46 protein-coding genes (2 of these 46 cut by a window edge) are annotated in these 57,671 nt (G+C 67.3%); 34 read left to right on the forward strand and 12 right to left on the reverse strand.

Features of this window, described 5'->3' with window-relative positions:
• The 6 genes from VGK27_04170 to VGK27_04195 all read left to right on the forward strand — a co-directional run.
• On the forward strand, positions 1–266 hold the final stretch of the coding sequence (locus VGK27_04170) for a substrate-binding domain-containing protein (protein ID HEY3489306.1). The gene continues 589 nt to the left of window position 1, outside the view; the window shows 266 of its 855 coding nt (coding positions 590–855); the start codon falls outside the window, past its left edge; the stop codon is at positions 264–266.
• The gene (locus VGK27_04175; GenBank protein HEY3489307.1) at positions 263–2,338 is read left to right on the forward strand and encodes an ATP-binding protein; all 2,076 of its coding nucleotides are present in this window, start codon (positions 263–265) and stop codon (positions 2,336–2,338) included. The genes VGK27_04170 and VGK27_04175 overlap by 4 nt, the downstream gene beginning before the upstream one ends.
• Positions 2,326–2,994 (forward strand): hydrogenase nickel incorporation protein HypB, encoded by a 669-nt coding sequence (gene hypB / locus VGK27_04180; protein ID HEY3489308.1) that lies wholly within the window; start codon positions 2,326–2,328, stop codon positions 2,992–2,994. Before VGK27_04175 ends, hypB begins: the two co-directional genes overlap by 13 nt.
• 3 nt (positions 2,995–2,997) lie before the next feature.
• Positions 2,998–3,342 (forward strand): hydrogenase maturation nickel metallochaperone HypA, encoded by a 345-nt coding sequence (gene hypA / locus VGK27_04185; protein ID HEY3489309.1) that lies wholly within the window; start codon positions 2,998–3,000, stop codon positions 3,340–3,342.
• 23 nt (positions 3,343–3,365) lie between these two features.
• Entirely contained in the window at positions 3,366–5,981 is a 2,616-nt protein-coding gene (locus tag VGK27_04190) for a PEP/pyruvate-binding domain-containing protein (protein ID HEY3489310.1), read from the forward strand.
• Between the two features lie 94 nt (positions 5,982–6,075).
• Entirely contained in the window at positions 6,076–6,558 is a 483-nt protein-coding gene (locus tag VGK27_04195) for a glycine zipper 2TM domain-containing protein (protein HEY3489311.1), read from the forward strand.
• Positions 6,559–6,561: 3 nt separating this feature from the next.
• Here the strand turns inward: VGK27_04195 and VGK27_04200 are convergent, their stop codons facing one another.
• Entirely contained in the window at positions 6,562–7,614 is a 1,053-nt protein-coding gene (locus tag VGK27_04200) for a Fic family protein (GenBank protein HEY3489312.1), read from the reverse strand.
• A 120-nt stretch (positions 7,615–7,734) separates the two neighbouring features.
• On the opposite strand from VGK27_04200, the gene gdhA reads away from it, so the two are divergent.
• On the forward strand, positions 7,735–9,078 hold the full coding sequence (gene gdhA, locus VGK27_04205; GenBank protein ID HEY3489313.1) for an NADP-specific glutamate dehydrogenase: 1,344 nt from the start codon (positions 7,735–7,737) through the stop codon (positions 9,076–9,078).
• A 501-nt stretch (positions 9,079–9,579) separates the two neighbouring features.
• Here the strand turns inward: gdhA and VGK27_04210 are convergent.
• Entirely contained in the window at positions 9,580–11,016 is a 1,437-nt protein-coding gene (locus VGK27_04210) for an MmgE/PrpD family protein (GenBank protein HEY3489314.1), read from the reverse strand.
• The gene (locus VGK27_04215; GenBank protein HEY3489315.1) at positions 11,013–11,921 is read right to left on the reverse strand and encodes a phosphosulfolactate synthase; all 909 of its coding nucleotides are present in this window, start codon (positions 11,919–11,921) and stop codon (positions 11,013–11,015) included. Before VGK27_04215 ends, VGK27_04210 begins: the two co-directional genes overlap by 4 nt.
• A 146-nt stretch (positions 11,922–12,067) precedes the next feature.
• On the opposite strand from VGK27_04215, the gene pdhA reads away from it, so the two are divergent.
• The 3 genes from pdhA (at position 12,068) to VGK27_04230 (ending at position 15,279) form a co-directional block, all read left to right on the forward strand.
• Positions 12,068–13,048 carry a pyruvate dehydrogenase (acetyl-transferring) E1 component subunit alpha gene (pdhA, locus tag VGK27_04220; GenBank protein ID HEY3489316.1) on the forward strand — a complete coding sequence of 327 codons (981 nt, stop codon included), beginning with the start codon at positions 12,068–12,070 and terminating at the stop codon, positions 13,046–13,048.
• Positions 13,041–14,012 carry an alpha-ketoacid dehydrogenase subunit beta gene (locus VGK27_04225; protein ID HEY3489317.1) on the forward strand — a complete coding sequence of 324 codons (972 nt, stop codon included), beginning with the start codon at positions 13,041–13,043 and terminating at the stop codon, positions 14,010–14,012. Before pdhA ends, VGK27_04225 begins: the two co-directional genes overlap by 8 nt.
• Before the next feature lie 79 nt (positions 14,013–14,091).
• On the forward strand, positions 14,092–15,279 hold the full coding sequence (locus VGK27_04230; protein ID HEY3489318.1) for a dihydrolipoamide acetyltransferase family protein: 1,188 nt from the start codon (positions 14,092–14,094) through the stop codon (positions 15,277–15,279).
• 17 nt (positions 15,280–15,296) lie between these two features.
• On the opposite strand, the gene VGK27_04235 is transcribed toward VGK27_04230, so the two are convergent.
• A complete protein-coding gene (locus tag VGK27_04235; GenBank protein ID HEY3489319.1) occupies positions 15,297–17,387 on the reverse strand; it encodes a cation:proton antiporter in 2,091 nt (696 codons plus the stop codon).
• Between the two features lie 6 nt (positions 17,388–17,393).
• On the reverse strand, positions 17,394–20,096 hold the full coding sequence (gene acnA, locus VGK27_04240) for an aconitate hydratase AcnA (GenBank protein ID HEY3489320.1): 2,703 nt from the start codon (positions 20,094–20,096) through the stop codon (positions 17,394–17,396).
• A 166-nt stretch (positions 20,097–20,262) separates the two neighbouring features.
• Between acnA and VGK27_04245 the strand changes: the two genes are divergently transcribed.
• From VGK27_04245 to VGK27_04295, 11 genes are all read left to right on the forward strand, one after another.
• Positions 20,263–20,952, forward strand: a complete 690-nt coding sequence (locus VGK27_04245; GenBank protein HEY3489321.1) for an OmpA family protein — start codon at positions 20,263–20,265, stop codon at positions 20,950–20,952.
• A gap of 85 nt (positions 20,953–21,037) precedes the next feature.
• Positions 21,038–23,065 carry a transketolase gene (tkt, locus tag VGK27_04250; protein ID HEY3489322.1) on the forward strand — a complete coding sequence of 676 codons (2,028 nt, stop codon included), beginning with the start codon at positions 21,038–21,040 and terminating at the stop codon, positions 23,063–23,065.
• Between the two features lie 26 nt (positions 23,066–23,091).
• Entirely contained in the window at positions 23,092–24,222 is a 1,131-nt protein-coding gene (gene tal / locus VGK27_04255; protein HEY3489323.1) for a transaldolase, read from the forward strand.
• A 4-nt stretch (positions 24,223–24,226) separates the two neighbouring features.
• The gene (gene gnd, locus VGK27_04260) at positions 24,227–25,144 is read left to right on the forward strand and encodes a decarboxylating 6-phosphogluconate dehydrogenase (GenBank protein HEY3489324.1); all 918 of its coding nucleotides are present in this window, start codon (positions 24,227–24,229) and stop codon (positions 25,142–25,144) included.
• Between the two features lie 7 nt (positions 25,145–25,151).
• Positions 25,152–26,642 carry a glucose-6-phosphate dehydrogenase gene (gene zwf, locus VGK27_04265; protein HEY3489325.1) on the forward strand — a complete coding sequence of 497 codons (1,491 nt, stop codon included), beginning with the start codon at positions 25,152–25,154 and terminating at the stop codon, positions 26,640–26,642.
• A complete protein-coding gene (gene pgl / locus VGK27_04270; GenBank protein ID HEY3489326.1) occupies positions 26,627–27,397 on the forward strand; it encodes a 6-phosphogluconolactonase in 771 nt (256 codons plus the stop codon). Before zwf ends, pgl begins: the two co-directional genes overlap by 16 nt.
• Complete coding sequence (glk, locus tag VGK27_04275) at positions 27,394–28,386, forward strand: glucokinase (protein HEY3489327.1); 993 nt, start codon at positions 27,394–27,396, stop codon at positions 28,384–28,386. The genes pgl and glk overlap by 4 nt, the downstream gene beginning before the upstream one ends.
• Before the next feature lie 59 nt (positions 28,387–28,445).
• Positions 28,446–30,587, forward strand: a complete 2,142-nt coding sequence (locus VGK27_04280) for an ATP-binding protein (GenBank protein HEY3489328.1) — start codon at positions 28,446–28,448, stop codon at positions 30,585–30,587.
• Positions 30,588–30,633: 46 nt separating this feature from the next.
• The gene (locus VGK27_04285) at positions 30,634–31,206 is read left to right on the forward strand and encodes a hypothetical protein (protein ID HEY3489329.1); all 573 of its coding nucleotides are present in this window, start codon (positions 30,634–30,636) and stop codon (positions 31,204–31,206) included.
• Positions 31,199–33,022 (forward strand): translational GTPase TypA, encoded by a 1,824-nt coding sequence (typA, locus tag VGK27_04290; GenBank protein HEY3489330.1) that lies wholly within the window; start codon positions 31,199–31,201, stop codon positions 33,020–33,022. The genes VGK27_04285 and typA overlap by 8 nt, the downstream gene beginning before the upstream one ends.
• Positions 33,023–33,130: 108 nt before the next feature.
• Positions 33,131–33,475: a hypothetical protein gene (locus VGK27_04295; protein ID HEY3489331.1), complete on the forward strand. Its 345-nt coding sequence runs from the start codon at positions 33,131–33,133 to the stop codon at positions 33,473–33,475.
• A gap of 117 nt (positions 33,476–33,592) precedes the next feature.
• On the opposite strand, the gene VGK27_04300 is transcribed toward VGK27_04295, so the two are convergent.
• Genes VGK27_04300 through VGK27_04325 form a run of 6 tightly spaced genes read right to left on the reverse strand, consistent with a single transcriptional unit; the run spans position 33,593 to position 39,839 of the window.
• A complete protein-coding gene (locus VGK27_04300; GenBank protein HEY3489332.1) occupies positions 33,593–34,360 on the reverse strand; it encodes a metallophosphoesterase in 768 nt (255 codons plus the stop codon).
• Between the two features lie 13 nt (positions 34,361–34,373).
• On the reverse strand, positions 34,374–35,612 hold the full coding sequence (locus tag VGK27_04305; GenBank protein HEY3489333.1) for an MFS transporter: 1,239 nt from the start codon (positions 35,610–35,612) through the stop codon (positions 34,374–34,376).
• 4 nt (positions 35,613–35,616) lie between these two features.
• On the reverse strand, positions 35,617–37,815 hold the full coding sequence (gene glgB / locus VGK27_04310) for a 1,4-alpha-glucan branching protein GlgB (GenBank protein ID HEY3489334.1): 2,199 nt from the start codon (positions 37,813–37,815) through the stop codon (positions 35,617–35,619).
• Positions 37,812–38,411 carry a hypothetical protein gene (locus VGK27_04315; GenBank protein HEY3489335.1) on the reverse strand — a complete coding sequence of 200 codons (600 nt, stop codon included), beginning with the start codon at positions 38,409–38,411 and terminating at the stop codon, positions 37,812–37,814. The genes glgB and VGK27_04315 overlap by 4 nt, the downstream gene beginning before the upstream one ends.
• A 44-nt stretch (positions 38,412–38,455) precedes the next feature.
• Positions 38,456–39,325, reverse strand: a complete 870-nt coding sequence (locus VGK27_04320; GenBank protein HEY3489336.1) for an MBL fold metallo-hydrolase — start codon at positions 39,323–39,325, stop codon at positions 38,456–38,458.
• 1 nt (position 39,326) lies between these two features.
• Positions 39,327–39,839 (reverse strand): cytochrome P460 family protein, encoded by a 513-nt coding sequence (locus tag VGK27_04325; GenBank protein ID HEY3489337.1) that lies wholly within the window; start codon positions 39,837–39,839, stop codon positions 39,327–39,329.
• 181 nt (positions 39,840–40,020) lie between these two features.
• On the opposite strand from VGK27_04325, the gene VGK27_04330 reads away from it, so the two are divergent.
• From VGK27_04330 to VGK27_04390, 13 genes are all read left to right on the forward strand, one after another.
• Positions 40,021–41,694, forward strand: coding sequence for a glycosyltransferase family 39 protein (locus VGK27_04330; GenBank protein ID HEY3489338.1), 1,674 nt, complete (start codon positions 40,021–40,023; stop codon positions 41,692–41,694).
• Positions 41,695–41,735: 41 nt separating this feature from the next.
• The gene (locus VGK27_04335; GenBank protein ID HEY3489339.1) at positions 41,736–42,893 is read left to right on the forward strand and encodes an aminotransferase class I/II-fold pyridoxal phosphate-dependent enzyme; all 1,158 of its coding nucleotides are present in this window, start codon (positions 41,736–41,738) and stop codon (positions 42,891–42,893) included.
• The gene (locus VGK27_04340; protein ID HEY3489340.1) at positions 42,890–43,819 is read left to right on the forward strand and encodes a glycosyltransferase; all 930 of its coding nucleotides are present in this window, start codon (positions 42,890–42,892) and stop codon (positions 43,817–43,819) included. The genes VGK27_04335 and VGK27_04340 overlap by 4 nt, the downstream gene beginning before the upstream one ends.
• Positions 43,816–44,739: a formyltransferase gene (locus VGK27_04345; protein ID HEY3489341.1), complete on the forward strand. Its 924-nt coding sequence runs from the start codon at positions 43,816–43,818 to the stop codon at positions 44,737–44,739. Before VGK27_04340 ends, VGK27_04345 begins: the two co-directional genes overlap by 4 nt.
• On the forward strand, positions 44,736–45,797 hold the full coding sequence (locus VGK27_04350; protein ID HEY3489342.1) for a bifunctional UDP-4-keto-pentose/UDP-xylose synthase: 1,062 nt from the start codon (positions 44,736–44,738) through the stop codon (positions 45,795–45,797). Before VGK27_04345 ends, VGK27_04350 begins: the two co-directional genes overlap by 4 nt.
• 292 nt (positions 45,798–46,089) lie before the next feature.
• Positions 46,090–48,297, forward strand: coding sequence for a multicopper oxidase domain-containing protein (locus VGK27_04355; GenBank protein ID HEY3489343.1), 2,208 nt, complete (start codon positions 46,090–46,092; stop codon positions 48,295–48,297).
• Positions 48,298–48,425: 128 nt separating this feature from the next.
• Positions 48,426–49,292, forward strand: a complete 867-nt coding sequence (locus VGK27_04360; GenBank protein ID HEY3489344.1) for a polysaccharide deacetylase family protein — start codon at positions 48,426–48,428, stop codon at positions 49,290–49,292.
• A gap of 89 nt (positions 49,293–49,381) precedes the next feature.
• Positions 49,382–50,356 (forward strand): nitronate monooxygenase family protein, encoded by a 975-nt coding sequence (locus VGK27_04365; protein HEY3489345.1) that lies wholly within the window; start codon positions 49,382–49,384, stop codon positions 50,354–50,356.
• Between the two features lie 222 nt (positions 50,357–50,578).
• A complete protein-coding gene (locus tag VGK27_04370) occupies positions 50,579–51,022 on the forward strand; it encodes a MucR family transcriptional regulator (GenBank protein ID HEY3489346.1) in 444 nt (147 codons plus the stop codon).
• A gap of 71 nt (positions 51,023–51,093) precedes the next feature.
• A complete protein-coding gene (locus tag VGK27_04375) occupies positions 51,094–51,672 on the forward strand; it encodes a Fe-Mn family superoxide dismutase (protein ID HEY3489347.1) in 579 nt (192 codons plus the stop codon).
• Between the two features lie 329 nt (positions 51,673–52,001).
• Positions 52,002–53,987, forward strand: a complete 1,986-nt coding sequence (locus VGK27_04380) for a cation:proton antiporter (GenBank protein ID HEY3489348.1) — start codon at positions 52,002–52,004, stop codon at positions 53,985–53,987.
• A gap of 48 nt (positions 53,988–54,035) precedes the next feature.
• Entirely contained in the window at positions 54,036–55,097 is a 1,062-nt protein-coding gene (locus VGK27_04385) for a hypothetical protein (protein HEY3489349.1), read from the forward strand.
• An 8-nt stretch (positions 55,098–55,105) separates the two neighbouring features.
• The gene (locus tag VGK27_04390) at positions 55,106–57,508 is read left to right on the forward strand and encodes a penicillin acylase family protein (GenBank protein ID HEY3489350.1); all 2,403 of its coding nucleotides are present in this window, start codon (positions 55,106–55,108) and stop codon (positions 57,506–57,508) included.
• Positions 57,509–57,553: 45 nt separating this feature from the next.
• Here the strand turns inward: VGK27_04390 and VGK27_04395 are convergent, their stop codons facing one another.
• Positions 57,554–57,671, reverse strand: partial view of an RluA family pseudouridine synthase gene (locus tag VGK27_04395; protein ID HEY3489351.1) — the 3' end only. It continues 794 nt past the right edge of the window; the window shows 118 of its 912 coding nt (coding positions 795–912); the start codon falls outside the window, past its right edge; it ends in the stop codon at positions 57,554–57,556.

Consider the following 57,671-nt stretch of genomic DNA (forward strand, 5'->3'; position numbering starts at 1 on the left):
ATTACCTCGAGAAAGTCTCCGGTGCGTTCGGGACGACCGTGCTCTCGCTGATCATCGCCGAGAAGCGGCCCTTGCGGGCGTTGGCGCTCGACGGCGTGGAGCCGAATGTCAAGGCGCTTTCCGACGGGAAGTGGCCCCTGGTGCGGGTGTTCGTTCTCGTGACCGGCGCCGGTTCCTCCCCCGCCACCAAAAGGTTCGTGCATTTCCTGCGCTCGACTGAAGGGCGGCGGGTCCTCCTTCAGGCGGGATGCGTGGCGGTCCGTTGAACTTGTTCTTCGGCGGCGTGAAGGAGAGCGAGGCGCGCCTGGCGCGGGGGCTCCGCCTGGTCGCGGGCGGCATCGCGGCGATCGTGGCCCTTTCCCTGCCGTCGATCCAGTTCGCCGTCGGCTACCGGGCGCTGGAGGCGTCGCTCGAGTCCGAGGTCGGGTTCAGCGCGCAAGGAATCAGCGAGATCATCAACAACGATCCCGAAATGTGGCAGTTCGAGGAGCATCGGCTCGGGGCGATCGTCGCCCATCGCCTCGAACGCCGCGAGCCCGAGATCCGGCGGATCGTCAACCACCGCGGGCATCTGGTCCAGCAGAGCGCGGACCCGCTCGCCCGTCCCTACATGACCCGCGCCACCGACCTCTTCGACTCGGGCACTTACATCGGCCGGGTCGAGATCAGCCGCTCGCTCGTGCCTCTCCTGAAGGACACCTTTCTGTTCGCGCTGCTCGGGCTCCTGCTGGGCGTCGCGGTCTACAGCGCCCTGATGCTGCTGCCGATGCGGGCGCTGCAGCGTGTCATGGCCTCGCTGTTCCAGGAGAAGGAGCGGGCCCATGTCACGCTGCACGCGATCGGGGATGCCGTCATCTCGACCGATCCGGACGGCAAGGTGCTGATGATGAACGCGATCGCCGAGCGGCTGACCGGATGGCCCACGGACGAGGCGGCCGGGCGCAACCTCCGGGAGATCATGCACGCCGTCGACGCCCATACGGGCGATCCGCTGCCCGATCCGCTGGGCATGTTCCGCGAGCGCCGCGACATGGACCCCGTCTTCCGGAATGCCCTCCTGACGTCGCGGGACGGCCGGATCCTGCGGATCGCCGACAGCTCCGCGCCCATCCGCGGAGAAGAAGGGACGCTCCAGGGGATGGTGGTGGTCTTCCGCGACATCACCGCGCAGCAGCGGATGGAAGAGGAGCTTCTGAAGACGCAGAAGCTCGAATCGGTCGGGACGCTGGCGGGGGGCATCGCGCACGATTTCAACAACATCCTGACCGCCATTCTGGGGAACATCTCGCTGGCCGAGGCGCAGGTCGACCCGGCGACCCAGGCGCACGCGCGGCTCGACGAGGCGGCCAAGGCGTGCCAGCGGGCGCGCGACCTGACCAACCAGCTGCTCACGTTTTCGCGGGGCGGCGCGCCGGTCCGGAAGACCGGCTCGCTGGGCGCGCTGGTCCGGGACACCGTCGGCTTCGCGATGGCCGGCGCGAAGGCGCGCTGCGAGGTCGACGTGACGGCCGATCTGTGGCCGGCCGACATCGACGAGGGGCAGATCAGCCAGGTCATCCACAACCTCGTGATCAACGCCCTCCAGGCGATGCCGGACGGCGGGACGATCGACATCCAAGCGGAGAACATCCTGGTGACGTCGTCCGATGCGCTTCCCCTCCTGCCGGGCCGCTACGTGAAAGTCTCGGTTCGTGACGAGGGGGAGGGAATCCTGCCCGAGCACCTGCCCAACCTGTTCGATCCCTACTTCACGACCAAGCGGGAGGGGAGCGGTCTCGGGCTGTCGGTCTGCTTCAACGTCGTCAAGAACCACGGCGGGTTCATCACGGCATCCTCGCCCCCCGGCGAGGGCGCGACCTTCGTGTTCTACCTGCCCGCAAGCGCGCATGCCGGCGCCGGCGAGCCGGCCCGGGCAGCCGAATCGCCGGCCGGCGCGGGCCGGGTGTTGGCCATGGACGACGACGCGGTCATCCTCGAGGTCGTCGGCGAGATGCTGCGCCACCTCCGCTACGAACCCGCCTTCGCCGGCGACGGCGCCGAGGCCATCTCGATGTATCGCGAGGCGCAAGCGGCCGGGAAGCCCTTCTCCGCCGTCATCATGGACCTGACGATCCCCGGCGGGATGGGGGGGCGCGAGGCGGTGGCGCGCCTGCTCGAGATCGATCCCGGGGCGCGGGTGATCGTCTCCAGCGGCTATTCGAACGACCCGGTCATGGCCGATTTCCGGGCGCACGGGTTTTGCGGCGTCGTGGCGAAACCGTATCTGATAGCGACGCTCGCGGCCGCGTTGTCCGGGGCGATCGGCGACGCGACGGGAGGCAATGCATGGGGAACGTGACGATTCCCGTCGGCCAGGCGGTCCAGCAGTCCGCCGAAGCCGAGGCCGAATCGCTTAAGGCGCTCTTCGACGGGCACCGGCTGCTCGCGATCAACCTGGTCTCCTCGCCGGGTTCCGGCAAGACCACGCTGATCGAGGCGCTGATCGGCGCGCTGTCGGGCCGCAAGCGGATCGCCGTGATCGAGGGCGACATCGAGACCGACATCGACGCCGCGCGCATCCGGAAGCACGGCGTGCAGGTCCGCCAGATCACGACCCGCTCCTCCTGCCATATCCCCCCGTTCATGCTCCGCGAAGCGCTGGCGCACATCGACCTCTCGGTCGTCGACCTTCTCTTCGTCGAGAACGTCGGCAATCTCGTCTGTCCGGCCGAGATCCCGCTGGGCGAGGACGTCCGCGTCGTGGCGCTCTCCGTGACCGAGGGCGACGAGAAGCCGCTCAAGTACCCGCTCATCTTCAGGACGTCGTCGCTCCTGGCCGTCACCAAGATCGACCTGCTGCCGTACGTCCGCTTCGACGTCGGCAACGTCGAGACGGCGGCGCGGGCGATCAATCCCGGCATCGGGATCTTCCGGCTCTCCGCCCAGACCGGCGAGGGAATTTCCGCGTTCGCCGACCGGTTGGCCGCCCTGCACGACCGGAAGGCAAGCCTGTAGCCGATGCACGAGCTGGGGATCGCCGAGGAGCTGCTGCGCGCGATCCTTCCCCAGGCCGAGCGGCACGGGGCGAAGCGGATCACGCGCGTCTCGTTGCGCATCGGCGTGCTGCGGGCGGTGGTGGCCGACAACCTGTCCTTTCTCTTCGAGCATGTCGCCCGGGGCACGATCGCCGAAGGCGCTCTGCTGGCGATCGAGGAGGAGCCGGTCGTCGTCGCCTGCCCGGCGTGCGGGGCGCGGTCCGGGGCGCAGATGGTCGTGCTCGAGTGCCCCGCCTGCGGCGCGGAAGGCATCGGCCTGTCCGGGGGCGACAACCTTCAGATCGTCGATTTCGACATCGACGACTGACCGCGACCGGAGTGGAGGGACGGATGGCCGGAACGAAAGCGCGCTGCCCCGGGACGGGGCTTCCTTCGCTCGATGCGGTGCTCGACGGCCTGCGGCTGGGCGACAACGTCGTCTGGCAGGTCGACGCGGTCGAGGAATACGTTCCGTTCGTCGACGCATTCCGTGTCTCCACTTTGGCGGCCGGCCGGCCGCTCATCTATTTCCGCTTCGCCCGCCATGCCGAGCTTTTGCCCCCCGGTTGCGGCGTCGAGCGGCACGTCCTCAATCCCGAGGTCGGCTTCGAGACGTTCACCGCCGAGATCCACCGGGTGATCGCCCAGGCGGGTCCCGGCGCCTATTACGTCTTCGACTCGCTCTCCGACCTGGCCGCCGACTGGTACAGCGACCTGATGCTCGGCAACTTCTTCATGGTGACCTGTCCCTTCCTCTATGAGCTCGACACCGTCACCTACTTCGCGCTGCTGCGCGACCGCCACTCGTTCGAGGCCGTCGCCGCGATCCGCGACACGACGCAGATTCTGGTCGACGTCTTCCGCCAGGGCGACGACCGGTACGTCCACCCGCTGAAGGTCGACGGCCGCCATTCGCCGACGATGTACCTGCCGCACCGCCGCCGCGGCGAGGATTTCCTGCCCGTGACCGAGAGCGCTTTCCTGGCCGAGGTGCTGGCGGGCACGTCGGGACGACGCGTGGATACCGCAGCGCGCGGTCTCGACATGTGGGACCGCACGGTGCTCGAGGCCCGCAAGGCGCTCGACGAGGTCGGCCGGGGGATCGCGCCGGCCGAGGAGGCGGGCCGGATCTTCCGGCGGCTGCTCCGGATGCTCGTCTCCCGCGACGACCGGGTGATCGCGCTGGCCGAGAAGTGGCTCGACCTCACCGACCTGCTCGCGATCCGCAAGCGGATGCTCGGTACCGGTCTCATCGGCGGCAAGTCGGTCGGGATGCTCCTCTCCCGCGCGATCCTCGCGAAGAGCGACGCCTGCTGGGCCGACCGCCTCGAGACGCACGACTCCTTCTTCGTCGGATCCGACGTCTTCTACACCTACCTCGTCCGGAACGGCTGCTGGAAGGCGCGCCGGACGCAACGGGAGGCCGGGGGTTACCTCGAGGGCGCCGAAGAGGCGCGCGGTCGGATCCTGGCAGGCGCCTTCCCGCCGTTCGTCCGGGAGCAGTTCATCGCGATGCTCGAATACTTCGGGCAGTCGCCGATCATCGTCCGTTCGAGCTCGTTCCTTGAAGACGGCTTCGGCAACGCCTTCACGGGGAAGTACGAGAGCGTCTTCTGCCCGAACCAGGGGACGCCCGAGGGCCGTCTTGCCGCCTTCCTCGACGCAGTGCGCACCGTCTATGCGAGCACGATGAGCGAGGAGGCGCTGCTTTACCGGGCGCACCGGGGGCTGCTCGGACGCGACGAGCAGATGGCGGTGCTCGTCCAGCGCGTCTCGGGCGCCGTCCACGGCCACCTGTTCTATCCCCAGGTCGCCGGCGTCGGGCTCTCCTTCAATCCGTATGTCTGGAGCGAGGGGATCGATCCCGCGGCGGGCGTGGTGCGGCTCGTCTTCGGCCTCGGGACGCGGGCGGTCGACCGCTCCGACGACGACTACACGCGGATCGTGGCGCTCAACGACCCGCTGCGGCGCCCCGACTCCGGCGGCGCGGACCGGCTCGACCACGCCCAGCGGCGCGTCGACGTCATCGACCTCGACAAGAACGCGATGGCCGCGCTCCACATCGACGAGGTGGTGCGCGTCAGCCCGTCGCTGCCGATCGAGACGTTCGCGGTCCGGCGCGACCGGTTGCTGGGGCGCTCGGGTGAGGTCGCCGGGCCTGCGTCGTGGGTGCTCACCTTCGACCGGCTCCTGTCCGAGACGCCGCTCGTCCCGCAGATGCGGGAGATGCTGTCGACGCTGCACCGGGCCTACGACTACCCGGTGGACGTCGAGTTCACCGCGAACCTGCTCTCGGACGGCCGCTGGCGGATCGACCCGGTACAATGCCGCCCCCTGCAGGTGAAGGAGGGCGGCGTCCACGTGCCGCCGCCCGAGGGCTTGAGGGACGAGGACATCGTGCTCGCGACGCGCGGGCCCGTCATCGGCCAGAGCTCGATCGCGGCCATCGACCGGTTGATCATCGTCGATCCCGACCGCTACGCGGCGCTGCCGATCCCGATGCGGTACGAGGTCGCCCGGGCGATCGGGCGGCTCGTGCACCTGCCGGCCGATCCCGCGCCGGTCCTGATGCTGGTCGGGCCGGGCCGTTGGGGAACGAGCACCCCGTCGCTCGGCGTGCCGGTCTCGTTCGGCGAGATCAGCGCCGTCTCGGTGATCTGCGAGGTGGTGGCGATGGGGGGCGGCGTGGTGCCCGACGTGTCGCTCGGCTCCCATTTCTTCAACGATCTCGTCGAGGCGGACATGCTCTACCTCGCCCTGTTCCCGGGCCGCGCGGGGAACGTGATCCTCCCCTCGGCTCCCGGCGGGGCGGCCAACCGGCTCGGGGCGCTGCTGCCCGACGACGCCGATCTCTCGGACGTGATCCGCGTGACCGATTTCCCGCTCGCCGACGGGCGGGTGCTTTACGTCAACGCCGACTCCCCCCGGCAGCGCGCCGTGAGCTACCTGTCTCCCTGCACACCCTGAGATTTCCGCTCGCCGGATGAAACCCCCTCCGTTCCGGTTCCATCTATTGATGAAGATGGCTGCGCCGGGAAAGTGCGGCCGATGGAGGCTTGTCATGAGGCATCTTTCGAAGGGGCTGCCGGTCGGGATGGCTGCCGTGCTTTGTCTTGCGCTTGCCCTGTCGGGGTGCGCCGGCATGGGGATGGGTGGTGGCGATTACACGCGCGGGCAGACGCAGCAGGTCATGGTCGTGAGCATGGGCACCGTCCAGGCGGTCCGGCCGGTCAGCATCCAGGGGACGAAGACCGGCGCCGGGACGCTCGCCGGCGGAGTGCTGGGCGGCGCGCTCGGCAGCGGGATCGGACGGGGGACGGGTCGTCTGGTCGGCGCGGTCGGCGGCGCGATCGTCGGCGGGCTGGCCGGCAACGCGGTCGAGGAAGCGGGGTCGAAGCAGAACGGCGTCGAGATCACGGTCGAGCTGGACGGCGGGAAGACGGTCGCGGTTGTCCAGGCCGCGGAGCCCAACGTCTGGTTCAACGCCGGCGACCGGGTGCGCGTCCTGACGGCGCCGGACGGGAGCGCCCGCGTCTCGAAGTAGCGGTCAGGCGGGGCGCCGGTAACGCACCGCGCGCCCCATGCCGATCCGCTCCAGCAATCCCAGCGCGCACAGCCGTCCGAGCGTCTGCTTGGCGGTTTCGCGCGGCAGCGACAGCATCTCCGCGATCATCCGGTTGGTCAGCTCGCCGCCCCGCCCGGCCAACGCGAGCGCACGTTCCTGGTTTGCCGACAGCCGGACCGACGGTTCGGGCGCCAGCATCCGGGATTTATGTTCCGCCGCCGTTTTCTCCAGCGCCTCCAGGTAAGCCGAAAGCCAGGGCGTGATGTCGGGCCTGGGCGTGTTTCGCGTCGCCTGGCTCTTCCGCAGCGCGATGAGCATCTCGCCGTGCCGGGCCAGGATATTCCGGTCCGGCGGCGAAACCTCGACGAAGGCATATCCGCAGCGCAGCAGCAGGAGCGTGGAGAGCAGCCGGGCCATCCGGCCGTTCCCGTCGGAAAAGGGCTGGATCGCGAGGAACTCGAGCAGGAACGCGCCGATCACGGCCAGCGGGTGGAACGGACAGGACGGGGAGAGGCGGGCCGAGAGCCACGACAAGAGGAACGCGGTTTCGCCCGGGGCGATCGAGGGGCTCGAGGGACGCATCGCGGCCGGCTCCAGCTCCCACCGACGGAGCGTGCCGTCCTTCCGCGGGGCCGCCCTGTAGCGGCCCCGGTGATGGGCGTCGGCCGGCGACTTCATGAATAGCGCCGCGTGCAGCGCGAGCAGCGTCGCCTCGTTGGGCGGCAACTGGTCGTGCCGGACGATGATTTCCCGAAGCGCCGCCTCGCATCCTGCGCGGAACGCGGCCGCCACGGCGTCTCCGCCGCGCCCCCCGGTTCCGGGCAGCCGCTGGATGCCGCTTCGGCAGATGCGCGTCGAGGCGTCCGCCGCAGCGGGAATCGCCTCGGAGTTTGCGCGGAAGATCCCGGGCGGCGAATGGATCCGATAGCCGTCCCACCAGCCCGACAGCCCGTCGATGCGGGCGGCGGTCCGCAACAGGCGCTGCGCACCCTCGGGCGGGATTGCCGCCAGTCTCCGGTCCAGCCGTTCGAACAACTCCCGCCCCCTTTCATCGATGTCGATTATGCCCGATTATACCCGATTGCGAATCTTGCGTTCCGACCCGGATGCCGGGGCGATAGATTGGGGTCCATCGCAAAAAGGAGGAATCAAACCATGGCTCTGACGGAAAGACTGGAAGCGATCTACCAGGAAGTCATCAAGCGCAATTCGGGCGAATCCGAATTCCACCAGGCGGTCCGCGAGGTCCTCGAGTCGCTGGGCCCCGTCCTCGTCAAGTACCCCGAGTTCGCGGAATCCAAGATCATCGAGCGGATCTGCGAGCCCGAGCGGCAGACCATCTTCCGCGTGCCCTGGCAGGACGACCGCGGCGAAGTCCAGATCAACCGCGGCTTCCGCGTCCAGTTCAACTCGGCGCTCGGTCCCTACAAGGGCGGCCTCCGCTTCCACCCGTCGGTCTACCTCGGCATCATCAAGTTCCTCGGCTTCGAGCAGATCTTCAAGAACTCGCTGACCGGCCTGCCGATCGGCGGCGCCAAGGGCGGCTCCGACTTCGATCCCAAGGGCAAGTCCGACAACGAGATCATGCGCTTCTGCCAGAGCTTCATGACCGAGCTGTGGCGCATCATCGGCGAGCACACCGACGTCCCCGCGGGCGACATCGGCGTCGGCGGCCGTGAGATCGGCTACCTGTTCGGCCAGTACAAGCGGCTCACCAACAAGTTCGAAGCGGGCGTCCTCACCGGCAAGGGGCTGGTCTACGGCGGCTCCCAGGTGCGGACCGAGGCCACGGGCTACGGCTGCACCTACTTCGTCGAGGAGATGCTCAAGGGAAGGAAGAACGGGCTCAAGAACAAGAAGGTCGTCGTCTCGGGCTCCGGCAACGTCGCCATCTACACGCACGAGAAGGTCAGCGAGCTGGGCGGCAAGGTCATCGCGATGAGCGACTCCAACGGTGTCATCATCGACGAGAAGGGGATCAACCTCGACACGGTCAAGACGCTCAAGGAAATCGAGCGTCGCCGGATCAAGGACTACGTCGATTTCCACAAGGGCGCGAAGTACATCGCCAACGGCAACATCTGGGACATCCCCTGCGAAGTGGCGTTCCCCTCCGCGACCCAGAACGAGCTGACCGGCAAGGACGCGAAGAAGCTGATCAAGGGCGGCGTCATCGCGGTCGGTGAAGGCGCGAACATGCCCTCCACGCCGGAAGCGGTCCATGCCTTCCTCGAGGCGGGCATCCTCTTCGGACCCGGCAAGGCGGCCAACGCCGGCGGCGTCGCCACTTCGGGCCTCGAGATGCAGCAGAACGCCGGACGCGAGGCCTGGAGCTTCGAGGAGACCGACACCAAGCTCCACAACATCATGAAGAACGTCTACCTGATCTGCTCCGAGGCGGCCGAGGAATTCGGCGCGCCGGGCAACATGGTCGTGGGCGCCAACATCGCCGGCTTCATCAAGGTCGCCCGCGCGATGACCGCGCACGGGATCGTGTAAGCAGACCGCCTCGAGCGCCGGCCCCGGCCGGCATCCGCCACGCAAAAGGGCCGCTTCCCGACGAGGGAGGCGGCCTTTTTCATGCCCGGGAGCTCGACGGGGGCGCCCGATGTGCGCCATGACCGGGGCGCCGGAGCGGCAACTTTAGGCGGCCCCGGGCGCACGGTGTTTCCGGAGCGCAGGGGCGGGGGGGCCTGAACGCAGTGCCGATGGATAGAAACGTTGCGGCTGACGACGGAGTGAACGGCCCCCCTCCCCGGAGCGAAGGAATTCGCGGGCGCCCCCCGGAGGCCACGCCGCAGGGATCCCCCGACCGCGAGGAGCGAGCGGAATCGGCGGAGGCTCCCTTACGCTGGCACGAGGGGCTGGGCAGACGGAGGGGATTGCGAAGCGCGAGGAAGCGATCGGCAAGCACGTTCACCGGCCGGAGCCGGGGAGCGAAGCGACGCAGCGGGCGGGGGAGCCCGGAGGCGCAGCCCCCGGGCCATCGCCCGATGCGCGTTACGCCGACCGTCGGTGCTTCACGAAACCGCTTCCCGCCTCCCCGAGCAGCGCGGTCAGCTCACGCACCGTCAGCTGGTCCAGGTAGCGGACGGCGTCGACGATCTCCCGCCGGAGCACCGGGTCGGTCGACTCCTCCGCGAGCGCCTCGAACTTCGCGATGACCCGGTCCCACGACATCGGGTGCGTGTGGAACCCCTCGTAGTCGGATTTCTCCCGCACCAGCGTTCGACCGTCCTTCATCGTGACGGTCACCTTGCAGGCGTGCTCGTCGGGGAACCGGCTCGAATAGCGGGGATCGGCCACGACCTCGACGCGCCGCAGGAGCGACTGGACGTCCTCCGCCGCGATCCGTTCTGGTCGGTACTGCCCCGGCAGCACCTCCCCGTCGAGCGCCGCGACCGCCAGCATGTACGGCAGACTGTGGTCGGCCTCCTCCTTGGTCCGGACGATCGTCTTGTCGCCCTCGATCCCGCCCCCGATGATGAGATGCGCGACGTTGAAGATGTCGACCCGGATCCGCGCGATCGCCCGGCCGTCGAGCGCATGCCTCTCCCGCAGCTCGATCATCGCCTCGAGGGCGGACTGCGCGTGGATCTCCGCGTTGTATTTCTTGAGGATCGTCCGGGTCACCCGCTCGAGATCCTCCCGGTCCCAGTCGATCGTGAACTCCCCGGAGATCGACTGGATCCAGCCCTTGTTCCCTTCGAATACTTCCCGAGGGCCCGTGATCCCGTGCATTGCCAGGAAGGCGGCGCGCAAGCCGTCGAACGCGGTGTTCGGGTAAGCAAGACCCTTCCAGTGCGAGAGCTCCCCGGTGCGCGTGACGCGCAGCGCATTGTTGGCGGTTCCCGAGATGCCGAGGGCGTTGACGATCTGCCGTCGGTCGAGCTCGAGCGCCTTGGCCGCTCCGGCCGCCACGGCGAAGGCGCCCTGGCAGGTGTGGTCGAACCCGCGCGCCCGCACCGGCGCCTCGTCGGAAAGCCGGCACTGGACCTGGTATGCGACGGCCAGCGCCGTGAGAAACTGGCGCCCCGACAGCAGGGCGTACTCGGCCGCCGCCAGCACCGCCCCCAGGTTATCGCTCGGGTGGCACGTCTCCCCCTTCGCGAGGTAGCTGTCGTTGAAGTCGAGATAGCGGACCAATGCGCCGTTGTAGAAGGCCGCCCGGTCGGGCGCGGTGTGCCCGCCCCCGATCAGCGTGCAGATCGGGTTGCCGCCGAACTCCTCGATGTTCTGCCGGATGACGGTCACCGGATCCCCCGAGATGGCCCCGAACGCGCACCCCAACGCGTCGAGGACCCGGATCTTGAGCGCCTCGCGGGCCGGCTCCGACAGCATGTCCCAACCGGCCCGCACCACGAAATCGGCCAGCGATTCGGAGCGGGAAAGCTCCTCGTCCTCGATCCGCCCTTTTTCCTCCGTTTGCCTAGTCATGCCGCACCCCGCTTTCTCGTCCCGGCGCGCAGGACGAGCCCTTCCACGCCCTTGCGTCCGGATTCGCGCAGCCCCGGGCGCTTGAACGAGGCGACGCGGCCCCAGGTGCTCTTCGTCCCCCAGATCCCGGAACGAAGCGCTTCAAGCTGCACGACCTGCGAATGGTCGACGAACAGGTTGACCTCGGGACCGAAGTTCTTGACGTACCAGCTGAAGACTTCAGGGTCGGCCGCCTCGAACATCACGTTCTCGATGCCGACTTCGTTGGCGATCTTGGCGACGACGTCCGTCCGCCAGGTGTGGACGCTTTCCGTGATCCCTTCCGATTCGATCATGATCAGGTGCGCCCCCGCTTCCAGGTACCGCTTCGCCATCCGGATCGCCCGGGACGGGTCGATGGTTCCCTCCGCCTCCAGCTCCCCGGCCGTCGTGGCGCCGCCGGCGCCGAACTGGATCCCGACCTCCGGCTTCGGCTTCATGCCGAGTTCGCTGACCCGTTCGACGAGCGCCAGCAGGTCGTCCGTCGGGATCGTGATGAACCCGCTGGACACCTCGACGACGTCGAATCCCAGGCGGCGGCACTCCACCAGGTACCGTTCGACCATGTCGGCCCCGTGGGTGATCACCCGCTCGATGAACCCGCCGGTCGAGACCAGCACGTCGTGCGCATGGCAGAGGTCGATCAGCTCGCGAACCGCTTTCTCCGGCATGAGACTGAAGGATCCTCCCGCGAACTTGAAGATGTCGACGTATTCGCCCATCGTGTCGAGCACATCCGCCAGGTAGTTCTTGCCGACAGGGGTGTAATAAGGACCGCGCATTTCCGTGACGCCCGCCTTGCGCGGCTTGGATTCCCGTTCGTTGATCGGTAGAAAATCGAAACAGCGATCCGTTTTCCCTTTCATGGCTCTGCTCCCTCCTCGTCCCACTAGGGTTAGATGGACCGTCCCGGCGGCAAGATGCCGCAAGGAATCATTTGCTCCGCTCGCATGCCCTGGAATCGCCCGGAGGAGGGGGGCATCTTATAGGCGAATTTCACGGGGGGTGGAAGGTGACGATCGACAAAGGCGAAGGGGTCGAATGGTATCGGAAGATGGTGCTGATCCGCCGCTTCGAGGAGCGCGCGGAAGCGGCGTACGGGGAGGGGCTGATCGGCGGCTTCCTCCATCTCTATATCGGGGAGGAGGCGATCGCCGTGGGCGCGATGGCGGCGCTCGCGCCGGATGACGACGTCTTGACGCACTACCGGGACCACGGCTACCTGCTGGCGCGGGGGATCGATCCCCGTCCTGTGATGGCCGAACTGTTCGGTCGGGCGACCGGCGTGTCGAAGGGCAAGGGCGGCTCGATGCATATGGCGGTCGTCCGGGAGCACCTTTGGGGGGGCTACGCGATCGTCGGCGGGCATGTGCCGCTCGCGGCGGGGATGGCGTTCGCCAACCGATACTTGGGAAATCCGCGCGTCGTTGCCTGCTTCATGGGCGAAGGGGCGACCAACATCGGGACGTTCTATGCGGGCCTGAACCTCGCCGCCGTATGGAAAGTTCCGCTGGTCGCGATCGTCGAGAACAACCATTACGCGATGGGGTCCCCGGTCGAGCGCGTCTCGGCCGTGCGCGACATCTACCGGAAGGCGTGCGCTTTCGACATGCCGGGCGTGCAGGTCGACGGTAACGACGTGCTCGCCGTGCGGGGTGCGGTGCGCGAACGCGTCGAGGCGGCGCGCGCCGGCGGGGGGCCGCAGCTGATCGAGGCGGTGACGTACCGGTTCCGCGGCCACTCGATGGGAGACCCGCAGCGGTATCGGACGAAGGATGAGGTCGAGGCGGCGAAGGAGAAGGATCCGATTCCCCGGTGGCGCAGCGTCCTCCTCGACGGCGGGATCGCGACCGGAGCCGAGCTCGACGGCATCGACGCCGCGGTCGAGGCCGAGGTGGCGGAGGCGGTCCGCTTCGCTACGGAAAGTCCCGCGCCGGAGGCCTCCGAAATCGACCGCGACGTGCTGGTCGCGGAAGGGGCCGACCATGGCTGAGAAAAGCTACCGGGATGCGATCCGCGAGGCGCTGCAGGAAGAGATGGCGCGCGACGAGCGCGTCCTCATCCTGGGCGAGGAGGTCGGCGTCTGGGGCGGCAGCTACGCGGTCACCCGGGGGTTGTACGACGTGTTCGGAGCGCGTCGCGTCATCGACACGCCGATCGCCGAGGCCGAATTCATCGGTGCCGCCGTCGGGATGGCGATGGGGGGGCTGCGCCCGGTCGCGGAGCTCATGACGATCAACTTTTCGCTGATCGCGATCGACCAGATCGTCAACAACGCGGCCAAGATCCACTACATGTTCGGCGGGCAGGTGAAGGTGCCGCTCGTCATCCGGATGCCGGCGGGGTGGGGGCAGCTCGGGGCGACCCATTCGCAGACGTTCGAGGGCTGGTTCGCCCATGTTCCGGGGCTGATCGTGGCGATGCCCGGAACGCCGTACGACGCCAAGGGGATGCTCAAGAGCGCGATCCGCTCGGACAACCCGGTCGTCTTCATCGAGCACGCCCGGCTCTACGGGATGAAGGGCGAGGTGCCCGACGGCGAGTACACGCTGCCGTTCGGGGTCTCGGACGTCAAGCGGACGGGGAAGGACGTCACGATCGTCACCTGGTCGCGGATGCTGCAGGTGTCGCTGGCGGCTGCCGAGACATTGTCGAAGGAAGGGATCGAGTGTGAAGTGATCGACCTGCGCACGCTGCGCCCGCTCGATCTGGCGCCGGTCTACGCCTCGGTCGAGAAGACGCACCGGGTGCTGGTCGTCGAGGAGGACTGGACGACGCTCGGGATGGGGGCCGAGATTGCGGCGCGCATCGCCCACGACCGGTTCGACCAGCTCGACGCCCCGGTCGAGCGGCTGGGGCAGACCGAAGTGCCGGTGCCTTATGCGAAGAACCTCGAGGCGCTGATGTTCCCCGACGAGCCGCGCGTCGCCGAGACGGTCCGGAAGCTGATCGGGTGAAGCCCGGTTCCATTCGCGGTACCCTGTAAAGCGAATCATCGTCCGACATCCCTTTTCGCAGCGGAAAGCGAGGATCATCGTGCCGACGAACATCATCATGCCGTCGTTGGGATTCGACATGACCGAGGGGAAGGTGGCCGCCTGGCTGGCGGTCGAGGGCGCCCGGGTCGAGAAGAGGGCGGCGGTCGTCGAGATCGAGACCGAGAAGGCGACGGTCGAGGTCGAGGCGGCGGCGTCCGGCATCCTCTCGAGGATCGTCGTCCCGGCGGGACAGAGCGTGCCGGTGGGCACCGTGATCGGCATCATCGCCGAGGCGGGGGAAATCCTGTCCGACGCGACACCCGCGACGGAAGCCTCGGTCGCACCGACCGTGCCGTCGCCCCGGGTCAAGGCGTCGCCCATCGCCCGCCGGATGGCGGAGGAGGCCGGGATCGACCTCGCACAGGTTCAGGGGAGCGGCGACGGCGGCCGCGTGATGGAGCGCGACGTCCAGGCGGCGATCGCGGCCCGCGGGACGGCGCCCCCGGCGACTGCGGTCCTCACGCACGAGGGAGCGCTTGCCGGCGCCGCCCTACCCTCGCCCGGGACGCCCGTCCCGCTGAGCCGGATGCGGCAGGCGATCGCGCGCCGGATGACCGAGAGCAAGACGACTGCGCCCCACTTCTACGCGACGGTCGAGGTCCGGATGGACGAGGTGATGAAGCGCCAGCACCGGACCGACCCGGCTGCCGCCGCCGTCGCGCCCTTTTCCGTCAACGACGTTGTGATCGCCGCCACGGCGCGGACGCTGGCCGGCTTCCCGGGGCTGAACGCCTCATGGCGCGACGGCGCCGTCGTGACCCATCCGAGCATCGGCATCGGCATCGCGGTCGCCCTTGACGACGGGCTGGTGACCCCGGTGCTCCACGACGCCGAGCAAAAGCCGCTCAAAACGATCACGGCCGAGGCGCACGCGCTGGCCGAGCGCGCCCACGCCGGGAAGCTGCGCCCCGAGGACGTGACAGGCGGCACCTTCACGATCTCGAACATGAGCATGCTGGGCGTCGACCAGTTCATCGCGATCATCAACCCGCCGGAGGCGGCGATCCTGGCGGTCGGGGCGGTCGTGCGACGTCCTGTCGCCGACGGCGACGCGATCCGGATCGCGCCGGTCATGCGGGTGACGATCTCGGTCGACCACCGGGTGGCCGACGGCGCGATGGCCGCCCGCTTCCTGCAGCAGCTCCGCAAGCGGCTCGAAAGCCCGGCCGACCTCTTCGCCGGCTGACGCGAATCCTGTCTGGTTCATGTTCCGGGGCGTGCCGGCGGCCTGAGTTCGCGCCCCCCGGGCAAAAGCATCGCCCTCGCCGCCGCGACCGCGTCCGGGGTGCCGGTGAGGGCGAGCACGTCGCCGGGCGCCAGCATGTCCTTCCCCGTCGGAAGCCGTCTTTCTTCCCCCCGCATCAGGACCAGGATCGTTGCGCCGGTCAGCGCGCCCAGGTTCAGCTCGGCGAGCGACCGGCCTGCGGCCGGGCTTTCCGCGTCGATCGCGACCGAGGCCACGTTGCCCAGCCCGGGCAGGATCTCGTGCAGGCGGCGGAAACGGTCCGCGTCGGTCGCCTCCGCGCCGCCGTGCGCCTGCTGCGACAGAACGTCCGCGATGACCTCCGAGACGGCGCGGATGTGCCCCTCGAGGTTCGTCGCGCTGCGCCAGAAGGCGGTCCCGAGCAGCAACAGTGCGAACATGAGGAGGGCGGCGCCTTGGAGCGGCGTGATGAACGGCTGCACCAGGGCGAGCACCGGCAGCCCGACCAGCAGGACGACGCCGAGCTGGAGCGTGACGACGAGCGCCCGGCGCGGCGCAGCGGCCATGTCGAGCTTGCCCGCCTCGGCCTCGGGCATGGCGTGCGCCACGAGCATCCGGACGAGGAGGCGGATGCCGCGAAGCGCCCCGCCGAGGAACGGCAGCGAAAGCGCGAACCCGACCGCGAAGAAGATCCAGCGCCCGCCTTCGGCGAGGAACGGAACGACGGACGCGATCGCCCTCCCCGCCCGGGCGTCGAGAAGCAGGGTCCCCAGAAGGATGACGAGTGCGGCGATGGCGTCGAGCGCGATCTGCCGGACCCGGATGCGGACCGCTGCATCGCCGCCGTCGGCCTTCGGACGCGACTGCAGCTGTTCCAGCCACCCGTCGTAAAGTGCGAGAAAGGTGCGCAGCGGATGCGGGAGCGACCGGTCGATCCGGGTGGCCGCCGCCCCCGAGCCGCGGATGAGCCAGGGCGTCAGCAGCGTCGTCGCCGCCGAGACGGTGACCGCCACCGGGTAGAGGAAATCGCGCGTCGCGCCGGAAGCCAGCCCGATCCCGGCGATGATGAACGAGAATTCCCCGATCTGGGCGAGCGACATGCCCGCCTGCACGGACACCCGGACGCCGCGCCCGGCCAGCAGCGCCCCGAACGTGACTCCCGTGAACTTGCCCACGACTACCAGCAGCGTGAACGCGACGGCGATCCCCCAGTGGCGGCCGACGATGGCGGGGTCGATCAGCATGCCGACCGAGACGAAAAAAATCGCGGCGAAGATGTCGCGCACCGGCTCGACGAGCTGCTGAACCAGCTTCTCGACGCCCGATTCCGCGACGAGGGAGCCGGCGATGAAGGCGCCCAGCGCCACGGAATAGCCGAGCGCGTGCGCCAGCAGCGCCGAAGCGAAGCAGAGGCCGACCGCGGCGACGACCGTGGTCTCGGGGCGGCGCTGCCGGACGACCGCGCGCATCATTCGCGGGACGACGAGCAGCCCGGCAACGAGGAGGCCGACGATGAACGCCGCGAGGCGCCCCCCCGTCGCGGCGAGGCCCGCCGCCGTCATCGACCCGCCGGAGGAGACGGCGGTCAGGACGGTCATCAGCAGGATGGCGATCAGATCCTCGGCGATCAGCACGCCGAACACGATCTCCGAAACGGTTCCCCCGACGCGCGCTTCCTGGAATGCCTTGATGATGATCGTGGTGCTCGAGATAGCGATGATGGCGCCGGCGTAGAAGCTTTCAAGGGGCGAGAATCCGAACAGCCGCCCGGCGGCGTAGCCGAGCCAGAGCATGACGCTGCACTCGATGACCGCGATCACGCCCGAGGTCGCGCCGACCCGGGCGAGCTTGCCGAGCCGGAACTCGAGGCCGAGCGAGAACATGAGCAGGATGACGCCCAGCTCGGAAAGGCCGCGCACCATGGCGGGATCGGCGGACAGCGGGAGCGGGATGTACGGCCCGACGATGATCCCGGCGACGAGATACCCGAAGATCACCGGCAGCTTCAGCCGGCTGGAGATCACGGTGGTGATACCCGCGACGCAGAGCACCACCGCGAAGTTCGCGAGGAATTCGGGGGAGGCCTGCAAGGCCGGCTACGCTCCCGCGAGACGGCGCAGGACGAAGGGCAGGATGCCCCCGTGCCGATGGTAATGGATCTCCTCCGGCGTATCGATCCGGGCGATCGCCGCGAAAACGATCTCGCGGCCCCCTTCGGCGGCCCGCACCGTCAGCCGCGCCCGGGGCGACAGCCCCGCCGCGATCCCCTCGATCGTGAAGGTCTCGCGTCCCGTCAGGCCGAGCGTTGCGGCATTTTGTCCCGCTTCGAACTGGAGCGGCAGCAGCCCCATCCCGACCAGGTTGCTCCGGTGGATGCGCTCGAAGCTCTCGGCGATCACGGCGACCACGCCCAGAAGCTTAGGGCCCTTGGCCGCCCAGTCGCGCGAGGAGCCGGAGCCGTATTCCTTCCCCGCCAGAATGACGAGCGGCGTCTTTTCCTCTGAATAGCGCATCGCGGCGTCGAAGATGGTTGCGGGTTCGCCGGAGGGCAGGTGGACCGTTACTCCCCCTTCCGTGCCGGGGGCGAGCGCGTTGCGCAACCGGATGTTCGCGAAGGTGCCGCGCATCATCACCTCGTGGTTGCCGCGACGGCTGCCGTAGGAGTTGAAGTCGACCTTGGCGATGCCGTGTTCCAGCAGGTAGCGCCCCGCCGGGCTTGATTCCGGGATGTCGCCCGCGGGGGAGATGTGGTCGGTCGTCACCGAATCGCCGAGCATCGCCAGGACGCGCGCGCCCCGGATGTCGCCTGGCGCAACCGGTTCGACGGGCAGCCCGACGAAGTAGGGCGGCTCCTTGACGTAGGTGGACGCCGGGTCCCAGGAGAAGGTGTCGGCGGCCGGGACCGGGAGCCCCTTCCACCGATCGTCGCCCGCGAAGACGTTGGCGTATTCCTCGAGGAACATCTCGCGGTCGACCGCGGCCCGGACGGCGAAGGTCACTTCCTCGGGCGAGGGCCACAACTCCCGGAGGTAGACCGGCTTGCCGTCGTTGTCGACGCCGAGCGGGTCGGTGCCGAGGTCGATGTCCATCCGTCCGGCCAGCGCGTAGGCGATGACAAGCGGAGGAGAGGCGAGGTAGTTGGCGCGGGAAGCCGGATGGATCCGCCCCTCGAAGTTGCGGTTGCCCGAGAGCACCGAGCAGACGACGAGGTCGCCCTCCCGGATCGCCGCGTCGATCGGAGGGGGGAGAGGTCCCGAGTTGCCGATGCAGGTCGTGCAGCCGTAGCCGACCAGGTGGAACCCCAGCTTTTCGAGGTAGGGGGTCAGCCCTGCGCGGTCGAGGTAGCGCGTGACGACCTTCGAACCGGGCGCGAGGCTGGTCTTGACCCAGGGCGCCCGGGAGAGGCCCCGCTCGACCGCCTTCCGGGCCAGCAGCCCCGCGGCCATCATCACGGTCGGGTTGGAGGTATTGGTGCAACTCGTGACGGCGGCGATGACGACCGAGCCGTCCCGGAGCGTGAAGGTCTCGCCTTCGTGTTCGACTTCGCGGCTTCTCGGGGCCGGTAGCCCGCCCTTTCGGCTTTTGTCCCATTCGGCCAGCGCGTCGAGGAAGATTTTCTTCGCTTCGGGCAGCGACACCCGGTCCTGCGGCCGGCGAGGCCCCGCGAGGCAGGGGGTGATGACGGAGAGGTCGAGCGCCAGCGTGTCGGAATAGACGGGGGCGGGCGTCTCGTCGGTCCGGAACAGCCCTTGCGCCTTGCAGTATGCCTCGACCAGGGCGACCTGCGCCTCGGGCCGCCCGGTGAAGCGGAGGTAGGCGAGCGTCTCCGCGTCGACGGGAAAATATCCGATGGTCGCGCCGTACTCGGGCGCCATGTTCGAGATCGTGGCGCGATCGGCGACGGAGAGCGCCGAGAGCCCCTGGCCGTAGAACTCGACGAACTTGCCGACGACGCCCTTTTTCCGCAAAAGCTGCGTGACGGCCAGGACGAGGTCGGTTGCGGTCACGCCGGGGCGCAGGGCGCCGCTCAGCCGGACGCCGACGACGTCGGGGACGAGCATCGACACCGGTTGCCCCAGCATCGCCGCCTCGGCTTCGATCCCGCCGACCCCCCAGCCGACCACGCCGAGCCCGTTGACCATCGGGGTGTGCGAGTCGGTGCCGACGACCGTGTCGGGACAGGCGACGACCGTCCCGCCCTCGTCCTGGCGGAAGACGACCGAAGCGAGGTACTCGAGATTGACCTGATGGCAGATCCCGGTGCCGGGGGGAACGACCCGCAATCCGGCGAAAGCCGTTTGCCCCCAGCGCAAAAACGCATACCGTTCGCCATTCCGCTCATATTCGCGGGTGACGTTCGCCTCGAACGCGTCGGGCGACGCAAAGCGGTCGACTTGCACGGAATGGTCGATGACGAGGTCGGAGGGCATCCGCGGATTGATCCGGCCCGGGTCGCCTCCCATCCGGCGGGCGGCGTCGCGCAGGGCGGCCAGGTCGACCAGGGCGGGGACGCCCGTGAAGTCCTGAAGCAGGACGCGGGCGGGCCGGTAGGCGATCTCGCCGCGCCCGGGGTCGTTCGGCGACCAGTTCGCGAGTGCGACGATGTCGTCGCGGGTGACGGTGGTCCCATCCTCGTGGCGCAGCAGGTTTTCGAGCAGGATGCGGAGCGAGAAGGGGAGGCGCGGGCCGCTCCCGACCCCCTGCCGTTCGAGCGCGTCCAGCCTGTAGATGCGATAGGCAGCGTCGCCGACCGTCAACGTGTCGCGTGATCCGAAGCTGTTTCGGCTCGAATCGTCCATGGATAGACTCCCCCGCTGTAATTTTGTGCGTATTAGATGAAGGCCATGGCTGAATCGTATCACCTTAAAGTCGGCGCGTGGATGGTCCCATGGCCCCGCCAAGATGGTAGAATGAGCGGTCAATCTCCCGGCCCTCGCATTGCCGGATCTCATGGAGGAACATACGATGAACATGAAATGGGTGGGCAGGATCCTGGTTCCCGCTCTGGGCATTGCGCTGCTGGCGAACGGCTGCGCGACCAACCCGGACGGCAGCTACGCATATCAGAAGACCGCGATCGGAGCACTGGGCGGGGCTGCGCTGGGCGCAGGCGTCGGGGCGCTGGTCGGCGGCAAGACGCACCGCGGTCGCAACGCGGCGATCGGCGGCCTGACGGGCGCCGTCGTCGGCGGCGGCGTCGGCAACTACATGGACCGCAAGGCGGCCGAGCTCAAGAAGAACATGCCCGAGGCCGAAGTCGTGCGGGACGGCGACAAGGTCTACGTCGCGCTGCCTTCCGGCATCCTGTTCGACTCCGGCAAGGACGCCCTCAAGCCCGCGGCGCAGGATTCGCTGGCCAAGGCCGCGGCCACGCTCAAAACCTCCGAGACCAACATCGTCATCCAGGGCCACACCGACTCGAGCGGTTCCGACGCGATCAACCAGCCGCTGAGCGAGCGGCGCGCCAACCGGGTCCGCGACTTCCTGGCCTCCAACGGCGTTCCCGGCTCGAAGATGACCGCGATCGGCTACGGCTCCTCGCGCCCGGTGGCGCCCAACGACACCAAGGAGAACATGGCGCTCAACCGCCGCGTCCAGCTCGAGATCAGCCCCAACGCCACGCTGCAGGCGAATCAGGGCAGCGGCCTCAACTAGCCTTTCGATCGATATCGTGGGCGCCGGGTTCTCCGCCCGGCGCCCTTTTCACCATTTCCGCACAACCGACTCCAGGGGGAATTTCGTGACGTCCGTATCGAACGACCCGGTCGCGGTCCGCGCGATCAACACGATCCGTTTTCTGTCCGCAGATGCCGTCCAGAAGGCCAACTCCGGTCACCCGGGGACGCCGATGGCGCTGGCGCCGCTCGCCTACCTGCTCTTCACGCGCTACCTGCGCTACAACCCTCGCAATCCCGACTGGGCCGGACGCGATCGCTTCATCCTGTCGTGCGGCCACGCCTCGATGCTGCTCTACTCGTTGCTCCATCTGACCGGCTACGACGTCTCGATGGACGACCTCAAGGCGTTCCGCCAGTGGGGGAGCCTGACGCCGGGGCATCCCGAGGCCGGGCATACACCGGGCGTCGAGGTGACGACGGGCCCGCTCGGGCAGGGCATCTCCAACGCGGTGGGCATGGCGATGGCCGCCCGCTTCACGGCGCAGCGCTATCACCGTCCCGGGCACGACTTCGTGCCGCAACGGATCGTGACGATCTGCTCCGACGGCGACCTGATGGAAGGGATCTCCTCCGAAGCCTCTTCCCTGGCCGGGGTGCATGCGCTCTCCAACCTGGTGGCGTTCTGGGACGACAACAAGATCACGATCGAGGGGTCGACCGACCTGGCGTTCCGCGAGGACGTCGCGGCACGCTATCGTGCCTACGGCTGGAACGTGCTCCGGGTCGAGAACGGCGATACCGACCTCGACGGGCTGTGCGCCGCGATCGACGCGGCGTTTGCCGAGAAGGGGCGTCCCACGCTGGTGGCGGTCCGGACGACGATCGGGTACGGGTCCCCCCACAAGGCCAACAGCCATGATGCGCACGGCGCGCCGCTCGGCGCGGCCGAGGTCGCCCTGACCAAGGAGGCGCTGGGATGGCCGGCCGAGCCGACGTTCCTGGTGCCCGACGACATCCGGGCGCATTTCCGCCAGGCGATCGACCGGGGCGAGGCGCTCGAGCGCGACTGGCGGCTCCGGATCTTCGCGTACCAGAAAGATTTCCCGCAACTGGCGCTCGATTTCGAGCGGACACTGCAGGGCGACCTTCCGGAAGGGTGGGAAGAGACGCTGCCGACGTTCCCCGTCGAGGGGGGCGCGATGGCCACGCGCAGCGCATCGGGCCAGGTGATCAACGCGATCGCGGCGAAGATTCCCGAGCTGATCGGCGGATCGGCCGACCTGGCGCCGTCCAACGAGACGAACATCAAGGGCGGCGGCGACTTCTTCCCCGAGACGCCCGGCGGCCGGAACATGCACTTCGGCGTCCGCGAGCATGCCATGGGCGCCATCCTCAACGGGATGTCGCGTTACGGGGGCGTGATTCCGTTCGGCGGCACCTTCCTCATCTTCTCCGATTACGTCCGCCCCGCCATCCGGTTGGCGGCGATCATGAAGACCCGCGTCATCTACGTGTTCACCCACGACTCGATCGGGGTGGGCGAGGACGGACCGACGCACCAGCCGGTCGAGCATCTCGCGGCCTTGCGGGTGATGCCCAACGTGTCCGTGTTCCGCCCGGCCGACGCCAACGAGACGGCGGCGTGCTGGAAGATGGCGCTCGAGCGGGCCGACGGCCCGAGCCTCCTGTGTCTGTCGCGCCAGAAACTGCCGACGCTGCCGCCCGAGACTGTCTACGGGCAAGGGAACGTCTATCGCGGCGGATACATCTGTATGGAAGGAAGCGGGAAGGCGCCCGCGGTCGTCCTGATCGCGACCGGCTCCGAGGTTTCGGTGGCCGTCGGCGCCCGGGCGCTGCTCGAAGCCGAGGGGGTGTCAACGCGGGTGGTCAGCATGCCTTGCCAGGAAGTCTTCGAGGCGCAGCCGAAGGAATTCCGCGACGCGGTGATCCCTCCGGCGGTCAAGGCGCGGGTGTCGGTCGAGGCGGCCGCGTCTTTCGGGTGGGAACGGTTCGTCGGCGACGCGGGGGCGAGCGTGGCGCTCGACCATTTCGGCGCCTCGGCGCCGGGCGACCGGATCTTCGCCGAATTCGGCTTCACGGCCGAGAACGTGGCAAACACGGCGCGCGGCGTCCTGTCGCGACTGGCTTGACGATTATCCCTGGGGAGGAAAGAACCATGGCGAAGAATAATCCGATGGTGCTTCTGTCGGGCGCGGGGCAGTCCCCGTGGCTCGACTACATATCGCGCGACCTGCTGACGTCCGGGGGGCTCGCGAAGATGATCGCCGATGACGGCATCAAGGGGGTCACGACCAATCCGACCATCTTCGAGAAGGCGATCTCGGCGGGACACGCCTACGATCCGCAACTGAAAGATCAGGCCGCGAAGGGCGCGACGCCGCTTGCGGCGTTCACGGCGATGGCGACCGACGATGTCCGGGCGGCCGCCGACCTGCTGGCCGGCGTCTACAACGAGACCGGCGGCGCCGACGGCTACGTCTCCATCGAGGTCGAGCCCGACCTCGCCAACGATACGGCTGCGACGGTGTCCCGGGCGGTCGAGCTCTACGCACTCGTCAACCGTCCCAACGTGCTGGTCAAGATCCCGGCCACGAAGGAAGGGTTGCCCGCGATCGAAGAGGCGATCTCCCTCAGCGTTCCGGTCAACGTGACGCTCATCTTTTCGGTCAGGCGCTACGAGGAGGTTGCGGCCGCTTATATCCGGGGCGTCGAACGGCTGATCGAAGGGGGCGGCGAGGCCCGATCGGTCGCCTCGGTCGCGTCGTTCTTCGTGTCGCGCGTCGACACCGCCGTCGACAAGCAGCTCTCCGAGCTGGCCCACCGCTGGCCCGGTTCGCCGAAGGCCGAGACCGCCCACGACCTCATGGGGGCGATCGCGGTCGCCAACGCCCGGATCGCATTCGGCCGGTCGCTGGCCATCTTCGGCACGCCCCGCTGGCAGGCGCTGGCGGCGAAGGGTGCCCGGGTGCAGCGGCCGCTCTGGGCCAGCACGGGCACCAAGGATCCGGCCTATTCCGACGTGAAATACATCGAGGAACTGATCGGCCCCGGCACGGTCAACACGATGCCGCCGGCGACGATCGACGCCTTCCGCGACCACGGCAACGTCGCCGATGCGCTGACCGGGAGCGTCGAGGCCGCGCATGCGGTTCTCGAGGATCTCGGACTGCTTGGCATCGGCATCGAGGAAGTCTGCGCGCAACTCGAAAAAGAGGGGGTCGCAAGCTTCACGGCGTCGTACCGGACGCTGTTGGCAGCGATCGGGAAGCGGATGGCCGAGGGGTAACATCATGCGCGTCGCAATGATCGGGCTTGGGAAGATGGGGCTCAACATGGCGCGCCGCCTGCTGAAGGGCGGCCACGAGGTCGTGGGGTGGGCCCGGTCGGCGCCGTCGGTCGACCTGGCCGTCAAAGAGGGAGCGATCCCCGCCGCGTCGCTGGCCGACGCGGTCCGGCAGCTTTCCGCGCCCCGCGTGGTCTGGCTCATGATCCCGGCGGGCGAGCCGGTTTCCGCCTCCGTTCGCGAGCTGGCGGAGCTTTTATCCCCGGGGGACGTCGTCGTCGACGGGGGCAACTCGCGCTATTCCGACTCGGCTCCGCGCGCGGCGCTGCTCGCCGAGAAGGGGATCCGCTACGCCGATGCCGGCACTAGCGGCGGCGTCTGGGGGCTGACGGTCGGCTATTGCCTCATGGTGGGCTGCGAACCCGACACGTTCGCGGTCATCGAACCGCTGCTCGCGACGCTCGCGCCTCCCGGCGGCTATCTGCACGCCGGCCCCTGCGGCGCGGGCCACTACGTCAAGATGGTGCACAACGGCATCGAGTACGGGCTGATGCAGGCGTATGCCGAGGGGTTCGACCTGCTCGACGCGGCGCCCTTCCCGGTCGACCTGCACGCGGTGGCGGCGCTCTGGAACAAGGGAAGCGTCGTCCGGTCGTGGCTGCTCGAGCTGACCGAGAGCGCCCTGGCCGACGATCCGAAGCTCTCGGGGCTCTCTCCCTGGGTCGACGATTCCGGCGAGGGGCGCTGGACGGTCGAGCAGGCGATCGACTCGGGCGTCCCACTCCCCGCCATCTCGCAGGCGCTCTTCACCCGCTTCGCCTCGCGGCGTGAAAACCCGTTCAGCGTCCGGCTGCTTGCCGCGCTCCGCAACCAGTTCGGCGGCCACGCGGTCAAGCCCGCCCCCGCCGAACCGAAGAAGGGATGATCTTACCGTGAACGGGCAGACGCCCCCGAACGGCGCGTCGATCCCGGCGCCGTGCCTGCTCGTGATTTTCGGCGCCTCGGGCGACCTCACCTCCCGCAAGCTGGTCCCCTCCCTGTTCAGCCTGCACCGCGACGGGCTGCTTCCCGGGCGTTTCGCCGTGCTCGGCGTGTCGCGTACGCCGATGACCGACGGTGCGTTCCGCGACCGGCTCCGGACGGCTGCGGCCGAATTCGGCGGCGGGGATTTCGACGGGGGGGCCTGGGACGCCTTCGCGCCATCCCTTTTCTACCAGGCCGGCGACGTCTCCGACGAGGCCTCGCTTCGCGCCGTCGGCGAGCGAGCCGCCGAGTTGTGCGCCGCGCGGGACATCCCGGGGAACGTGATGTTTTACGCCGCGGTCGCCCCGCGCTTCTACGGCCCGCTGGTGCAGGCCATCGGACGCGCCGGGCTTGCCGTCCCCTCCGAGGCGCTGCCGGGTTATCGCCGCATCGTCATCGAGAAGCCGTTCGGGGAAGACCTCGCGAGCGCCCGGGCGCTCGCGGGCGAGGTGAACGCCGTCTTCCGCGAATCGCAGATCTACCGGATCGACCACTATCTCGGCAAGGAAACCGTCCAGAACATGCTCGTGTTCCGCTTCGCCAACGGCATCTTCGAGCCGATCTGGAACCGGAACTACGTCGACCATGTCCAGATCACCGTGGCCGAGACGCTCGGCGTCGAGGGGCGCGGCGACTATTACGAGGGCGCCGGGGCGGTGCGCGACATGGTCCAGAACCACCTGATGCAACTGCTCGCCCTCGTGGCGATGGAGCCGCCGGTGTCGCTCTCGGCCGACGACGTCCGCGACGAGAAGCACAAGGTGGTCCACGCGATCGAGCGGACGCCGCCCGAGGCGCTGGCGCGGGCATCCGTCCGGGGGCAGTACGCCGGCTACCGGTCCGAGCGCAACGTGTCGCCCTCCTCGCAGACCGAGACCTTCGCGGCGTTCCGGTTCACGATCGACAACTGGCGTTGGGGCGGGGTTCCCTTCTACCTGCGCACCGGGAAGCGGATGGGGAAGGCGCTTTCCGAGATCGCCATTTGCTTCCGTCCCGCGCCCACGCTGCTGTTCGGCGGCACGCCATGCGGGCAGATGGAGTCCAACTGGCTCGTGATCAACGTCCAGCCCGACGAGGGGATCTACCTGCGCTTCGGCGCCAAGACGCCGGGTCCCGCGCTCTGCGTCCGGCCGGTCGAGTTCTCGTTCAATTACCGGGAGGCGTTCGGCGGGAAGGAAGCGTCTCCCTACAGCCGGCTGCTAGTCGATGCGATGCTCGGCGACGCCACGCTTTTCCCCCGCATGGACTCGGTCGAGACGGCCTGGGCGTTGCTCGACCCCTTCCTGTCGCGGTGGAAGGCCGACCCGGGCGCCGACCTCTTCTTCTACGAGCCGGGCACAAACGGCCCGGCCGAGGCCGGGAACGTGTTCGGCGGCCGCGGCGGGTGGCGCACGCCATGATCGCCGAGCCGGTCGTCCACGTCCTGCCCGACCCGGAAGCGCTCGCGCGCGCCGCGGCGGGGCGCATCCTCGGGGCTGTCCGCGAGCGGCTTGCGGCGCAGGCGCGCAAAGGAAAGACCGACCCCGTGGCGCACGTGGCGCTCTCGGGCGGGACCACGCCGCGGGAGGCCTTCGCGCTCCTTTCCCGGCCGCCCTACGTGGATATCTTCCCGTGGGAGGACGTCCATTTCTGGCAGGTCGACGAGCGGTGGGTTCTTCCCGATCATCCCGCGAGCAACCGCCGGATGCTGCTTGAAACGCTGCTGTCGCGCGTGCCGGTCCCGGCGCGAAACCTCCATTTCATCGACACCACGCTCGCGTCCCCGGCCGAGGGCGCGCGGGAATACGAGGCGTCGATGCGCAAGGCGCTGGCTGCGCCGAAAGGCGGGTTCCCCCGCTTCGACCTCGTCCACCTGGGGCTGGGCGCCGACGGCCACACCGCCTCCCTTTTCCCCGGCTCCCCCGCGCTCGACGAGCTCCGCGCCTGGGCGACGACATCCGAAGGCGGCGACCCCGCCGTCGCGCGCGTCACGCTGACGCTGCCGGTGCTCAACAATGCGGCGCATGTGCTGTTCTTCGTTGCGGGCGCCGACCGGGCCGAGGCGCTCGAGCAGGCGATCGCGGGCGAGACGATCCCCGGGGGACTCGTCGTGCCGCCCGAGGGGACGCTGACGTTCCTGGCCGACGCCGCCGCCGCGGGAGAGACGGCGCCGTGATCGTCCTCGCGGGCGATGTCGGCGGCACCAAGACCAATCTGGCGCTCTACCGGGCGGCGGGGAAGGCGCTCGTGCGCGAGGCGTTCGCGAACTATCGCAGCGCCGACCACGATTCGCTCGAGTCCATCGTCCGGATCTTCCTGGCGGGTCACCCGCGTGTCGACCGGGTCTGCGTCGGCGTGGCGGGGCCCGTCTCCGACGGGAAGAGCCGTCTGACCAACCTGCCCTGGTCCGTCGACAGCGATAAGCTGCTGGAGGCGTCCGGCGCCCGGCAGGCCGCGCTGCTCAACGATCTGCAGGCCACGGCGTATGCCGTGCCGTTCACGCCGCCGGATGGGTTCGCGACGCTGCAGGAAGGGGAGGTCGATCCCGATGGCACCGTGGCGGTGCTGGCGGCGGGAACGGGACACGGCCAGGCCTTCCTTATCCCGGCGGGGGGAAGGTTCGTTCCTGCGGCCACGGAAGGGGGGCACGTCGATTTTGCCCCGCGCGACGCCCGCGAATCCCGCCTTCTGGCGTTCCTCCAGTCGCGCTATTCCGGCCGGGTCAGCCTCGAGCGGGTCGTCTCGGGGCCGGGGCTTAAGAGCATCCACGATTTCCTCGCCGAAGACAGCGGCTTGTCCGAAGATCCGGAAGTGGCCACGCAGATGCGGGCGAAGGACCCTTCCGCGGTCATCGCCGAGAACGGCCTGTCCGGAAAATCGGCCCTCTGCCACGCGGCGCTCGCGATGTTCGTGTCCCTTTACGGCGCGGCGGCCGGCAATCTGGCGCTCCTCCTTCTGCCGCGCGGCGGCGTTGTCCTCGGCGGGGGCATCGCTCCGGCCATCCTGCCGGCGCTCAAGGAAGGCCCTTTTCTTGAGTCGTTCCGGGACAAGGGAAGATTCCGCCAATTTCTCAAGGGCTTGCGCGTCTCCGTCCTGCTCGACCCCGCCGCCGCCCTCACGGGCGCCGCGCACTACGCGCTGTCGCTCCACGGAGATGCGGGATAGCCCAAATTTTTCGTCGTATCCATCGCTTTCTGATATAGTTTCGCCATTCCGTATTCGAGTTGCGCGTTCTTGAGGGGTTCGTCATCGCCATTCCGAAAGACAGCCTTGCCGTGTCCGGGGCGGCCGACGCGGCCATCCCGCCGGCATCCGTTCCGCGGATCGCGCGGATCTGCGCGCTGGGGCTCGCCCTCGACGAGCTGCTGGGCGAGGTCTGCCGCGAGCTTCTGAATATCGGGCGGGCCGAGTCGTGCTGTCTCATCCTGTGCCCCGACGGGTCGCATCTGGGGGCGCTCCGACACATCTATGTCCCTTCCGAGGCGTCCGATCCGCGCGAGGCCTACCGGGAGGGTCCCGGGTGGGACCACCTGGTCGACCGGCTGCTGGCCGGGCGCATGCTTTCCGTCCCCGACCTGCGCCGTCTTCCGGCCGACGATCCCTTCCAGCAGCTCTATAAAAGCTATCCTGTCCGCTCGGCGCTGCTGCTTCCGCTGAAGTTCGGCAGCCGACTGCTCGGCGTCCTGGCGTTGCACACCTTCAGCGCGCCGGCCGCATGGGGGGGCGCCGAAACGGAGGCGCTCGAGCTGTCCGCCTCGATCCTCGCCGCCGCGCTCGAACGGCGCCGGATGGAGTCGATGCTGCGCGCATCCGAGGCGCAATATCGTTTCCTCGCCGAGAATGCGAACGACTTCATCTCGCTCCACGACCTGTCGGGCCGATATGTCTACGCGAGTCCCTCCGCATTCGAGATGGCCGGAATCCGCCCCGAGGTGATCCTGGGCTGCCCGATCTCCGCTTTCCTCCACCCGGACGATGTCGAGGAGGTGATGGCCGAGAACGGGCGGCTGACTTCCGGCGAAACCCGTTCGGTGACGCTCAACTACCGGATGCGGCGGCGTGACGGCAGCCACTTCGACGTCGAGTCGGTTGCGACGGCCGTTTCAGACGAACAGGGGAAGGTACGGCAGATCCTGCGCGTCACGCGCGACGTCTCCGAGCGCGAGCAGATGGCGCGGCGTCTTTTCGAGAGCCGCAAGATGGAAACGGTCGGCATGCTGGCTGGCGGCGTCGCGCACGAGTTCAACAACCTGCTGGTCGGCATCAACGGGTCGGTCGAGATGCTCAACCTGCTGTTCACCGGCAACCGCGAGGCGGCGACCTATCTCGACATGATCGCCCGGATGGGAAACCGCGCGGTCGAGTTGACGCACCAGCTGCTGGCCTATGCCCGGCAGGGGAAGTACAGCCCCGAGCCGTTGCTGCTCAACAAGGTCGTCTCCGACAACATCCCGATCCTCAAGACGTCGCTTCCGCCTACGGTCGAGCTGATGCTGTCGCTGGCCGATGCGCTGCCGCCCGTGGTGGGCGACATCGCCCAGATCAGGCAGGTCGTGATGAACCTGTGCCTCAACGCCGCCGAGGCGATGCCGGGCGGCGGAACGCTCTCCATCTGCACCCGGGTCGAGGAAGGGGGCGCCCATCCGCCCGAGGCCGGAGGGCCGCGCGTCGACCGCCGGTCGGGGCAGCCGGTCGAGGGACCGCGCGTGGTCCTCGAGGTTTCCGACAACGGCTGCGGGATGGACGCATCGACGCTCGACCGGATCTTCGAGCCGTTCTTCTCGACCAAGTTCGTCGGGCGCGGGATGGGGCTGGCGGCGGTGCGCGGCATCATCGACAGTCACCACGGCGAGATCGCCGTTGCTTCGGAGCCGGCCGTCGGCACGCGCTTCAGCGTTCGTCTTCCGGTGGCGCAGCTGTGCGTGCTCGAATCGAAGAAAGACGAAGGCGAGGCCGCGCTCCAGGCCGAGCCGAGTTCCGACGGAAAGGGGATCGTCCTGGTCGCGGACGACGAAGCCGACGTCCGGATGGTGGTGCGGGCCATGCTCGAATCGCTCGGCTACGACGTGATCGAGGCCGGGGACGGGGTCGAAGCCGTTGCGCTGTTCCGCGAGCGGCACGCCGAGATCGACCTGGTCCTGCTCGACCTGATGATGCCCGGCATGACCGGCGACCGGGCCTTCGCCGAGATGCGCTCCGTCGATCCCGGCGTCCGGGCGCTGCTGGCCAGCGGATACGACGAGAGCGGGCGGGTCGGCGACATCGTCGCCGGCGGCTTCGGCGGCTTCCTGCAGAAGCCGTTCCGCCGCGGCGAGCTGGGGCGCAAGATCGTCGCCGTCCTCGGTGCGCCCTCGTCCGTGTTATAGTTACCCTGCGAACATCCAACCTCAACTTTCACTAAAGGAGATATTCATGCTCAAGCGGGAGGAGTGCGTCCTCTATAGCGGCGGTGCCAACGGCGCCGAATGCATGTTCGGCGAGCTGGCCGAACGGTTCGGCATCGAGGAGATCAACTTCACGTTCGACGGGCACAAGATCGGCCGTACCCGCGGCGTCCGGGTGCTGTCGCGCGAAGAGTTGCTGAAGGGCGAGGTCAGCCTGGCCTATGTGTCCAAGCTGATGAGCCGCGATTACACCGACGCGCCTCTCATCCGCAAGGTGCTCCAGACGATCTGGTACCAGGTCAACTCGGGGCAGGAGATCTATGTCATCGGCTGGATCCAGCCCGATGCCACCGTCAAGGGCGGCACCGGATGGGGCGCCGAGTTCGCGAAACTCTGCAACAAGCCGATCTTCGTGTTCGACCAGGACAAGAACGGCTGGTTCACCTGGAAGGACGACGCGTGGGTTCCCGTTTCCGACCGGAACGGTCCGGTCATCCGCCACGCCCACTTCACCGGCACCGGCACCCGCTTCCTCGAAGAGAACGGCCGCGCCGCCATCGCGCGCCTTTTCGAGCGCTCCTTCACGGCCGAACATGTCTGAGGCGTGGAAGGGGAATCCGGCCGACATCCGGAACATCGCAATCATCGCCCACGTCGACCATGGCAAGACCACGCTGGTCGACGCCATGATCAAGCAGAGCGGCATCTACCGTGATAACCAGACCGTGATCGAGCGGGTCATGGACTCCAATGACCTCGAGCGCGAAAAGGGCATCACGATCATGGCGAAGAACCTCTCCGTGGCCTATTCAGGCGTGAAGATCAACATCGTCGACACGCCGGGGCACGCCGATTTCGGCGCCGAGGTCGAGCGGACGCTCAAGATGGTCGACGGCGTCCTGCTGCTGGTCGATGCCTCGGAAGGTCCGCTGCCGCAGACGCGCTTCGTCCTCAAGAAGGCGCTCGAGGCCTCGCTGCCGGTAATCCTGGTCATCAACAAGATCGACCGCCCCGACGCCCGCATCGGCGAGGTTATCAACGAGGTCTACGACCTGTTCATCGATCTCGACGCCACCGAGGAACAGGTCGAGTTCCCGATCCTTTACACCAACGCGCGCAAGGGCACCGCCGCGCTCAAGGACGACGGCACCGGCACCGACCTTCGTCCCCTGTTCGATACGATCGTCTCGCACTTCCCGCCGCCGGGGGGAGATCCTTCCGGGCCGCTCCAGCTGCTCGTGACCAACCTCGACTACAGCGACTACGTGGGGCGCCTCGCCGTCGGCCGTATCTTCTCGGGGACGCTGCGCGCGGGCTCCATGGTGTCGATCTGCGGCAAGGACAACGCGGTCACCAAGCTCAAGGTGACCATGATCTACGCCTACGAAGGGCTCTCCCGCGTCGAGGTTTCCGAAGCGATCGCGGGCGACATCGTGGCGCTGGCCGGCGCCGAGGAAGCCACGATCGGCGATACGGTTTCCGAGGCCGAGGACCCGCGCCCGCTGCCGCGCATCGCGGTCGACGAGCCGACCGTATCGGTCGTCTTCTCGATCAACACGTCTCCCTTCGCCGGTCGCGAAGGCAAGTTCGTCACCTCCCGCCAGCTTCGCGCCCGGCTCGAAAAGGAACTGCTGGCCAACGTGGCGCTTCGCATCGATTTCTCCGGCGTCGACAGCTTCGACGTCATGGGGCGCGGAGAGCTTCAGCTTGCGATCCTCATCGAGATGATGCGGCGCGAGGGCTTCGAGCTGTCCGTGTCGCGTCCCGAGGTCGTCACCAAGGAAGTCGACGGCGTTCGCATGGAACCGTTCGAGCTGCTCTTCGTCGACATCCCCGACACCTTCATGGGGCCGGTGACCACGGCGCTCGCCGACCGTCGCGGCAAGATGCTCAAGATGAACAATCCCGGCTCGGGCCGGGTCAGGCTCGAATACCGCATTCCGTCCCGCGGGCTCATCGGCTTCCGCTCCCAGTTCCTGACCGAGACGCGCGGCACCGGACTGATCAACAACCTGTTCGGAGGATACGAGCCGTGGACCGGTCCGATCTCCGAGCGCAGCACCGGGGTGCTGGTCTCCGATCGCTCAGGCCGCTCAAACGCTTACGCGATCTTCCACCTGCAGCCCCGCGGCACCTTCTTCATCAGCGACGGGGAACAGGTCTACGAGGGGATGATCGTCGGCGAGAACTCCCGTCCCGTCGACGTCGACGTCAATATCACCAAGGAAAAGAAGTTGACAAACATGCGCGCTTCGGGTACCGACGAGGCGCTTCGCCTGGTGCCCCCGCGCAAGCTCTCGCTCGAGGCGGCGCTCGAGTTCATCAACGAGGACGAGCTGGTCGAAGTGACGCCGACCGCGCTGCGGCTCCGCAAGAAGGTGCTCGAATTCAACAAAAGGTCCAAACGCAAAGAATAGATATTTTTCGGAAAAGCGGTAATCCGGTGAAATAATTGTGGAAACCTAGGCCACGGCGAACGCATAATTAGATTCGAAATTAACTTTTCCCGTCAAGGGGGAGAACCGATGGCAGATCCGAAGAAAGCAGCTCCTGTGAAGAAAGCAGCTCCTGTGAAGAAAGCCGCTCCGAAGGCCGCCGCCAAGCCTGCGGTGAAGAAGGCTGCTCCCGCCAAGAAGGCCGCTCCGAAGGCTGCCGTAAAGGTCGCGGTCAAGAAGGCTGCGCCTGCCAAGAAGGCCGCTCCGAAGGCCGTCGCCAAGCCGGCAGCCAAGAAGGTTGCCGCGAAGCCTGCGGTCAAGAAGGTCGCGGCAAAGCCTGCAGTGAAGAAGGCCGCCCCGAAGGCTGCCGCGAAGCCTGCGGTCAAGAAGGCCGTCGCGAAGCCTGCCGCCAAGAAGGCCGCTCCCAAGAAGTAGGCTGCGGGAAAGGGCGCCGCGCCTGCGCGGCAAAACCGGTTCGTGAAGCGGCGACCCCGAAAAGGGTCGCCGCTTCCGTTTTATGCGCGATCGTTTCCGGATTCGGTGGCGCCTGTCTTAAGGCTTGACCGCGTGGAAGATTTCGCGCGGGACGTCGCCTGTGAGGTCGATCTCGTAGTATCCGTACTGCTGGAAGAACATCATCGGCGCACCCGCGCCGCCCGACACGATCACCTTGATGCCGTTCCAGTCGTCGACCTGGTGCATATGCTCGTGGCTGCACAGCACGAGCGAGACGCCGTGCCGCTTGAGCACGCCCTGAAGATGCGCGCTGATCGCGTCGTAGTTGTCGGGCGTGCCATGCGGGGAGATATTGTCGGTGCGCGGGGGGACGTGCATCGCGACGATCAGGTGGCGGATCCCGTTTTTACCCTTGGGATGCGTTGCGAGGTCGTGGTCGAGCCAATCGATCGCATTATCCGCAAGCTTCCAGTTCCCGGTGTCGAGGATGGCGACATGGGCGTCCCTGTGATCGAACCCGTAGTTCGTCCCCGGCAGCCCGAAGAATCGGACGAACCCCTCCCGCGTTCCGCCCCCGTGCAGCTCGTGGTTCCCGATCGCGTAATAAAGGGGTTTGCTGAAGCCCTTCGTCTTTTCCTTGAATTCGGTCCACGGCTTCTCGCCCCCGGCGTATTCGAGGTCGCCCGTGTGGATGAGGAATTCCATCGGTGATTTCTCGACCTCGGCGAGGATCTTCCGAAGAATTCCGTGCTTGTCGTTCCGGCTGTCGCCGCAGACGGCGAACGACCAGCCGAACGCGCTGCCGGAGGCGTACAGAAGCACGACAAGGGCAAGGCCTGTCGCGCAAAGCGGGTTCATCTTCATCGAAGGGATCCTCTTAGTGGTCTCGTCGGATTTCGGGGAAGCGGATCAGCACCGCGGCGGTGAGGGTCAGCGCGACGACTGCCGTAACGGCCACAGCCGTCTGCACCGAAGTGCGGTCGGCGAGCAGGCCGATGATCAGGCTGCCGACGCGCATGAGTCCGAGGAACAGTCCGGCGTAGATCGCCAGGACCCGCCCCCTCAGGTGGTCGGGAACGATGGATTGCAGGATCGCGTTGGCCGGGGCGCTCTGGAGGACGAAAAAGAACCCGACGCCGAACAGCAGGGCGAGCGAGAGCCAATAGGTCGTGCACCAGGCGAACAGCAGCAGGACCAGCGGGAAGGCGAGGCTGCTGGCGACCAGCAGGCGCCCCTTGCGCCGGATCGCGCTGCCCGAGGCCGTATAGAGCGCGCCTGCGACGGCTCCGAGCCCCGCGGCCGACATGAGCGCGCCGTAGGTGCCCGCGCCTCCCTTGAAGACCGCCTTGGCATAGATGGGGATCAGCGTCTGGTACGGCATCGCGAACAGCGTCGACACGGTGACGAGCAGCGCGATCCCGAGCGGCAGCCGGTTGTCCCTGAAATAGCGGAAGCCTGCCAGCAGGTCGCGTCCTTCCTCGCGCGTGGCGCCCCGGGTGGGATGGAATTGCGTGGCGTGCATCATGAGCAGGCCGGCGAGCACGGCAAGGAAACTGGCGCCGTTGATGAAGAAGGAAGCCGCGATGCCGACCGAGGCGACGAGAATGCCGGCGACCGCCGGGCCGACGATGCGTGCGCCGTGGAAGATTCCGGAGTTGAGCGAGATCGCGTTCGACAGGTCTTCCTTTCCGACGAGCTCGACCACGAACGACTGGCGCGCCGGGGCGTCGAGCGCCTGGGCTGCGCCGAGCAGGCAGGCGAGCGCCATGACATGCCACATCTGCACCATGCCGGTCAGGCAAAGCACGCCGAGGACGAAGGCGAGCACCATCATGACGGCCTGCATCCAGAAGACGATCCAGCGCCTGGAGAGGCGGTCGGCGATCGCGCCCGCGAAAAGCGTGAGCGGGATCAGCGGCACGGCGCCGAGAAAATTGACCATGCCGAGGTCGCGCGCCGTTCCGCCAAGTTGGTGGTAGACGAGCCAGTTCTGGGCGATCGTCTGCATCCAGGTGCCGATGAGGGAGATGAGTTGCCCGTAGAACCAGAGGCGGAAGTTCCAGTGACGCAGTGACCTGAAGATGCCGCTTGGCGGGGAGAGGGCGGGCGGCGCCATCGGCCTACTCGGCGCGTCGAAGGAAAAGCGCTCCCAGCGGGGGAAGCGTGAGGCGCACCGAGCAGGGGCGGCCGTTCCAGGGAATCGCCTCGGTCTCGACTCCGCCCAGGTTGCCGACGTTGCTTCCGCCGAATGCCGCCGCGTCGCTGTTGAACGCCTCGGTCCACGTTCCGGCGAAGGGCAGGCCGACCCGGTAGTCTTTCCGGACCACCGGCGTGAAGTTGAAGACGCAGGCCACGACGTCTCCCGCATTCCTGCCCTTGCGAAGGAACGAGACGACGCTGTTGTCCGCGTCCCGGAAGTCGATCCATTCGAACCCGTCGCAGGTGAAGTCGGCCTCGTAAAACGGCAGATACTCCCGCTGCAGCCGGTTCAGCTCGCGGACGAGCGACTGCACGCCCCGATGGGTGTCCCATTGCAGCAGGTCCCACTGCAACGACCGGTCGTGGTCCCATTCGTTCCACTGGCCGAACTCGCAGCCCATGAAGAGCAGCTTCTTGCCGGGGTGGGCATACATGTAGGCGTAGAGCAGGCGCAGGTTGGCGAATTTCTGCCACAGGTCGCCCGGCATCTTGTCGAGCATCGACCGCTTCAGGTGGACCACTTCGTCGTGCGAGAAGGGGAGGACGAAATTCTCCTGGAAGGCATAGAGCAGCGCGAAAGTGAGCTGCCCGAAGTGGAACTTCCGGTGGATCGGCGCCTTCTCGATAAAGTCGAGCATGTCGTGCATCCAGCCCATGTTCCACTTGAAGGAGAAGCCGAGGCCGCCCAGGTGGACGGGGCGGGAGACCATCGGCCAAGAGGTCGACTCCTCGGCGATCGTGACGGCGCCCGGATGCCGCTCGTGGACCAGCTCGTTCAGGCGGCGCAGGAAGGCGATGGCCTCGAGGTTCTCGCGGCCGCCGTGCACGTTGGGCTCCCACTCGCCGGGATTCCGGGAGTAGTCGAGGTAGAGCATCGAAGCGACGGCGTCGACGCGCAGCCCGTCGATGTGGTAGCGGTCGAGCCAGAACAGGGCGTTGGAGAGCAGGAAGTTGGCGACCTCCCGCCGGCCGTAGTTGAAGATGAGCGTGCCCCAGTCCCGGTGCTCGCCCCGGCGGGGATCGGCGTGCTCGTAGAGGTGCGTGCCGTCGAAGCGGGCGAGGCCGTGCGCGTCCTTCGGGAAGTGTGCCGGCACCCAGTCGAGGATGACGCCGATGCCCTCGACGTGGCACCGGTCGACGAACGCCATGAAGTCGTGCGGCGTGCCGAATCGGCTGGTGGGCGCGAAGTAGCCCAGCGTCTGGTAACCCCAGGACCCGTCGAACGGATGCTCGGACACGGGCATCAGCTCGACGTGCGTGAAGCCCATCCCCTTGACGTAGGGGACCAGGTCGTCGGCCAGCTCGGCATAGGACAGGTAGCGGTTGCCGTCGGCCCGCTTCCAGGAACCCAGATGCGCCTCATAGACGGATACCGGGCGGTCGAGCGGGCTCCGGCCGGCGCGATCCTGCATCCAGCCGGCATCGGTCCAGGCATAACCGTCGATCTCGCAGACGACGGTTCCGGTCTTCGGCGGCGGCTCGAAGTGGAAGCCGTGCGGGTCGGCCTTGGTGAAGATCTCGCCCGTCCCGCGGGCGCGGATTTCGTACTTGTAGATCTCGGATTCGCAGAGGCCGGGCACGAACAGCTCCCAGATGCCGCTCTCGCCCCGGATGCGCATGGGGTGGACCCGGCCGTCCCAATGGTTGAAATTGCCGACGACCGAGACGCGCTCGGCATTGGGCGCCCAGACGGCGAACGCGACCCCGGGGACGCCGCCGATCGTCGTCAGGTGGCTTCCGAGCTTTTGATACGTCTCGAGGTGGTTCCCCTCGGACAGCAGGTGGATGTCGAAGTCGGACAGGACGAGGCCGAACGCGTAGGGGTCGTCCTGCTCCCATCGGTGTCCATCATGGTTGGTGATCTCGAGCCGATAGCGGAAGGTCCCGGGCGCCAGGTCGAGCGTGGCCTCGAAGAGTCCTTCGGGGTGGATCCGGGTCATCGGCTTGCGGCGTGTTTTTCCGGCGGCTTCGGCGACGACCTGGACGGCGGCGGCCTGCGGGTACAGGACGCGAATGGCCGTGACGTCGCCGGCGGCGTGAGGCCCCAGCACGGAAAAGGGATCCCAATGTCGGGCGTCCGCGAGCAACCCGATGTCGCGGGGAGAGAGTGTGGACTTCAACGGGTGACCTTGAAGAACGTCTCCTTGCTGTCCCTGAGCGCCCCTCCCGGCACCTCGATCGTGACGTTCACCTGGTAGTTGCCGGCCGTGGCGGCGCCCGGGATGGTGAACGGGATCGTGCTCTTGTAAGTGCCGGCGGTCCGCTCGACCTCGATCGAGACCTTCCCCGCCGGCGCGCCGTCCTTGAGGAACTCGCGCGTTTCGGTGACCGTGACCAGCTGCCCCGCGACGGGGAGGAGCACGGCGTACTCGGCATTGACGTTGATGGTCTCGCCGGCGGCGACGATCGCGGGATTGGCGCGCACGCTGTCGAAGGAAATCAGCGGCCCCTGGGCCGGGGTATAGCCGTAGTCGCGCACGGTCTGTGCGGGAGTCTTCGCATTCTCGTCTTCGTAGCGGCCGACCGCCCCCCCTGCCAGGACCCCGTCGAGCATGCCGGAAATTGCGCTGCGCCGCGCTACCTTGGCCGGCGCCTTCTGCGCGGCGTTGTCGACCGCCGCCGCGGGCTTGGCCGGAGGCGCGGAGACCATGGCGCAACTGTGAAGGATGCCGGCGGCCAGGGTGGTTAGCGTCAATGCGACGGCTGCTTTTTTCATGGGGATCGTTGCCTCCGGACGGATGCTTGGATTATGACCGCCGATTATACTCGCACGGCGGCGCACAGTGGAAGCGCCGATGGGGCGACGTAAAGCCGGATGCCGTCGAGGGCGTGATCGGACAGGATTTCGCGTACGGTCGCCATCGCGAGGTGCGGGTTGTTGTGGTCGTTGCTCAGGTGGCAAAGGACGATCCCCGCGGGGCGACGCCGGCTTTCCTGGAGGGCGCGGACGAGCAGCAGCCCCGCCTGCCGGTTCGACAGGTGCCCCTCGTTTCCGGACACCCTGTGACGGTCCTGCCGCGGGCTCTCAGCCAGCATCCGCTCGTCGTGGTTGGCCTCGATCAGGATCAGGTCGCTGTCGAGGAAATCCTCGTGCAAGCCGTCGCCGCCGTGGCCCAGGTCCGTGGCCATCGAGATCCGGAAATCTCCGCCCTCGGACGGGATGGCGAGGCGGAAGCCGCAGGTAAGCCCCACGGCGTCGTGCGGTACCTGGAAGGCGTTCACGGTGACGGGGCCGATGTTGAAACCGCTTCCGTCGAACATCCGCAGCAGCCCCTGTTCCTGGAATCGCCCCCGCTTCCGTTCGTCGAGGCGGGAATAGATCCGGCTTTCGAACATGCGCCTGTTCTTCTCGTGGATGTAGACCGGGATGCCGTGCTCGCCGCAGCGGGCCACGGTGTGGGCATTGACGTGGTCGCTGTGCAGGTGCGAGACGAGGACGGCATCGACCTGCGCCCAGGGAAGCGAGGCTTCGGCGATCGCCTGGTCGAGGGCGCGCCCCGACGGGAGGCCCGCATCGACCAGGATCGCGCCGCCGCCGTACCGGACCACGGTCAGGTTCCCGGAGCTGCCGCTGCGAAGCGGGAGCACGGAGATCGTGGCCGCGGAAATGGGGGCGGTGCCGCAGGCCATCCTACCGGGCGAACCTCGTGAAGACGAAGTCGTGACCCTTGACGTTGGCCTCGTGACAGGGGAAGCAGCTCTTGTGGGTTTCTTCGTTGGCCGGCTTGCCGTTGATGAAGCGCGCGAATCCCCACCCGCCGGTGGCGACGAATTTCTTCGAGTCCTTGACCATGAACTCGATGCGCGGCGCGGTTCCGGGACGGAAAGCCCCGGGAAATTCGTCCATCGGTTCGCGGACCCAGGCCAGCTTGGCCAGGACCGATCCGTCGGGGAGGGGGAGCGTGCCGTCCCGGAGCGCCTTGTACGCGACCGGGTTGGCCAGGATCGACCGGAGCTCGTCCTTGTTGTCGGTCCGGTGGGAAGGCGCGACAAGCGACCATTCGCGATAGCCGTCGGGGATCCCGATCCCGAAGATCGGAGAAACCGCGGCCGTTTCCGCCCGCGATGTTCCGGTCGGCGGAAGGAGGAGCGCCAATGCGAGGCAACCGAGGAAGAGCGAAGCGGCGAGAACGATCTTTCGCATGCGGAACCTCCTTGCAGCGCGGGTTCGGTTCGGGGGGTGCGGACCAGTATAACAGAGATGGCGCCTGCCGGTTTGCCGCCCCCCGCGCAGCAAGGACTGTGATATTTTGAGGGGCTGGCGTCCGCGGGCACGCATTCCCGCGGACGGATTCATTTTCAAACGCTCGACGGGGGGGTACGACATGGAGGGCACGACAAGCGCCATCGGGGCGACAGGAGAGCCGGCCGTTTCCGGCAAGGCGCTCCTCCTCTTTTTCCTCTCGGCGGCAATCCTGTATTTCGCGGTGCTCGGCACGATGCCGTTGATGGACCCCGACGAGGGACGGTATGCCGAGATCCCGCGCGAGATGCTGGCGTCGGGCGATTTCGTCACCCCGCACCTCAACGGCGTCGTCTACCTCGAAAAGCCCCCGCTCTATTACTGGGGCTGCGCCGCCGGCATGGCCGCCTTCGGACAAAACGCGTTCGGGGCGCGATTCTTCGGGGCCGCGATGGCGCTGCTGGGCGTCGTCCTGGCGTGGTGGATGGGGTGCGTGCTCGCGGGGCCCCGCACCGCCTTGTACTCCGCCGCGGTGCTCGCGACCTCCCTTTTCCACTACATTATCGGGCGGCTCAACGCGACCGACATGACGGTGGGCGTGATGCTCGTCCTGGCGATCTTTCCCGCCTACCTGTACCTTTCCGGCAAGCGGTCGTCGCGCGGCTTCCTTTATCTGTCCTTTGCCGGGGCGGCGCTTGCCTTCCTCGCCAAGGGGCTGATCGGCATGGTCTTTCCCGCGGGCATCCTCGTCGTGTGGGCGCTCGTCTCAGGGCGGCCGAAGGCGATCCTCAAGCTGCTTTCCCCCGTCGGCATCGCCATCTTTCTCGCCATCGCGCTCCCCTGGGTGCTGCTCGTCCAGAAGGCCAACCCCGACTTCTTCCGGTTCTTCTTCATTCGGGAACAGTTCCAGCGTTTCGCGACCGAAAAGATCCATCACCGCTACCAGCCGTTCTGGTTTTTCCTCCCGATCGTTTTGGCGGGGCTGCTCCCGTGGCTTCTCTTTGCGGGCCGCGTCGGACGTGCGGTCCGGGCGGCCGGCGCCGGGTTCATGGCTCGGGAAGACCGCATCTTCCTGCTGACCTGGGTGCTGTTCGTCCTGGTATTCTTCTCCATCTCCAGCTCGAAGCTTGTGACTTACATGACTCCGCTCTTCCCCCCGCTGGCCGTGCTGTTCGGCAGGGGGCTGTCCGTTTGGGCCGACCGCGAGGACGGCGCCGCGCCGGTCCTCGCGCCGCTCGCCTTCGCGCTGCTCCTGGGAGCCGGCCTCTTCGCCGCGCCGCGGCTGGCGAAGATGCCGATGTCGCCGGACGAATGGGCACCGGTCATCGCTCCCTCCGTCCTGATCGTCCTCGCCTTCGGCGTCGTGCCGCTGTTCATTCGCCGCCTGGGGGCCCATCGCGTCGTCCTCGTCTCTTTCGCGCTGCTGGCGCTGTTCCTGTGCTCCCTCAACCGGCCCGCCGGGATGCTGATCGGCGACGGCCGTTCGGGCAAGGAATTCTCCGAGGTGCTCAACGCTCAATTACAGCCCGGGGACGTGCTGGCGCAATATCAGGTCTACAGCCAGTCGGTCCCCTTCTACACGGGGCGCCGCAACGTGCTGGTCGACGAGGTGGGCGAGCTCGAGTTCGGGATGCGGCACGCCGCCGACCGCGCCGGCTGGTTCCTCGCCCCGGCGGCCTTCGACAATCTCTGGCGCTCGGAGAAGCGGGTGTTCTGCATCTTCAAGCGGGATGCGATGCCGCTGATCACGGAAAAATACCCGGTCCACCGGTTGCTCATCAGCTCCCGGCGGGGTATCCTCATCGTCAACCGGTGAGATTCAAGCTTTCCAACTACCGACCATTGAACGAGGTCTCCATGGACATTCGCACCGATTTCCTGCCGCTGTCGCGGCCTGCGATCGGGCCGGAAGAGGTCGAGGCGGTCGTTTCCGTCCTCACTTCGGGCTGGATCACCAGCGGGCCGAAGGCGGCCGAGCTCGAGGATATCTTCCGCCGGGAGACCGGCGCGCCGCACGCGATCGCCGTCACCTCGGCGACTGCCGGGCTGCACCTGGTGCTGACCGCCCTCGGAATCGGGCCCGGCGACGAGGTCGTCACGCCGTCGATGACGTTCGCCTCCACCGTCAACCAGATCGCCCTGCGCGGCGCGACGCCCGTCTTCGCCGACAACGACTACGCCACGATGCAGGTCATCCCCGAGGCGGTCGCCGAAAAGATCGGCCCGCGCACCAAGGCGGTGATGCCGGTCCACTTCGCGGGGGCGCCCGCCGACATGGACCCGATCGCCCACGCCGCGGCGAAGGCCGGCGTCCCGGTGATCGAGGACGCGGCGCACGCCGTCGGCACGGTCTACAAGGGACGCCCCGCCGGCACGCTGGGCGACATCGCGATCTTCTCCTTCCACCCGATCAAGAACATCACGACGGGCGAAGGGGGCATGATCACCTGCAAGGACGAGGCGCTGGCGAAAAAGATCCGGCTGCTCCGATTCCACGGCATCGAGCGCGACGCCTGGAAGCGGTACGGCAAGGGGGGCAACCCCGATTACGACATCCGGGAGCCGGGCTTCAAATACAACCTGCCCGATATTCTGGCAGTGCTGGGCGTGGTCCAGATGGGGCGGGTGCGCACCCTCAACGCCCGGCGCGGCGAGCTTTCGGCGCGGTATGTCGCAGGCCTTTCGGGCGTTTCCGGCATCGATCTGCCCGGCGTGCCCTCCTACGATCACAATAATTCCCACCACCTGTTCATCGTGAAAGTGACCGGCCTCGACCGCGAAGCTTTCCTCGGGCGGCTGGGCGACTACAATGTCGGGTTCGGGCTCCACTTCCCGCCGTGCCACCTGCTCTCATACGTGCGCGAGCGGTACGGCACGAAACCGGGCGACTGCCCGGGCGCCGAAGCGGCGGGCGGTCGGCTGCTCTCGCTCCCCCTGTTCCCCGACATGGCGGATGCCGACGCCGACTACGTCTGTGCGGCGATCCGCGAGATCCTGGCCGGAGGGAACGGATGAAGGTCTCGGTCGTCGTTCCCGTCTACAACGAGGAGGCCAACCTTCCGGTCCTGATGGACCGGATGGAATCGGCGCTCCGGACGCTGGGGCGTCCCTACGAGATCGTCTTCGTCGACGACGGCAGCCGCGACAACTCGCTCGAGATGATGAAGGGCTTCACGACGCGTCCGGGCGTGCGCGTGGTCGAGCTGACGCGCAACTACGGGCAACACTCGGCAATCATGTCGGGATTCTCGGTCGTCACCGGGCAGATCGTCATCACGATCGACGCCGATCTCCAGAACCCCCCCGAGGAGATTCCGGGTCTTGTCCGCGCGATGGAAGAGGGGAACTACGAAGTCGTGGGCACGGTCCGCCAGATGCGGAAGGACTCGATCTTCCGGACGTTCCCGTCGCGGGTCGTCAACGCGATGACCCGGAAGATCACCGGCGTCCGGATGACCGACTGGGGCTGCATGCTGCGGGCCTACCGTCGGGAAGTCGTCGATCGGATGGTCGAGAGCCAGGAATACTCGACCTTCATCCCCGCGCTGGCCACGCTCTATGCCAAGCGGATGACCGAGATTCCGGTCGCGCACGCAGAGCGGCACGGCGGCGTCTCCAACTACGGCATGCTGAAGCTGCTCAACCTCCAGTTCGACCTGCTGACCTCCTTCTCCGAGTTCCCGCTCCGGGTGCTGCTCTATGTGGGCGTTTTGATGGCGGTCGGCGGCGTGTCGCTCGGCGTCCTGATCGTCATCCTCCGGGTCTGGCTCGGCTCCGCGTGGGCAGGTGAAGGGGTGTTCACGCTGTTCGCCATCATGTTCTTCATGATGGGCGGCCTGTTCTTCGCCTTCGGCATCATGGGGCAGTACATCGGCCGCATCTACCACGAGGTGCGCAAGCGCCCCCGATACACGGTCCGCAAGATCCACGGGGGGGCATGAACCCCATGCGCGCGGTCGTCTTCGCTTATCACAACATGGGGATCGTCGGGCTGTCGGCGCTCCTGCGCAACGGCTTCGAGATCCCGATGGTGTTCTCGCATGCCGACGACCCGTCCGAGAACCGCTGGTTCGGCTCGGTCCCCGATTTCTGCCGCGAGCGGGGCATCCCGGTCCACCTGGTGGAAAAGGTCAACGAGGCGCCTTGGCCGGCGAAGGTGCGCGAGGCGAAGCCCGACTACCTGTTCTCCTTCTACTATCGGTCGATGCTCAAGGAAGAGATCCTGTCGGCCCCGCGGCTGGCGGCGCTCAACCTGCACGGGTCGCTGCTGCCGAAGTTCCGGGGGCGTGCGCCGGTCAACTGGGTGCTGGTCAAGGGCGAGACCGAGACCGGCGTTACGCTGCACGTCATGGAGATCAAGCCCGACGCGGGAGACATCGTGGGACAGGCGGCGGTCCCGATCGCCTTCGAGGACACGGCGCTCTCGCTGTTCGGAAAGATGGAAAAGGCCGCCGGCGCGCTGCTCGACGACCTGCTGCCGAAGCTGGCCAAGGGCGACATCCCGCGGCGGCGCAATCTCGTCGAGGAGGGCAGCTACTTCGGCGGCCGGAAGCCGGCGGACGGCCGGATCGACTGGTCGGCGCCCGCGCTCGAGATCTACAACCTGGTCCGCGCCGTGACGCGGCCCTATCCCGGCGCCTTCGCGATGATGGGCGGGTCGCCGCTGCTCGTATGGCACGCCACGCCGCTTCCGGCGGGGCCCGCAAGCGGCGCGCCGGGGACGATCGTGCCCCTGCCCGACGGCACGGTCGGCGTGTCGACGGGCGCCGGCCTGCTTCGGCTCGACGAAATCGAATGGAACGGAAAAACAGCGACGGGGGCGGCCGCGGCCGGACTCCTCGTCGACGGGAGGCTTACATGAAGGTTCTGATTCTCGGCGTCAACGGCTTCATCGGTCATCACCTGACCGCGCGCATCCTCAAGGAGACCGACTGGCACATCTACGGGATGGACCTTTCGGCCGAGCGGCTCGGCAAGCTGGCCGATCACCCGCGCTTCGACTTCGTCGAGGGCGACATCCTGATCAACAAGGAATGGATCGAGTACCACATCAAGAAGTGCGACGTCCTGCTGCCGCTCGTCGCGATCGCCACGCCGAAGGTCTACGTCGAGCGGCCGCTGTCGGTGTTCGAGCTCGACTTCGAGGCGAACCTGCGGCTCATCCGGCAGGCGGCGCACTACGGAAAGCGCGTGATCTTCCCCTCCACCTCCGAGGTCTACGGGATGTGCGGCGACGCCGAGTTCGACGAGCACGAGTCGCATCTGGTGCTCGGCCCCATCGCGAAAGAGCGCTGGATCTATTCCTGCAGCAAGCAGCTGCTCGACCGCGTCATCTGGGCCTACGGCCGGCAGGGGCTCGACTTCACGCTGTTCCGCCCGTTCAACTGGCTCGGACCGCGGCTCGATTCGCTCGAGACTGCGAAGGAAGGCAGCTCCCGCGTCGTCACGCAGTTCATCGCCGAGCTGTACCTGGGCGAGCCGATCCGGTTGGTCGACGGCGGGGCGCAGCGCCGCTGCTTCACTTACGTCGACGACGGCATCTCCGGGCTGATGAAGATCCTCGACAACCACGACGGCAACGCCACGAAGCAGATCTTCAACCTCGGCAACCCGAAGAACGACTGCTCGATCAAGGAGCTGGCGCACCTGCTGCGCGACCTCTACGCGAAGCACCCGCTGTCGAAGGGCAAGAAGATTCCGCCGATCGTCGAGGTCAACTCGAAGCAGTTCTACGGCGAGGGGTACCAGGACATCCAGACGCGCACCCCGTCGATCAAGCGCGCCCAGGAGCTGCTCGGCTGGACGCCGAAGGTGGGTCTCAAGGACGCGATGAAGAAGACGATGGATGCCTTCCTCGAGGAGGCCGCCGCGTCCGAAAAGAAGGCGCCGAAGAAGGCTTCAGCTCCGAAGAAGAAGTAGTCCCGCCGCATCCATTTCCGCCCGATCCCGGGACGGCGGGTCGATCTCCCGCCGTCCCGATTCGCATTTTCCTTATTCCCCGGTAGAAATATTTAGATTTTCCCCTTCCCGCGGCCGCGCCCCCTTCCCCGGGCGACGACCGCACAACTTCTCGTATTCATTGATGATTCATGGACATTAAACGAGCGCGACGCGTGCCGTATAGGGTGTTTACCGGATGGCCCGAAACATGCTTTGTCTCACAACCAACCGATCCTATTCCGTTGGCCTGCACGATGAAAGGAGCTTCGAGATGTCGACGACAAGACGCATTCGCCGCTCGTTCCGTTGGTCCATTTCCCTGGCTGCGCTGCTTGTCGCCGCCTCGACCGCCCTGGCCTTCAACCAGACGCCTTCGACCATTCCGCTGTTCGGGACCGACCTCCGCGGGGTGGGTCCCGGCGGTATCCCGGTCGCCGCGCCCGACCCGTGGCCCGCCACGGTGACGGGCGTCACCCACTACACCATCGACATCAAGAAGTTCTCCGACCAGGTCGCGCCGCTGTCCAGCGGTCTTGGGCCGACGACCTTCTTCGGCTACGACCCGGTCAATCCGCTCGGGGGCGGCATCCAGCCCCAGAAGCATCTGGGCGGGATCATCGTCGGCGAAAAAGGGGTGCCGATCCAGATCACCTTCAAGAACTTCCTCGGAACCTCGTCCGGCAAGCACATCCTGCCGAACGACCTGACGATCATGGGCGCCGACCAGGGCAACTTCCGCAGCTCGACACACCTGCACGGGGGGTTGGTCCCATGGATCAGCGACGGGGGGCCGATGGCCTGGTTCGACCCGGTCGGCAAGTCGGGCGTGAGCTTCCTGAACAACATGGTGCTCAATCCCTTCGCGCTTCCCGGCGAGGCCGAGTACCTCTACCCGCTGAACCAGAGCGCCCGGTTCCTTTGGTATCACGACCATGCCTTCGGCACGACCCGCCTCAACGCCTATTCCGGGGTCGCCAGCGCCCTGATCATCCGCGACAACTTCGAGCGGGGACTCCAGGCCAAGGGACTTCCTCCGTTCATCGAGAACAGCGTGCTCGGCGGCACGGCGGTCCGCGAGCTGCCGCTCGTCGTCCAGGACAAGATCTTCGTCGGCCCGAACAATGCGGTGCTCGACCCGACCTGGGCCACCATCGTCGACAACGATGCCTGGAAGCCCGGAAGCCTCTGGTACGCGCACGTCTACGAGCGCAATCGGTGGAAGCTCGCGGGCAACGCGAACGGCGGCAACCTCAAGAACACGGCGCCGCCCGATCCCTCCGTCATCCCCGAGTTCTTCGGCGACACGATGCTGGTCAACGGCACGACTTTCCCGAAGGCCGCCGTCGAGCCCAGACGCTATCGGCTCCGCTTCCTCAACGCCTGCCAGGCGCGATTCCTCAACCTGCAGTTCTTCGTGGCGGACGGCAGCGCCAACGGGATCACGCTGAACCCGGCGACGGGCGTCCCGACAAACGCGCCCTTCGCCCCCAAGCTTTACACGACGTCCGCCGCGACGCCGAACGTCCTCCAGATCGGGACCGAAGGCGGATTCCTGGCGAAGCCCGTCTCGATTCCGACAAACGCCCCGTTCAACCCGGTCACCATGGCCGGCTCCCTGATCGTCTCCCCCGCCGAGCGGCCCGACCTCCTCGTCGACTTCAACGGGTATGAAGGGAAAAGCATCATCCTCTACAACGATGCCGCGGCGCCGTTCCCGATGGGCGACCCGCGCAACGACTACTTCCCGGGATGGAACGTGAAGGGCAATCCCGTCAACGGGCTGACGCCGAACGGCTTCGGACCCAACACCCGCGTTCTGATGCGGTTCGACGTGGGGCCGACGGTGACGGGCGTGCTCGACACCTCGCTGACGCTCACGACGGCCACCGACCTGCGGGCCGGCAACGATCCGTTCCTGGTTCCCGCCGGCTCGACCGCGCTTCCCGCGGGCGTGTTCGTCCGTCCCCTCACGCTGAACGAGACGTACGACGCCAACGGGCGCCTGATCCAGATGCTGGGTACCAACGTCGCTCCATTGTCGCCGAGCGCGGGCTTCGGCCGGGGCTACCTTGATAACGCGACCGAAGTCGTGAAGGCGGGCACGACCGAAGTGTGGGAGATCTACAACACGACGGCCGACGTCCACCCGATGCACTTCCACCTGGTCAACGTCCAGCTCCTCAACCGCCAGCCGTTCCAGGTGAGCAGCCTCTTCTCGAACGGAACCCCGAACTTCACCGGGCCGGTCACGCCTCCGGACCCGAACGAGATCGGCTGGAAGGAAACTCTCCACATGTTCCCCGGCACGGTCACGCGCATCATCATGAAGTTCGACGTCCCTCCGATCGTGACCTCGGGCGGCGCCGTGATTCCGACGCCGGTCAGCCCGCGGACGGGTGGGTTCGAATACGTGTGGCACTGCCACATCCTCGAGCACGAGGAGCACGACATGATGCGGCCGATGGTCGTCACCCCCTGACCCGCAACGAGAACCGATCCCGCCCCCTCGACCGGGGGCGGGGGAAAGCCCCGCTGAACCGCGCGGGGCTTTTTCTTTCCGGGCGCGATAGAATCGGCATCGGCAAATCGCCAAGGAGCGGAAGCGGCATGGGCGGAGAACGAATCCTGGGGCTGAAGGTCGACGTCGACACGCGGCGGGGGATGGAAGACGGCGTGCCGTCGCTGCTTGCGACGCTGGCCGAGTTCCGCGTGCCGGCGGCGTTCTTTCTTTCGTTCGGCCCCGACAACTCGGGGAAGGCGATCTACGCGATGCTGCGGTCGCCCCGCTTCCTGATGAAGATGCTGCGGACCAACGCGCCGGGGCTCTACGGGTGGCGCACGGCGCTCTATGGCACGCTGCTTCCCGCGCCGCTGATCGGGGCGGCGCTTCCCGACCTGTGCCGGCGAATCGAGGCCGAGGGGCACGAGGCCGAGTTCCACGGGTGGGATCACCGGACGTGGCAGGATGCGCTTCCGCGCAAGAAGGCGGCGTGGGTGCGCGACTGGTTCGACCGGGGCGTCGAAAGCTATGCGAAATGCCTGGGGCACGCGCCGCGCGCGTTCGGAGCTCCGTCGTGGCTGCTTTCCGAGGCGGCGGTGGCTGCGATCGCCGGTTACGAGTGGGACTACCTCAGCGTCACCCGGGCCAAGGCGCCGTTCATCCTCGCGGGCACGGGGCTTGTCGAGTTGCCGTCCGACCTGCCCTGCCTCGAGGAGGTGGGCGGCCCGGCGGGCGTTCCCCGAATCCTCGAGGCGCTTTCGGGCGGCGGCGTCCACGTGTTGCCGGTCCACGCGGAGGCCGAGGGGGGCATCTGGCGGGCGCCGTTCCGCGAGATCCTTCGGGGTGCCGCCGATCTGGGCTACCGCGTCGCGCCGCTGTCCGAGATCGCGGGGCTTTGCTGGAAAGAAGAGCTTCCCGAGCGCCCCTTCCGCCTCGAAAGACTGCCCGGTCGTGCCTTCCCGTGCGCCGTTTAGCCGGATTTCCACCGATTTCGTTCACTTTTTCCCCACTCCCGCTTCCTTTGGGTTAGAATGACAAGATTATCGCCGTGGGGGACGTCGTTTTGAAACTTCCGGAATTGAAGATCGGCAAATTCACCGCGAAGGTCCCGATCATCCAGGGCGGGATGTCCATTCGCGTCTCCACCTCCTCGCTGGCGGCCGCGGTCGCCGAATGCGGCGGTATCGGCACCATCGGCGGCGTCGGCGTCCCGATCGACGAGCTCAAGGCCGACATCCGTCGCGCGAAAGAGATGACCAAGGGAATCATCGCGGTCAACATCATGTTCGCAGTCCGCAATTTCATGGATACCGTGGTGGCGTCCATCGAGGCGGGCGTCGACATGATCGCCACCGGCGCCGGCTTCTCCCGCGACATCTTCAAGGTCGGCAAGGACGCGGGTGTGCCCATCATCTCGATCGTATCCTCCCCCGAATTCGGCAAGCTTGCCGAGCGCTGCGGCGCCGACGCGATCGTCGTCGAGGCCAAGGAAGCCGGCGGACACCTGGGCACCGACCGGGCGCTGCGCGACCTGTTCCCCGAGGTACGCAAGGTCGTCAAGAAGGTGCCGCTGATCGCCGCAGGGGGCATCTCCACGGGCGGGGATATCGCCGAGATGCTCGGTAAGTTCGGCGCCGACGGCGTGCAGATGGCGACCCGCTTCGTGCTTACGAAGGAATGCGACGTCTCCGACGCCTTCAAGCAGACCTACCTCAACGCGAAGAAGGAAGACATCGTGCTGATCCATTCGCCCGTGGGCATGCCCGGGCGTGCGATCCGCAACAAATTCGTCGATCGGCTGCTGCACGGCGAGAGGTTTTCGGACAACTGCGGCGACGCCTGCCTGAAGAACTGCGGCCATGAGTTCTGCATCGCCGACCGTCTCAACTTTGCCCGCATCGGGCAGATCGACGAGGGACTGGTCTTTTCGGGCGAGAACGTGTGGACGCTGAAAGACATCCCGACGGTCCGCGAGCTGTTCGATCGCCTGGTTTCCGAGGCCGAAGGGGCCTACCACCCCGAACCCGCGATTTCCTGACCTGCCGCGTTTCCAGAAGGGCTGCTTCCGTCGCGGGGGCGGCCCTTTCTTTTTCTTCCAACTCCCGTTTCCGACCCGGTTTCATGACTTCCTTGCCTGTATTTCATGACAGGTCGGTGTTGTTGTCTCTGCTGCATCGATATCAATAAGTTGATTGACATGACAGGGGATTATTGTAATTATTGGATGAAGCACTCATAAATCTGTTTTCCGGAGGATGACATGGACAAGAAGGTATTGATCGAGCTGACCGCTGAAATAGTTTCGGCACACGCTTCCGTCAGCGAAATGAACCAGGATGGGCTGCTGAGCGAAATTCAGGCCGTCTTCCAGAAGTTGAACGGACTTGCCGGGGGCGAGGAAGAAGAGGTCGTCGCGGTGCCCGGGGAAGTTAAGGCCGTGATGCCGATGGATCAGGCGTTCGGCGCCGAAAAGGTCTTTTGCATGGTCTGCGGCAAAGGATTCACGACGCTCAAGAAGCACATCATGGTCAGCCACCAGATGAATCCCAAGCAGTACCGCAAGGCGTTCAACATCCCGACCAAGATGGCGCTGGTTTCCCGCAACTATTCCGAATCCAAGAAGAAGATCGCCCAGAAGCTGGGACTTGCCGACAAGCTGGCCGAAGGGCGCAAGAAGCGGGCCGCGAACAAGTTGGCGAAATAGGTCGCAACCCGAAAAGGGAATCGTGCATCCTAGCCGCGTTGACGATTCCCCATTCGAAAGGAGTGTGCCCAATGCCATACGCCGCCAAGGATTTCAAGCAGCTGCTCGGGATGTCGGGGTTCAGCGACAACGCGCTCAACATCCACTTCACGCTTTACCAGGGCTACGTGACCAATACCAACAAGGTGCTCGACCAGCTTGCGGCGCTTTCGGCCGAGGGCAAGGCGGGCACTCCCGAGTTCGCAGAGCTCAAGCGGCGGTCCGGGTGGGAATGGAACGGGATGCGGCTGCATGAGCTCTATTTCGGGAACCTGGGCGGGAAGAAGGCGCTCGACGCGGGCGGCAGGCTGGGCAAGTCGATCGCGGCCGAATTCGGCAGCATCGAGAAGTGGGAGGCCGATTTCCGCGCGACCGGTGCGATGCGCGGCATCGGCTGGGTGGTCCTCTATCAAGACGTCGAGGGGGGACGCCTGGTCAACCAGTGGATCGGCGAGCACGATGCCGGCCATTTCGCGGGCGGCGTTCCCGTCCTGATCATGGATGTCTTCGAGCACGCGTTCTTCCCCGACTACGGCACCAAGCGGGCCGACTACATCGCCGCGTTCTTCCAGAACATCGACTGGGCGGCGGCCGAGGCGCGCCTGAAGTAGCGCAACTCCCGTCTATCGCACATCCGCGGCCGTCCGGAATCCTTTCCGGGCGGCCGCTTTCGTGATGGGGAAGGGCAAAAATCCGAATCCCCCGGTGCCTGGGTGGGCCGGGGGATTCTGGGGCCGCCCGCGAATTTTGGCGGGGTGGTGCGGGCGGGAATTCCCCTCCGGGGAGGAGGGGCGAGCTCTTGGGCGGTTTGGTCGCCTGACAGACTTATCGGCAGCAATTCCGCAAAACTTTAATTCGGTGTGCGACCCTTTCCTGCCTTGATAGACTGGCGGCATTCTTTCGTGCGCGGAAAGGGGCGTCGTTGGATTTTTCCGGAGTCATGCGCGATCTGTCCGTGGTGCTGGCGATCGCCACGGTCGTCGCCCTGGTCTTCGTCAAGATGCGGCTGTCGCCGATCACGGCGTTCCTGGTCGCGGGCGTGATCCTCGGCCCGACCGGCGCCGGGTTGGTGTCCGAGCCCGAAGTGGTTTCCGCGATGGCCCAGGTCGGCGTCGCCCTCTTCCTGTTCACCGTCGCGATCGACACGCCTCCGTCGAGCCTGGGCCGATTCCGGAGTCAGGTGATCTGGGCGGGCAGCATCCAGGTCGGCCTCACGCTGGCGATCGCGGCGACGGCGATGGCGCTGGCCGGATTCGATGCGCCGATGGCGGTCTTCACCGGGTTCGTCCTTTCCCTGTCCTCGACGGCGATCGTCCTCAAGGTCTACGCCGACCGCGGCGAGGCCGACAGCACGCAGGGGCGACTTTCCGCGGGCATTCTCCTCCTGCAGGACATCGCCGTCATCCCGATGATGCTCTTGACCCCCATCCTTTGGGAGTGGGGCACCGCGAGCCCGGGCACCGTGGCGTTGACGATGGGGAAGGCTGCCCTGACCGTCGGGGGCGTCCTGGTGCTGGCGCGCGTGTTGATCCCGCTGCTGATGCGCGAGGTGATCCGGCTGAACAGCCGGGAAGTGCTGGGGCTCACCATCCTGCTCGTCTGCCTGGGCACCGCCTGGGTCGCTCACCGGTTCGGCCTGTCGATCGCGATGGGCGCGTTCCTCGCGGGATTGGTCGTTTCCGAGTCCGAGTACGTGCATGCGATCGCGGCGCAGGTGCTTCCTTTCAGCGACGTGTTCAACGGCGTCTCCTATATCGCGATCGGCATGCTCATCGACGTGAACTTCCTTCGGGCCCACTGGCCCATGGTGGCCGGCATCGCGGGAAGCGTGGCGCTGCTCAAGTTCCTGTCGACCTCCGCCGCGGTCCGGGCGGTCGGGTACTCCTGGCGGGTGACGATCGTCACCGCGATCGGCCTCGTCCAGGTGGGCGAGTTCTCGTTCCTGCTCATCGCAGACGCCTTCCAGACCCGGCTGATCGGCACCGACCCTTACCAATTCCTGCTGTCCGTCACCATTCTGATGATGATCGCGACGCCGTTCCTCATCAAGGGGGCGCCCGGGGTGGCGCTTGCATTCGGTTTCCTCCAGGGCGTCGGAAGCGGTGCGGGCGAGACGCCAGAGGAAGTGCCGGGCCAGAAGGCGTCCGTCCGGGAAAACCATGTCATCATCGCCGGGTACGGCGTCAACGGAAAGAATCTCGCCCGGGTGCTCAAGTCGACGCGGGTGCCTTACGTCATCGTCGACACGAACGAGTGGAAGGTCGGGGAGGCGCGCGCCGCGGGCGAACCGGTGGTGTTCGGCGACGTCCACAGCCCGCGGATGCTCGAACGGCTCGGAGCTGCGCGGGCGCGCGTCCTGGTGGTGGGCATCTCCGACCCGATGGCGACGCGACGCGCGGTCGGCGTCGCCAGGGGAGCGAATCCCGGGCTCTTCATCCTGGTCCGGACCCGGTACCTGGCCGACCTCGACGACCTGCTGGCGCTCGGGGCCGACGTGGTGATCCCCGAGGAGTTCGAGACTTCCGTCGAGATCTTTTCTCGGGTGCTCGCCGAGTACCAGGTGCCCGACCATATCATCCGGCAGCAGGAGCAGCTTGTCCGGAGCGGGACCTACCGCATCCTGCGCGACCGGGCCCCGCAAGGGGGCGACGAGGTGCTGGCCGAATTCGAGGCGTTCCTGGCGCGCAAGGTCATCGAGCTGTTCTACGTCTCCGATTCTTCCGGCTGGGCGGGGCGCGAGGTGAGCGCGCTTCCTGCGGGCGGAGACAGCGGCATCGTGCTCCTTGCGATCCTGCGCGAGGACCGTGCGATCGTCCAGCCCGATCCCGGCATGCCGCTGGAGCCGGGCGACAAGATCGTGCTGTTCGGCGGCCACGCGCCGCTCGCCGCCGCGCTCGAAGCGCTTTCGGGCGCGGTGCGCGGGTGATAATATCGAAGAAGTCCCGTCCCATATGCCGCGTTGGAGGGTCTTGCCATGTGCCCTGCCCCATCCGACCAGGCCCGCTACGAGCGGGCGCTCCGCCGCTATTTCCGGATTCCCGCCGAAGAACGCAAGAGCCGGGACCGCGAAAAGCTGCTCGCCGCCCTGGGAATCGATAACCCTCCCGATTTTCTCGCGATGCATATTCCGCTTTGGGAAGCCAAGGTCGACGAGCTGCTCGACCCGTCCTCGACCGACATGCTCCCGATCAGCATCTCCCACTCCTACGTCAACTGGGTGCGCGGCGCCATCGGCACGATTCCTCCCGAGGCGCGCGTCAAGATCTTCACCTCCAAGCTCAAGGACACCGGGCTCAGGAAGGCGATCCTGTCGCTGATCCACGCCATCTCGCACGACGGCGCCCGAGACTTCGAGGTGCTGGACGTCGCGCTTCTCGCGAAGATGCACAAGGACACCGTCTTCTCCGTCCGCGATTCCTCGAAGCACGCGTTCACCTTCTACCTGTCCCGCTTCGGCTGCCTCGGCGAATACATCTACGCGGGGCTGCCCGCGCTCGTAGGCCTTCCGGCGCTGCCGGCGATCTACCACCTGAGCCCGCAGGGCGAAGAGGTGCTGATCAAGCCGAAGGAGGAGGGGATCAACATCTACCTCGACGAGCCGCCGCTCGAGCGGATTCTGGCCGACGGCGACTGGTGGGTGCCGGGCGCGGCGCGGCAGGACGCCCTGGGCGACTGCATCGGGACGGCGCTTCGTTACGGGCACTACGTCGCGACGCCCGATCGGCGGGTCGTCATGATCGACAACATCGAGCTGTTCCACCTCGACGCGTCCGACGCCCGCATCTTCGAGCCGATCTACGATTTCCTGCCGCGGAAGGCGTACCCGTCCGACGCACGGAAGGCGCGCGCGATGCGGCAGGGGTACGAGGCGCTCTACCGGGACGCCTACCAGGCGCAGCGGGTGCAGATCCGGGAGGAATGGGGCGAGATCGAGCGCTACCTGATGGAGATGCGGCGCCACATCCGCGCCTATTCCGGAGAGCTCTTCGAGACGGTGCTGGCCGGCGTGAAAGCGCGCGTCCTCGGGAAGCGATAACGCCGGAGTTGGCCGCCTCCCCTGCCATACGGGCTGTTGCCGCGCTGTTACTGGCCGCGGCGCTCGCCGCCGGCGGATGCGGTCCGATCCTCGACCGCAGCGCCCCCCGCCGCGACGGCACCCTGGCGACGCCGGGGCTTTCGGCCCCCGTCACAGTGATCCGCGACCGGTTCGGCGTTCCCCACATCTACGCATCCAACGACCACGACCTCTATTTCGCGCAGGGCTACGTCCAGGCGCAGGATCGGCTGTTCCAGATCGACCTCGAGCGGCGGATGGCGCGCGGCGAGCTTTCCGAACTTTTCGGCGAGGCGACGCTGCCGGCCGACCGGCTGTTCCGCCACCTGGGCTTCGCGGCCCGCGCCCCGAAAGTCGTGGCCGACTGGCCGGACTCGACGCGGGCGATCGTCTCGGCCTACTGCGCCGGAGTGAACGCCTGCATGGCTGCGCTGAGCGACTGGCCGGTCGAGCTGCGGATGCTCCGGACGCCGCCGCGTGCTTTTTCTCCCGAGGATGTGGCGGCCGTGTCGCTGCTCAAGTCGTTCGGGCTGGCGCAGTGGCAGCCCGAGGAGATCCTTTACCGGCTGTCGTCGCGGCTGTCGCCCGCGCAGATGGCCGAGGCGATGCCGGTCGTCGATCCGGATTCGCCGACGATCGTTTCGCCGTCCGGCGGGCATCGACCGATGGCGGTCGTCCCGTCGCTCCTCGACGCGGGGCTGGCGTCGCTGTCGACGATCGGCGGGCTGCCGCGCTCGGGCGGCTCCAATTCGTGGGTCGTATCCGGAAAGAAGAGCGCCTCGGGCGAGCCGCTGCTCGCGAACGACCCCCACCTTTACCTGCTCGCCCCGTCGGTCTGGTACGAGATGCACCTGGTGGCGCCGGGCGTCGACGTCTACGGGATGTCTTTTCCTTGCGCGCCGTGCATCGTCATCGGGCACAACCCGCGCATCGCGTGGGGCTTTACCAACCTGATGGTCGACGACGCCGACTTCTTCGTCGAAAAGATCGACGGCGACCGCGTGATGTATCGCGACGCGTGGGTGCCGCTCGTCGTCCGCACCGAGACGATCCGCGTGAAGGGCCGCGCGCCCGAGGTCGTGACGGTGCGCGAGACGCCGCACGGCCCGATCCTGTCGCCGGTCCTGCCCGGCGAGACGGCGGCGCTTTCCCTGCGCTGGGCCGGCTTCGACGGCGGCGATGCGATCGGGGCGCTCCACGCGCTCGACCGGGCGCGCGACCGGAAACAGTTCGTCGCCGCGCTGTCGGGCTTTCCGTATCCGTGCCAGAACGCGGTCTATGCCGACGTCGACGGCAACATCGGGATGGTGATGGCGGGGCGTATCCCGATCCGTAAAGGGGGCGACAGGCTGTTGCCCGTGCCGGGCGACACGGGCGACTGGGAGTGGAGCGGCTACGTGCCGTTTGCCGCGAAGCCGCAGCTCTGGAACCCGCCCGAGGGATTCATCGTCACGGCCAACTTCCCCGTCGCCGACAATGCGCAGTTCCGCCCCTACGTGTCTCGCCTCTACGAGCCGCCCGACCGGGGGTTGCGGATCCGGGCGATGCTGTCCGAGCGAGTTCGGTTCTCCCCGGCCGATTTCGCGGCGATGCAGTCCGACGTGTCGGTCTCCGGGAGCGAGGCGACGATCGCGCTGGCGCTCCGGGTGGCGCAGCGGCGCGCGGCCGAGAACCCCGCGTTCCGCGATGCGGCCGCGATCCTTTCCGCGTGGGACCGGCGCGCGTCAGCCGACAGCCGCGCGACGCCGCTCTTCGAGGTTTTTTGCGTAAAGCTGGCCGGGCAGCTCTTCGGCGATGCGATGGGGCCGGAGCTGTTCGCATCGTTCATCGGTTACCCGCGTCTCGTCTGGAACGCGACAGACCGGATCGTTCGTCGGGGCGACTCGGTTTTTCTCTCCGATCCCGCGAAGGGGCCGAAGCGGTCGCTCGACGATGCTGCGGCACAGGCGCTTCTCGAAGCGATGGGATTCCTGTCGGAGCGTCTCGGGACCGCATCGTCGACCTGGCGCTGGGGACAGATGCATCAGGCGACGTTCGGCCATCCGTTCGGGAAGAATCGCTTCCTGAGCCGCTGGTTCGACATCGGGCCGTTCCCCGTCCCGGGCGACGGGCGCACGGTGTTCAAGCAGGAGTTCCCGCTCGGGGGAAAAGATTTTCCGGTGAAGGTCGGGCCGTCGATGCGGATGATCGTCTCGCCGGGTGACCGCGACGCAGCAACCTCGTCGATCACGACGGGGGAATCCGGGCATTTCTTCGAGGCGCACTATGCCGACCAAGCGCCCCTGTGGCTCGCGGGGAAGGGGCATCCCGCCTGGACCTCGCGGGCGTCGATCGAGGCGAACGCCGAGCATCGGCTGCGGCTCGTGCCGCCCGGAAAGTCCGCTGGCCGCTGATGAAAGACCGGGGGCGCGTCGAAGGCCGACGGGCGGTTCGGTGTGTCAGGAGGCGACGGGTGGGGTAATGCCGGATGCGGCGCAGGCGGCCTCGAACCGGGCCTCGAGCGGGGCGACCGCTGCGACGGGGCGTCCGTCGGCGGCCGCAAACGCCATCGATCGG

The sequence above is a fragment of the Candidatus Deferrimicrobiaceae bacterium genome, assembly GCA_036504035.1.
Classification (GTDB): Bacteria; Desulfobacterota; Deferrimicrobia; order Deferrimicrobiales; family Deferrimicrobiaceae; genus JANXPS01.

Coding starts and splice junctions, on each gene's coding strand:
- VGK27_04305 (HEY3489333.1), bottom strand. CDS start 35,612: ATGGCGCCGCCCGCCCTCTCCCCGCCAAGCGGCATCTTCAGGTCACTG.
- VGK27_04190 (HEY3489310.1), top strand. CDS start 3,366: ATGGCCGGAACGAAAGCGCGCTGCCCCGGGACGGGGCTTCCTTCGCTC.
- VGK27_04360 (HEY3489344.1), top strand. CDS start 48,426: ATGGGCGGAGAACGAATCCTGGGGCTGAAGGTCGACGTCGACACGCGG.
- hypA (HEY3489309.1), top strand. CDS start 2,998: ATGCACGAGCTGGGGATCGCCGAGGAGCTGCTGCGCGCGATCCTTCCC.
- VGK27_04315 (HEY3489335.1), bottom strand. CDS start 38,411: ATGAAAAAAGCAGCCGTCGCATTGACGCTAACCACCCTGGCCGCCGGC.
- VGK27_04350 (HEY3489342.1), top strand. CDS start 44,736: ATGAAGGTTCTGATTCTCGGCGTCAACGGCTTCATCGGTCATCACCTG.
- acnA (HEY3489320.1), bottom strand. CDS start 20,096: ATGGACGATTCGAGCCGAAACAGCTTCGGATCACGCGACACGTTGACG.
- VGK27_04295 (HEY3489331.1), top strand. CDS start 33,131: ATGGCAGATCCGAAGAAAGCAGCTCCTGTGAAGAAAGCAGCTCCTGTG.
- VGK27_04380 (HEY3489348.1), top strand. CDS start 52,002: ATGCGCGATCTGTCCGTGGTGCTGGCGATCGCCACGGTCGTCGCCCTG.
- VGK27_04300 (HEY3489332.1), bottom strand. CDS start 34,360: ATGAAGATGAACCCGCTTTGCGCGACAGGCCTTGCCCTTGTCGTGCTT.
- VGK27_04195 (HEY3489311.1), top strand. CDS start 6,076: ATGAGGCATCTTTCGAAGGGGCTGCCGGTCGGGATGGCTGCCGTGCTT.
- typA (HEY3489330.1), top strand. CDS start 31,199: ATGTCTGAGGCGTGGAAGGGGAATCCGGCCGACATCCGGAACATCGCA.
- VGK27_04330 (HEY3489338.1), top strand. CDS start 40,021: ATGGAGGGCACGACAAGCGCCATCGGGGCGACAGGAGAGCCGGCCGTT.
- VGK27_04355 (HEY3489343.1), top strand. CDS start 46,090: ATGTCGACGACAAGACGCATTCGCCGCTCGTTCCGTTGGTCCATTTCC.
- VGK27_04375 (HEY3489347.1), top strand. CDS start 51,094: ATGCCATACGCCGCCAAGGATTTCAAGCAGCTGCTCGGGATGTCGGGG.
- VGK27_04215 (HEY3489315.1), bottom strand. CDS start 11,921: ATGAAAGGGAAAACGGATCGCTGTTTCGATTTTCTACCGATCAACGAA.
- VGK27_04340 (HEY3489340.1), top strand. CDS start 42,890: ATGAAGGTCTCGGTCGTCGTTCCCGTCTACAACGAGGAGGCCAACCTT.
- VGK27_04285 (HEY3489329.1), top strand. CDS start 30,634: ATGCTCAAGCGGGAGGAGTGCGTCCTCTATAGCGGCGGTGCCAACGGC.
- VGK27_04325 (HEY3489337.1), bottom strand. CDS start 39,839: ATGCGAAAGATCGTTCTCGCCGCTTCGCTCTTCCTCGGTTGCCTCGCA.
- hypB (HEY3489308.1), top strand. CDS start 2,326: ATGGGGAACGTGACGATTCCCGTCGGCCAGGCGGTCCAGCAGTCCGCC.
- VGK27_04335 (HEY3489339.1), top strand. CDS start 41,736: ATGGACATTCGCACCGATTTCCTGCCGCTGTCGCGGCCTGCGATCGGG.
- VGK27_04345 (HEY3489341.1), top strand. CDS start 43,816: ATGAACCCCATGCGCGCGGTCGTCTTCGCTTATCACAACATGGGGATC.
- VGK27_04210 (HEY3489314.1), bottom strand. CDS start 11,016: ATGACTAGGCAAACGGAGGAAAAAGGGCGGATCGAGGACGAGGAGCTT.
- VGK27_04320 (HEY3489336.1), bottom strand. CDS start 39,325: ATGGCCTGCGGCACCGCCCCCATTTCCGCGGCCACGATCTCCGTGCTC.
- tal (HEY3489323.1), top strand. CDS start 23,092: ATGGCGAAGAATAATCCGATGGTGCTTCTGTCGGGCGCGGGGCAGTCC.
- VGK27_04370 (HEY3489346.1), top strand. CDS start 50,579: ATGGACAAGAAGGTATTGATCGAGCTGACCGCTGAAATAGTTTCGGCA.
- gdhA (HEY3489313.1), top strand. CDS start 7,735: ATGGCTCTGACGGAAAGACTGGAAGCGATCTACCAGGAAGTCATCAAG.
- VGK27_04225 (HEY3489317.1), top strand. CDS start 13,041: ATGGCTGAGAAAAGCTACCGGGATGCGATCCGCGAGGCGCTGCAGGAA.
- gnd (HEY3489324.1), top strand. CDS start 24,227: ATGCGCGTCGCAATGATCGGGCTTGGGAAGATGGGGCTCAACATGGCG.
- VGK27_04245 (HEY3489321.1), top strand. CDS start 20,263: ATGAACATGAAATGGGTGGGCAGGATCCTGGTTCCCGCTCTGGGCATT.
- VGK27_04385 (HEY3489349.1), top strand. CDS start 54,036: ATGTGCCCTGCCCCATCCGACCAGGCCCGCTACGAGCGGGCGCTCCGC.